We start from the raw sequence: 57671 nt of genomic DNA on the forward strand, positions 1-57671 counted from the left end.
TTGTTTGTTATATAAAAGGCACTAATGGTGGCAACTATCGCCTTGCCTTGTCTCATTCTACCCTCTATAATTGACTCTAAATATCTATTAATCATATTTTTATTCCATTGTTAAGATGATGCAAAAGTACATACTTTCGTTGGAAAATCCCCCCAAAAACAACACTTTTTTGGAATTGATTCCATAAAAAACAGTACTTTTAAGGAATTGATTCCATAAAAATCCAAACTTTTTTGGAATACTAGAATGTATCACCATTTCCCCAGCCATGCGATAAGGGCAGGTGACATACCGAGGTGCTTAACAAAACAAATAAAATCAAGACTGGTTTATGCATAAGATTAAACCAGTCTTGATTAACTTCTTTATTATAGGATGCTTACAGAGAAACTTTATTCTAATACCAACACGTGGCTCGTTCCATCTGTCTGGCTGAATACATTCAAACCGACTTTCATGAGATAGTCACCGCTATACTGCTTGCCATTGCACTCCAAATCAGATTCCTTGCCAGGCATCAGATTAGTCTCCTTTACGGTATAAACCTTATCGGCATCCAATCCCTGCATCTTCACATTCATCACAGGCTCCTTGTAGCGTGGATGCAAGTCGTATGCAAAGAGAACGGCACGCTGCTTGTCCTTACTTACATAGTTAATGGCACAGTGGTTGCCTTCGTATGGAGAAACCAGGCGATACTGGTCGCCCTCAAGAATCATCGGCTTCATGCTATCGTAGTTCTTAACAGCATTCTGCACAAACTTGTAGTCATCACCAGAAAGCGACTTGAGGTCGATATCAAAGCCCAACTTACATGAACTGCAAACATCGGTGCGGAACTTCACACTGGTATTCTTGTTCCAGTTAGTTACATGCGAGCCCATGGTCTTGGCTGGGAAGAACTTTGACAGGCTCCACTGGATGTAGAGGCGCTCGTATGGATCAGTATCGTCTGAACACCAGAACTCAGTGAAATACTTCAGCATCTCGTAATCCATTCTGCCGCCACCGCCAGAGCAGAGCATCATCGGCAACTTAGGATACTTCTTATGAATACGGGTAAGCACCTTGTAGATACCACGGACATGATCGATATAGAAATTACCCTGATTCTCCTTATGATATGGAGAATAGATATTGGTAATCACACTGTTGCAGTCCCACTTGAAGTAAGCCACATCCGGATTCTCCGTCATGATACGATCCACGATGCTGAACACATAATCCTGTACCTTAGGATTACTGATATCAAGCACCAGCTGGTTTCGGTAATAATAAGTATCACGCTTTGGCTGCATGATGACCCAGTCGGGATGCTTCTCAAAGAGTTCGCTCTTAGGATTCACCATCTCAGGCTCAATCCAAATACCAAACTTTACACCAGCCTTCTTGGCATCTCTTACCAATCCAGGTATTCCATCAGGCAGCTTGCTCTTGGTAGCCTCCCAGTCGCCGAGACCTGCATGGTCGTCCTTGCGAGGATACTTGTTGGCAAACCAACCATCATCAAGCAAGAACATATCTACACCCAGGTCCTTGGCATCCTTCATCAACTCAGCAAGACTCTGCTGGTTGAAGTCGAAGCCGGTATTCTCCCAGTTGTTCAAGAGCGTAAGGCGATCTTCCTTACCCATGTTTACCTGATACTGACGAGCCCAATTGTGCAAATTACGGGAAGCCTCACCGATACCATTATCACTCATGGCAAAGATAAACTCAGGAGTAGTGAACGTCTCACCAGCCTTCAGCTTATAATTAGAGGCGTATGGATTGATGGCAGGAATAACACGAAGGGCTCCCACGTTATCTACCTCAAAGGTAAAACGGAAGTTGCCAGGCCATCCGATGGTTCCAAGCATCACCTTGCCCTCATTCTCCTTGGCTGGCTCATCGAATCCCAGTTCAAAGAACGGCTCCTCATGCATGGCTGCACGGGTACCCAACTTGGTATCAACAATTTTCTTACCGGCAGTCAACTGGCAAGTCTCAGGCTGTCCTTCCTTAGCCCAGTCGCTATGATAACTGGTAACGAAATACTTGTTTGCCTTGAAATAAAGCATTGTAGAGCTATATCTCCAAAGCGTAACCGGAGATTTCTCCTTATGAGAGATTTCGCTCCACGCCTTGATGACGTTCTCCTTAGGGTAAGCTGCATAGTGGAGTTTCACGGTCAGCGGATACACCTTGTCCTTAAGGGTGATGATGGTCTCAACACCTCCACTGATAGCCTTTTCTTCAGAAGACTGATAATACAAATAGGTGGTCATGTTACCATCTGCATGGGTCACTGCCACTGCCGGCTCGAAGAAATCTTCAGCACCAGAGGTTGCATAAACCTCATGACCTCGCTGGCAGACGGAACCATCAGAGGCCGCATATACATCCCACTTCAGATGATTGTAATCTGAAGGATTCTTCAACTTGTCACCCAGATACACTTGGTAGAGGCGACCCTTAGGAGAAACCTGCATCACGAGGTCGGTCTTGTCGGTTGACACTCGGATGGTCTTTTGAGCAGATGCCATGATAGATGTCATGCACATCGCTGCGATAATCATAAATACCTTTTTCATCGTTCTTTGGTTTTTACGTGATTGCTTTGTTATAATTAAACGCTATAATTCTGTCGTTATTATCTTAGAATTTGATTCCTGCAGAGAATTCTACCGTAAACGGACGGAGATAGCTACCACTCATGTACTTGCCTTCATATTTTCCGGCTTCCTGCTTGGTTATCAGTTCAGAGCCACTAATGGTACCCTTGGCACCCTTCTCGTTGAAGATATTGATGACACTCACGCCAAGGCTCAGCTTCTTGTTCACATTCCAGTTGATTCCGCCGAAAGTCTCCCAGTGACCATTGAAATAGAGTGCCTCCTGAAGGTTGGCATAGGTCTTACCGAAGTAACGGAAACTCAACCAGGCATTCAGATTCTTGGTGATGTCATACTTAGGGTCCAGCTCGATAAGAACCTGAGGAATCTCCTTGACTATCATATTATTGGCATTCACACCCATAGACTGACCATCACTGAACGTTACGCTCGCATTATAGTTCTTATACACAGGCTTCTGATAGGTGAAGAGTGCATGCATGTGGAAGTTCTTGAACGGATTGATTTCTGCCGAGGTTGTCCAACCCAAAGTCTGGATATTATAGATGAGCAACACTGTCTTGCCCTCTGTTGTGCCAGGCTTGGTAAGATTCTGCTGGTCGATATTGTTCGACTTGGAAATATAGGTCACCATTGAAGAAAGGTCAATCCAATCATTCTTGTAGAAAATACCACCACGAATCAGTGGGATGGTTACTCGCTTATACTGCTCCTCGGTAGGACCTGTTCCTGCATACTCGCTGATGCGTGGGAAACGGGTGGCGATGGTTGCATCGGCTGTCAGACCAAACTGGCGGGTAAGGTTATACGTCAACTGCAAGGTGGCTGCATAATTCAATTTATCCTTGGTTACGTTCTTTGCTTCAATGCTGTGCTCGGTAGCAACAACAGAACCATCAGCAGCAGTGGCGTATGTATTATAGTTACCCATGTGGAATCCAGAGAAACGTGGAGTAGAAATCTGCTCGGCAGACATGCGGTAGTACTCCAATCTACCACCATAGAACACCTTGAACGTAGGACTTACCTTCCATTCGTCAGTGAAGTAGAGTGCCAACTTGTTCTCTGAACCCTTGGTGTATTCTGGACTCAACTCATTATAACCGAAAGTCTCAGAACGATGAGCTGTCTGCGTAGGATCAAGGGGATTGACATATATCTGGCTCAATGTGCGTGGATAAGCTTCTACGGTGCCTGCCCACTGGAACGAAGAGGAATAGTAATTGAGATGGTAATACCACTCGTTCAAACCAATCATTAACTTATGGTTGTTCAACTTCTTGGTGATTTCGGTAGTCAAAAGCGCATTGCTCACCTTACCAACATGCAACCAGGTGCGACGACCTTCTATGTAACCACTGTAGGCAGACCCATCAGAAAGCTGATAGCCATCAGCCTCGCTCACCTGAGAGATGGTACTTCCTCCGTAATCCACAAAATTGGCACGTGGAGCATTCATATACTTGGCGTTGAATTTCCACAACCATCCATTATCAAACTGATACTGGCTGATGAGGGCAATCTCGTTGGCATGATTCTCACTGCCATCGCTCATATTCCATGTCTCCATCTTTCCTGACTTTGTATTCAAGTATTGGAAAGAACCTTGACGCTGCACATATGAGTCCATACCAGGGTCAAAGCCATCAATCTTCTTGATACTGCCGTCGCCTGAATAGATAAATGGTGCGGCATTGGCAAAATTGCCAGGATTCTTGCTGTTGGAATACTTATATAATAAGGAGACACGTCCCTTTCCATCATTCAAGATGCGAGTGATACCGAAATGATAAAGTTGGGTACGGTCGGCATAATCAGTAAAGCGAAGCTTGAAACTACCTGGATCGAAATTCTGATACATACTGGCAGTATAAAGCCAATTGTCACCGATTCCACCAGACAGGTTGAGATCTACATTCTGCATACCAAAATGGTTTGCCTTATAGTTGAGCTTGCCCTTGAACTCTTTCTGTCCCAACTCGCTGAAAGAAGAAACTGCGTACGCAATATTACCAGTAGCAATGGCAGACTCAGATGGAGTCATCAAGTCGGTACCTTTCAGTGAGGCATCGCTACGCCAATGGGCAGACAGTCTGTGTACGGAAGAAGAGTAAACGGCAGGAAGACCGTTCTCATATACGGTTACATCCTCGCTTGGCAATCCTATCTGGATTTCACGAGGCTTGTTGGCATCAGATGCGTTGAGCATCACATTACGCTCTTCCTTTTTCTCCTTGTTTTCAGATTCGTCGGAAGGAAGTGCATACACTTGGCTTGCAGCAGACATTGCTACCAAAGCCATAGAAAATGTACGGATTCTTAAGTTCATAATCTTACAGTTGTTTATTCTTATTTTGACATGATTTCACTTGCCACCGAATGCGATTCGATTGCGGTTGCAAAGTTAAGGAGATTTTTCAGACATTGGCATCGTGTGTAGGTTACGAGTAGATAAATACCAGGGTTTTCAAGTTCATAACCTATTAATAATCAAGCTATCTAAGATATTAATACTTTTTAATAGAGTAGATGATAAAAAGAGGAACAAAAGTAGTATCTTTGCAGAAAAATACAACTTTAAGGCTTTCTTATAGCCTATCTGATAGAAACAATAACAATTAAAAGGATAGTTATGAAAGTAGTATTGTGGTTCTTAATGATGTTTATGCCATTAATGGCAAATGCTTCTTCCGTAAACGAGGAACAGCTGTTCCATCGTTTAGACAGTTACATCGCTCAGCGAAGCAAGTTTACCCAAAGAAAAGAAGCGAAACTGCTAAGACTCAAAAAGCAACTATACATGACTTCAGACAAGCGCAGCCAGCTTAGTCTCTATAACCAAATCTACAGGGAGTATTATACCTACCGTTACGACTCTGCCATGACATACGCCAAGAAAGGCTACCAGCTGGCTGTACAACTTCAGGATGATTATTTCGTTAACCTGAATAAAATCAATCGTGCTGCAGTGCTATCGACGGGTGGTTTCTACAGCCAGGCAGAAGACTTAATGCTCACAATGGATGTGGAGAAAATGTCACCTAAGTTATTGCAATACTATTATTATACCTTGACTTGGGTATATAGCTATTGGGAAACATTCTGCAACAAGTCGGAGTTTCAAGAAGGATTGGCAGCCAAAAAACGTTTTTATTTAGGCAAGACTCTTGAACATATCGGCAACAAGGAATCCGCTCTTTATTACTATCTTTCAGGAGAGTTTGAATATCTAAAGCAGCGTACAAGCAAAAAGATGCTTCAGTTCTACATGAAGGCACTTTCAGCCAGTCCCCTGAACAGCCGTGTGCATGCCTCATCGGCTTATTGCATTGCCCGCTATTATTATGATACTGACCAAAAGAATTTATATGAAAAGTATATTGTAGAAGCAGCTATCTCAGACCAGATATGTCCCCTGAAGGAGAATCTGGCCCTTCAGGAGTTTTCCACCTATCTATATAATAAGGATGCCTCCTATGCAAAGAGGGTTGCCAAATACATCTATTGTTCCATGGAGGATGCCCAATTCTACAACAACCGTCTCCGCATGGTTGAGATTTCACGCATACTTCCCCTTATCACAGAAACAAACCATCAGGCAGAAGTACGCAAGAACCGCATCGTAACAGCATCTCTCGTCATCGTGAGCATCCTGTCGCTAGGATTCCTTGCCATGGCTTTCTTTGCGTTCAAGATGAACAAGCGTCTAGCCAAGAGCCGTAGGGAGATAAAAAGCCAGAATACACTCTTGGACGAACTGAACCAGAAGCTGCTCAACACCAATAAGCGAAGAGAGACCTATATGCATTTATTTATGGACATCAGTGCCGTATATATCAAGAAACTGGATGATTATCGCAAATTGGTAAGCCGCAAAATCAAGGCAAAACAAACTGCCGATCTTCTGACTGCCATCAACAGCTACAAGCTGGCAGAAGAAGAGGCTGCCAACTTCTATATTCGCTTCGACAAGGCATTCATTGACTTGTATCCGAATTTTGTGGAAGAGTTCAACCAACTGCTGTTGCCTGAAAAGCAGATTGTACTCCCTGCCCCTAACAGTCTCACCAAGGAACTGCGTATCTATGCACTGATGCGACTGGGAATTACGGATGGTCAGGAACTGGCCACCCTTCTGTTCTATTCTACGCAAACCATCTATAATTACAAGGCAGCCATCAGAAAGCGAGCCAAAGACCTCACCACTTTTGATGCAGCCATCAACCAACTATGCAATGTGATAGGCTAATCAGAGCAAATGCTTGGCAAGACCCCAAGCGTATTAATTTGCAAACTGCACGCAGACAGGTTTTCCAACCTTTATATCCTGCTTCGTATCAACCATCATTCCAGTTTTCTTATTGAGCTTGAAAACTTGAATCACATGACTGTCACGGCACGCCACAAGCATAAACTGTCCGTTAGGCGTGATGGCGAAGTTGCGAGGATGGGCAGCTGTAGGTTGTAAGCCTATCTTTGTGAGCAGACCCGATTTCTTATCTACGGCAAATATCGAGATGCCCTCATCGGTTAACCGATGGGATGCATAGAGAAAGCGACCGTCAGGAGACAGATGAATATCGGCACTTCCAAGCGTACGGGTCTTCGAAGCCTGTATGCGCTGCAACTCCTGCAATGTACCCTTGTTATAGCCCAATACGGTTACCGTGCCATCCAGTTCGCCTATCAGGTAAGCCACATTGCCTTTTGAGTTGAATACAAGATGGCGTGGTCCCGCTCCTTTAGGTGCCTGATAGGCAAGAACAGGATTAGATAAAAATTCCTTGCCATCATTTACCTGGAAGCGCCAGATACAGTCGTTCCCCAAATCATTGGCAAGCATATATTGATGATCAGGAGTCATCTGGCAGCAGTGGATATGCGATACCACACCACTCCCCTCCCGATGCATATCGAAATATTGCGATTCTGGCGCCACACTTCCATCTTCCTTGATTGGGAATACGGAAATATCACCCCCATTATAATTGGATGTCACCACATATCCACCATACAGCATCACATTGCATGGTGCCGCACCCGGCATCTTGTTTTCAGGTCGAGTAGCCTTTGTTCCGCACTTCTGATACCCAAGAGGAGTCATCTCTCCCTTCGTCCTATTGAGAATGAAAGCCCCGAGTCCTTGTCGCCCATCATTATATTCGCTCACGGCATAAACCCGATTTACATCATGATTCATCATGAGAAACGAAGGGTTGCCTGCCTGTACACTGCTAACCAATTGCGATTTCCCTGTACGTTGGTTGAAACGATAAACATACATTCCGTCAGAAGTACTCTGGTCGGTATAGGTACCTACTACCATTGTAAGTTCATCACTCGCCGCTGCCGGCATCCCCACAGCCATTGTCAAGGACAAGCCTGCCAATATCGTCTTTATATTGCACATAATTGCTATATTTATTATCAAGTCAATAGTATATATAATGTTTAGAGGGGCAAAAATACAAAAAGAAAAGGAAACGGGCAAATGAAATGGCAGAAAATTGAGAATAATCCTCAACTTTCTACCATTTTCTTTTGCTCATTCAAGAAATAGTTGTACCTTTGCCATTACATAAAAGTTGTAACACTAAAGATGTAATGGCGTATGAAACTAAGTAACAAGAAATTAGCAAATCCTTTCATCTACCAAGGTTATGAAAGTCCCGAGTATTTCTGCGACAGAGAAAATGTGCTTTAAACGTGCGGAATGTGCTTAAAAAAAATAGATTCCGCACGTTTAAAGCACATTTTCATAGATATTGCATCAGCCACAGTCATAGAATTCCACACTAGAAGGATACTACTTTCTTTTGGAAATACATTTTTTATCTGCAACTTTTATCGAAAAAAGTGAAGAGAAAGATTGCTTTTTCGATATATTATCGTATCTTTGCACTTTGAACAGCTAAAATCAGTAGCATCATGAAACAACCCGGCAAGAAATATAACGATGAAGACAATATGCCCGTCAACGACTTGCGCTCCATCGTCAGCAAGGCTCGCAGCAAAGCATTTGCTGCCGTCAATTATTCTCTGGTGGAAAGAAACTGGAGAATAGGACAACGTATTGTGGAACAGGAACAGAACGGAGCATCACGTGCAGAATACGGAAAGCATGTGATAGAGATTGCTTCGGCTGCTCTTACAGAGGAATTCGGGAAGGGATTCTCCGAGACAAACATCATGAATTTCAAGAAGTTCTACCTGAAATTCAAAGAGTTAACAATTCCTCAGACAGTGTCTGAGGAATTCAAAAAGCAAAAACAGCAGACACTGTCTGATGAATTATCTTCGCACTTTCAAAAAGGGCAGACACCGCCTGCCCAATTCGAACTACGCCTTCTTCCTTGGTCTCATTACGAGCGTCTAATACGAGTAGAAGACAAGAAGGCTCGTGAATGGTATGCAAAGGAAGCGTTCAACGAAGGTTGGAGTTACCGAACCCTCAACCGCAATATCAACACCTTATATTATGAACGTCTTCTTATGTCAAAGAAGAAGCAGCCAGTCGTTAACGAGATGCAAGACAAGACAAAGGCTTATCAACAAGACAAACTCGAATACATCAAATCACCAGTTGTCTTGGAATTTCTTGGATTGCCAGAAGACACATCCCTCGCTGAATCAAAATTAGAGACTGCCATCATCAACAACCTAGAGAAATTCTTGATGGAAATGGGAAAGGGATATGCGCTTGTGGCTCGCCAGCAACATATCCGAACCGAGTAGAATGACTACTATATCGACTTGGTATTTTACAATTACCTCATCAAATCTTTTATCTTGGTCGACTTGAAGGTAAATCGCATCACTTACCAGGATGTAGGACAGATGGATATGTATCTTCAGATGTACGACAAGATGAAAAAAGGACCAGACGACAACCCTACCATCGGCATCATCCTTTGTACCGAAACAGATTCGGATGTGGCACGATACTCTACCCTCGCAAAAAACGACCAGATGTTCGCTGCAAAATACAAGCTTTACCTACCAGACAAGGAAGACTTGAGAAGAGAAATCGAACGACAGAAGGAACTGTATCTAATGGCTCATCCTGAAGAAAACGATAAAGAGTAATTCTTCTGGCAGTATCAAAATTATTAGAAGGCACCATTACAAAAAGGTCAGACGCTGCCTGACCTTTTTTATCTCATTTTCGTATAACTATCCATTTATCTATAAAATCATTACTTTTTCTTGCATAAAGTTTGCAATTTCCAATATTTATGCTTACCTTTGCCGCTGTTAAGAGGGAACTCATAACACATTACCAAACATCTTATCATCAAATAAGAAAGGAAATAGCAAATGGAACTGAAAGAGACTTTCCAAAAAGTGAAGGCAGCTAGCAAGACACTGGGCTTGCTCAGCGACGAACAACGTAATGAAGTGCTAAAGGCGGTGGCTGACGCTATCATCGCAGAGACTCCTGCGCTCCTTGCAGCGAACGCAGAAGACCTGGCGAAGATGGACAAGGCGAACCCGCTCTACGACCGATTGCAACTCACCGAGCAGCGACTCCAGGATATTGCTTCGGATATGAGACACGTAAGTACCCTGCCCTCACCGCTCGGAAGAGTTCTCAAAGACAAGACGCTCGAAAATGGTTTGCACCTGCAGCGAGTTGCCGTTCCTTTCGGAGTCATCGGCATGATTTACGAGGCACGTCCTAACGTAACCTACGATGTTTTTTCTCTCTGTTTCAAGAGTGGAAATGCTTGCGTACTGAAAGGTGGTAAGGATGCAAACTCCTCAAACTCAGCGGGTGTCGAACTTATCCACAGGGTGTTGATAACTTTCGGTATTGACCCGAATGTCGTTACGCTCTTACCTGCTACCCATGAGGCTACAGGCGAAATGCTGAATGCCGTGGGCTATATAGACCTCTGCATTCCTCGTGGAGGAAAGAAGCTTATCAACTTCGTGCGTGATACCGCCAAGGTACCGGTTATCGAGACCGGAGCCGGCGTGGTACACTGTTACTTCGACAAGGATGGCGATCTGGAGATGGGCAAGCGCATCATCACCAATGCCAAATGCAGAAGAGTGAGCGTATGCAATGCACTCGACTGTCTGCTGATTCACGAAAGCAGATTAAGCGACCTCCCTGCCCTCTGCGAAGGTCTCGCCGAGAAACAGACCAAGATTCATGCTGATGCCAAAGCTTACGAAGCTTTAAAGGGACACTATCCTGACACCTTATTATATAAGGCAGAGGAAAGCGAAGCGAAGATGAAGGAGGCAGGTTTGCTGACTGCGGATTGCAAATCCGCAGACTCAACAGAAGCAGATGCCAACATGAAGAGCATCTGGAACACCGAATGGCTCAGCATGCAGATGGGTATCAAGACCGTGGCTTCGGAAGATGAGGCGCTCGACCATATCGCTACCTACGGAAGCGGACACAGCGAGAGTATTGTTTCCAACAACGAAGCTGCCCAGAAGAAGTTCCAGGCATTGGTAGATGCAGCCTGCGTTTATGTAAACGCCCCTACCAGCTTTACCGATGGTGCACAGTTCGGACTGGGCGCAGAGATTGGCATCAGTACCCAGAAGCTCGGAGCCCGCGGACCAATGGCACTCGAAGAGATTACCACCTACAAATGGTTGATTACAGGAAATGGACAGACGAGGAAGTGAAGAGTGAAGAACGAAGAGTGAAGAAACAACGTTCGGCGGCCGAAGGGAAAGCCAACTCAATAGCGCTTCTCTGGACCCGCTCCGTACCTGCTCCGTACCCTCTCCGTACCAAGTCTTAGTTTCTGCCATGTTTGCAAGGTTTGCATGCAAACTTTGCAAACATCAAGATTCAAGAAGAAAGATCCAAGAGCAATATATATATCAGAAATAACAAATAAAAAACGAAATAACAATGAAGACATTCTTTAATGTTGAAGACCTTGGCGACTTGAAAACAGCACTCGCTGAGGCACAGGAAGTAAAAGCAAACCGTTTCGGTTATCAGGAGTTGGGCAAGAACAAAACCTTGCTGATGATATTCTTCAATAACAGCCTCCGTACCCGTTTGAGTACACAGAAGGCTGCGATGAACCTGGGCATGAATGTTATCGTACTCGATGTAAATGCCGGTGCCTGGAAACTGGAGACAGAGCGTGGTGTCATCATGGATGGCGACAAGAGCGAGCACCTGCTGGAGGCTATCCCTGTGATGGGTAGCTTCTGCGACCTTATCGGTGTTCGTAGCTTTGCCTGTCTGAAAGACCGTGACTACGATTATGCCGAGACCATCGTCAACCAGTTTGTAAAGTACAGCGGCCGCCCAGTCTTCGCTATGGAGACAGCTACCGTTCATCCACTCCAGGCATTTGCCGACCTCATCACCATCGAGGAGCATAAGAAGGTGGCTCGTCCTAAGGTAGTCCTGACCTGGGCTCCTCATTGCCGTGCCTTGCCTCAAGCTGTGCCAAACTCATTCGCCCAGTGGATGAATGCAGCCGATGTAGATTTCGTGGTTACTCACCCTGAGGGATACGAACTCGATCCTAAGTTCGTGGGCAACGCCAAGGTGGAGTACGACCAGAAGAAGGCTCTGGAAGGTGCAGACTTCGTTTATGCCAAGAACTGGAGCTGTCCGGGCGTGAAAGACCCAGCACAGTATGGTGAGATATTGAGCAAGGATATGAGCTGGACCATCGACGAGGAGCACATGAGCTGGACCAATGACGGTTGCTTCATGCACTGCCTGCCTGTTCGCCGTGGCTTGATTGTTACCGATGATGTCATCGAGAGCAAGAACAGTCTGGTGATTCCAGAGGCAGCCAACCGTGAGATTTCTGCCGAAGTTGTCATCAAGCGCATGCTCGAATCACTATAGTATTTTGCAGTTTTTTGTAGAATCCTATCACCATATATAGGTATTCTTAGAAAAAGTCCATCTTGTTTTTCTCTTTTCTCGATAATTATCATTATCTTTGCAGAAGATTAGAAAAGAACAAGATGGACAAATACATAATACTATCACCGGAAGCCAAGGGTTCGTTCAACGACCGCTTGAACTTTCTGTATCTAAAACTAGGTAATCATCTCGATATAGAGAAGATGGAACATCGCACCTTGCAATATTGTAAGGTGTTTCTCAGCGATTCCCAGAACCAGATAAAAGAACTGCAGGAATCTCTTCTCTATCAAGAATTTCTCAAGGATACGAATCTTACTATCGTGGAACAGACTCCACTGAATGGCAGTAAGATAAGTCTTCTTGTAAAAACCACAGATGTTCATACCCCCATGCTGTTTCATAGTATCCGCCTCACCGAGGAGGAAGCGAAGGATAAGAATTCATACGAACAAACCCGTATGATTTTCGACAGATACCAGCAGGCAATCAGCAAGACAGGTATGACGATGGAGCGCAACCTCGTCCGCACCTGGATATATGTAGCCCATATTGACGTGAACTACCAAGGCGTAGTAGAAGCACGCAACGATGTCTTCGATGAAGAAGGTCTTACAGCAGATACCCACTACATAGCCAGCACAGGTATCGGAGGAGCAACTCCCGTTCGCCATGCCACTGTAGCCATCGACTTCCTGACCTATCCTGACATACAGGAATCAGACAAGAAGTATCTGCAGGCACTCGAACATCTGAATCCTACCCACGAATATGGAGTAGCCTTTGAGCGCGGAACCCGTCTTACCCTACCCAGCCAGCAGCAATACTTCATCTCCGGAACTGCCAGTATTGACAAGCACGGACAGGTGGTATACGAAGGCGATATAGTAAGACAGACCGGCAGACTCCTTGAAAACATAGGAGCCTTACTGAAGGATGGCGATGCCACTATGAACGACATCCAGTACTTTATCATCTATCTGCGCGACATGTCTGATTATCATACCGTAGAAATGCTGATGAATCAGTTCTATCCCCAGATACCGCATATCATCGTAGAGGCAAAAGTATGCAGACCAGGCTGGCTGATAGAGATGGAATGTGTTGCAGAAAAGCAATAACAGCAATAAATGCAGAAATTTACTTTCAAAGAGTAAGTTTCTGCATTTTTTATGTGCCTTTCTAATATATTTTTGTTACCTTTGCAGAAATAAACTGACAGACATGAATAAACAAAAAACAAACAAACCTAGCATAGGCATATACACATTATACGTGCTGGGAGCGATAGCATGTTTTGCATTCTTCCAATTCTGCTATCCCTATCACCTGTTCTATCAGGAGCAGAATCAGCTGTTTCTGATGTCGTGGGATCATGTAACCACCTACCTTGACAAACCGGGATGGCTGGCTTGTCTGGCAGGCGATTTCCTGACTCAATTCTACTATTTCCGTTATGCAGGTCCTATCATCCTTACCCTCTGTATCCTCCTGACAGGATACAACATCAGATATGCTGTAGAAATGGCAGACATCAAGGGAAGATGGGTGGCACATTCCGTCGCCTTCATCGTGATGATTCTGCTGATTTGTTTCAGTTTCCATTACGACTACCGTCTGAGCAGCATCCTTGCCGTGGCAGGTGGAGCCAGCGTGTTCCGTGTCAGCACCTCGCTGCTCATCTCTACCCGAATGTTTATCAAGAAGATAGAAAGAGGGAACGAGCAGGGTCTCTTCCTCAATGGTTCAGGAATTGCCAACTGGGTATCCGTCATCAGCATCTTCGTCTCCGTATTCGTCTGCCATTGGTTCTTCGGATACGGTGTATGGGTATATGGCGCCTTGACATTTACCGGCTGCATTGCCAATATCATGATGGCAGGCACCTACTATCGTCTTGCCGCCCTGATCATCCCGTTTTTCCTCCTCATGCTCACCAAGCGACTCTACTATTGCGATTTCCAGACCATCTACACTTATCCTGGCATTGGCAAACTGATTGCCCCACAAATGGATCTGGAAAAGACGCTGTCTGTAGACTGCGAGTATTATTTCGGCAACTACAACAAGGTGATGCGCATCGTTGAGAAAGAAGAGAATCCGGACCAGTACATGAAGTTCTACTATAATCTCATCATGGCACAGAACAAATGTCTTTCTGCCAACCTCCTCAAATTTCCCGACAACAACCTCGGCACCTTTGAGACCCTTGGTCCCAATACTCCTACACTCACCATCAAGACGCTCAATGAGTTATATTGGGTGTTGGGCGACATGACCTTCTGCGAAAGAGCAGCCATGCTGGCAAATGTATGCTCTCCCAACAACCGCAACATCCGCATGATCAAGCGACTGGCAGAAGTCAATCTCGTCAAAGGCGACTACCAGGCAACCCGCAAATATCTGCGCATCCTGCAGAAGACATTCGTATGGCAAAGATGGGCCGACCGTGTTTTTGCATCCCTGGGCATTCATGCCCTGCCAGATGAGAAAGCCCTCCTTCAGACCTATCTTGACAAGCGCCCGTTTGTCAACACCCAGGATACCCTTCGTCTCAGCGACAACAGCTATATCATCATGAAAGAGCTGGTGGAAAGCAATCCGGCAAACAATAACGCCATCAATTACATGCTATGCAGCGACCTTCTCCTGAAGGACATGGATACCTTCAAGCATGACTACGATGCTTACTATCTCAAGCAGAAGCACGTGCAATACGATGAATTGTATCAGGAAGCGCTCACGATATATCTGGCAGGAACCAAGGCGCCACCAAGCGAATGGGCCAAGTATATCAAGCGACAGGATGTGCTGCAACAGTTCAGCCAATATAATGAACAACGCGGCAACCCTGCCTTCAAAGATACCTACTGGTATTACTTTGACAAGGCAAAGACACCTAAGTTGAACAACAACTAAAGAGCCCGAAAGACTCTATCAGCATCAAAAACAAGAACAATGAAATACAGAAACATTCTATATAGCTCCCTGGCGGGTCTCCTCCTTTTCGCTTCATGTGCCCAGACACATGAGAACGCAGAGCAGGTTAGCCATCTGCCCAACATGTATCCCGACTATGCCGATGTAACCATTCCGGTAAACATCGCACCACTCAACTTCGAGATACGCGACAAGCATCTTACCAACATCGAGACCGTTCTCACCATTGAAGGAGCAGATGCCAATGATGCAGCCAACACATTGACAGCTACCAGCAACAGTCAGAATCTGAAGTTTGACATAAAAGAGTGGAAAGCCTTTCTCCAGAAGGCTGTAAACAAGAACATCAAGGTACAGATCTATTCCAAAAGCGATGAAGGAGACTGGACCGCATTCAAGCCTTTCACCTGGCAGGTAGTAGGCGACAGCATCGACTCATACCTCACCTACCGACTCATAGAGCCCGATTACGAGGTATGGAATAAAATCCAGATTAAGCAGCGCTGCATCGAGAACTGGGAGGAGAAGATACTCGCCGACCACAATCTGCAGGAGAACCGCTGCATGAACTGTCATGCCTTCGGCAATCAGAATCCGAACCTCAGCATGCTATATGTTAGAGGAGAAGGCGGTGGAGCCATCCTCAACCGCAATGGCAAGTTGTGCAAGCTGAACCTGAAGAACGACAACCTGATTTCTTCAAGTGTATATTACGGTTTTAGTCCATCGGGCAAATACGTAACGTTCTCTACCAATATCATTATTCCGGCCTTCCATGCCGATCCCGACAAACGTCTGGAAGTATATGATTCGAAGAGCGATGTCTATGTTGCCGACCTCGACAACAACACCATCATCTCATCGCCCCTGACGAGCGACAGCACGAAGCTGGAGACATTCCCGACCTTCTCGCCTAATGGTGCCTATATATATTATTGTGTAGCCGACCGGAAAGGGTTGAATACGAAGAACCTCAAGGGACTGAAATATTCGCTGGTACGCATTCCTTTCAATGAAGAAAACGGCAGATTTGGCGAAAAGGTAGATACCCTCTATTCTGCCCGTTCCGTTTGCCATCCTAAGATAAGTCCCGATGGCAGATACTGCCTCTTCACCGTAGCCGATTACGGCACCTTCCCTATCTGGCATCCAGAAGCAGATCTATGCATGCTAGACCTGCAGACGGGTAAGACAGACAGCCTCAGCATCGTGAACAGCAACAAGAGCGATACCTATCATAGCTGGTCGCATACCGGCAGATGGTTTGTCTTTGCCAGCAAGCGCGATGATGGTCTTTACGGCAAGCCTTACTTCTGCTACGTAGACAGCCAGGGCAAGGCTCACAAACCTTTCGTATTGCCGCAGAAGGAACCAACCTTCTACGATGATTGTCTGAAGAGTTTCAACGTACCGGAGTTGAGCTACGGTCCCGTTCCATTCGATGCCATCGATGTAGAGAATGTGATGAAGCAAGAAGCAGAACAGTTCAAATAAAAAAACAAAAACGCTCCTGTTACCATATTGCAACAGGAGCGTTTTTTATAAACATACATTTGAATTCTTCACTCTTCGTTCTTCACTCTTCACTTCCTTGTTCTTCACTTAATTTTCGTCGGAATTCTCTTATCACTCATGATTTCATTTCCTGCCGCACGGGCATCCAGCTCTACTGGCTTCGAAGTGAAATCAGGGGTATTATAGGAATCCAGCAACTCGTCGTAGTACTTCTTCGGATTGCGCTGAGGCAAAAGGAACGGCTTGCTTACATTACCCTTATCATCGATGCAGGCGAGATAAAGACGGGTATAGAGGCCGTCACCACGGCGGGATGTAAAGACAAACCAATGGGAATCCCTGCTCCAGTTGTGCCAGCTGTCCGTGTTTTTACTATTGGCAGCAGTCATAGGCTTAGCCTGCCCTGTCTTCAAATCCAGCAACCAGTTATCCGCTTCCTTATGCCAGATAGGGAAACAGCCATAATCGCTCATCGTAAACATGATGTACCTGCCATCATACGAAGGACGAGGATGAGTGGCACTCTTGCCCAGTTCACGGGCATTGAAGATGGTATCCACCTTGTTGCCAAACTTACCCGTAGCCCCATCAAAACCAATCTTGCAGATATTATACTTGATATCCTTGTAACCGCTAGGGATAGGCTCTGCAGTAGAAGAGCAGAAATAGAGCGTCTTGCCATCAGGCGAGAATACCGGATAAGTCTCATAATGGTCTTTCGTCATCAGGAGAGAATCCAATATCAGTTCATGGGTTGCAGGTTCATAGACAAAGACATCCGATGCCTGGTCGAAAACTTCGATGCGTTCATCCTTTACGGCATGGAAACTCTGATGGGTGGTATTGGTACTATAGGCGCAATACTTGCCCGACGGATGCCAGTAAGGATAAACCATCGAACCCTTCAGGGAATCATTCTTCGCCTTCAGCCACTCCCGCTTGCCGTTCTGCGAAACCAAGGTAGCACCATGGTCACCACGCACATGGAAGGTAAACTGGTCTGGATTGGTTCTGTTTGCCGTATGACAATTGAGACAGGCACCCGGTGCTGCCGTATTCTCTAGGATTGCCGTTTCCTCAAAGTTACTCAAGTTTCGCTGATAAATGCCCAACTTGCCATACACCTCATAACCAGGGGCAATACGACGATAAGTCAAGCCCCAGTCCTTTAACTCGTAGGGGCTTACATAGATATTGAAGTCCTTGTACTTCAATTTTTCGCCATTCTTCTCTACAAACACAGAAACTATGAGTTTTTCACCCTTGTTCTTTTTCAAGAAATCATGCCATTCATCTACCTCAAACTCCGCATACTTCTTGCCGTAAGAATATAGCCCCTCTATGGTTTTCGGACCTTGCACACATACATACATATCCTCAATATCCTCGTCCGCCATGTTAAAATCGAGCGGTGCAATATTGGCAGGAACTGTAACCCCAACATAATCGGGGAATATCTTAGGGAATTGATTGATTTCCTTGGCATCTTTCCACACCGGAGGGTAACAACATGCACTAAGCGAAGCCATCACCACTCCAACCAACAGAGAGCACAATAAAGATTTTATCGTTTTCATATCATTCCAGTATTATCATTCTACATTCTAATAAACCTCTTTCATTCCCTCCTTCTTTCCGGCAGCCTCATCAGCCCCTTGCACCATCACATAGTGCCAGGCATTGGATACATACGGCTGCTGACCAAGCTGAGGATTCTTCGGATTCTGCATATAGAGCTGGATGAAGTTGAGCGTATTGTTCACGTTCTGTGCATCCACACTATACGGGATGGTACGCGGATCGCTATGCGTCTTCATCCAGTTGCCGATGAGAATCTCCTGGAAGGAGCGTGGAATATGGTCATAACCCACGAATCTACCCAGCGGATAATACTGCACGAACTTCTCCAAATCACGCTGCAGAAGTTCGTAGCACATCAGATATTCGTATGCCATCCTGTTATGGTTATCGTTCAGGAAGAGCAAGCCCAGCATCTGGTCCATCTCCCGGTCGCTGAAGAGGAAGTCCTGCTTCTTCTCACGATACTTGCGCAGCTTGCCATAGATAGGATGCCGGTTGATAGCCTTCTCATTACCCAGCAGCGCCATCGTCTGATTCGCCCAGTTGCTATAGAAGAGCGTCTTCTGCAGTCGGCGGAGCAGCTTGGCAGCTACCTGATAGTTGCCGTTGATGATTTCGCACTCTATAATCCTGCGGGTCAAGCGGGCACTCTTGCGATAATTCGGTATCGCTTCCTGCGCCTCGAACATATACCTTTCGGCATCATTCACCATTCCCAGACGGAAGAAGATTTCTGCAGTAGATACCGGCGAAATCATATCACGGGTAAAGGTAGGGAACAAACCCTCGCCTCCATTCTGATAGAACTCGAAAAGACGGTCGGCAAGTTGTCCTTTCTGGCTCAAGGCAAGATTCACACACGATACACCCAGCGGTGTGGTAGCCGGCTTCTTCTCAGCCTTCTCAATGATCTTATCCCATTGTTCGGTGCGAACCAGAAAATCATAATCTATCAGGTCGTAGGTCATTTCATCAAAAGAAGCCTTAATGCCGAACCATGAAGCCACAATCACCAATACATACGCCACGGCTATCACCACCTTGGATTGCTGCAGCTTCTTAATCCAGGCATGTCCATCAGGAACCATACCAAAGAAAACGACTACGACGGTCCATATCATCACACCCAAAGGCAACGGAGAAACCGTACCCGGATAGCGATAATAATTGAGTCCGCTAAAGATACGGTACAAAGGATACTGCAACGATTGCGTGGTCAGCAATATCCAGGCTACGGTGAGTATCAGCAGACAGGCAGAATAACCCAGACTGGAAAGAATGTGTCCATTCTGCTTGCCTTTCATCAGCGTATCTCCAATCATCAGGGCGGCATAAAGGAATACCACTGGTCCCAGGAACCAATAAACCAATGCCGTGCTCACCAGTTCGAACACTACCTTCACTAACCGGTTGTGGAACCGGTTGTGAATCCAGCCCATCAGCAAGGCGCCCGACAGTGCCACAACGAAAGAAAGCAACAGATTCTGGTCGCCCATGGCACACCATAAAACAATACTAGGTACAAAGCTCAACAGATATCCCGGGAAAACGGCTTTCATTCCATATTGTTTCATTAGTCCCCACGAGATAGCCTGTATGCTCATCAAGAGCAGGGCGATGATGGTACCGCCCAAGACAGGCATATAATAGAACTGTACCAAAAACTCACTGATATAGTCAGCCAATCCTCCCGGCAGCACAATGCGCTCCAGGAAATAGCCGATATCAAAGAGAAACATCTGATACTGTTCCTGAAAGCACAAGCCACTCATGTAAGGAACAGACCAGAATATCACTACCGCCACACCGAAGAGCAGCGACAACAGCGGTTTCCAAGATTTTATCATCAAATTCTTCATGATTCTCCAATCTAAATTTTTATTCGTTTATTCTCTCACCGTCACTTTCGGACGTTCATCCGAAAAGATCTGATTGCGGGTTTCCTTCATATCCAGCTCCACCTTGGTCTTGGTGAAATCCGGTACATTATAGGCATCAAACAGCCCATGATAATATTTCCACGGATTGCGCTGCGGAAGAAGGAATGGCTTAGTTGCCTTACCCTGATCATCAATACTCGAAATGTAGAGACGGGTATAGTTTCCGTTTCCTCGCTTACTGACAAAGACAAACCAATGCGAGTTGCTACTCCAGTTGTGATAGCTCTCGCTCATCTTACTGTTCACCGCAGCCAGCGGATAGGTCTGGCGAGTCTTCAGGTTCATCATCCAGAGATCTGCATCAGGTTGCACAATAGGAAAATTGCTTCTGCTGCACCGTGTATACATCAGCCATTTTCCATCATACGACGGACGAGCCAAGACGTAACTCATATTCGTCTTCGGACCATTCAGCAGCGTATCCACTTTTTCTCCAAACTTCCCCGTTCTGGGATCGAAAGGAATACTTACCAGCGAGCACTTCACTTTCAGATACTCTGCCGGCACACGGCAAGCCTTCGAAGTACTATAATATAAGGTATTGCCATCTGCACTGAAAGCTGGGAATATCTCCAGCCAGTCGGGAGTCATCAGTTTCTGGTCTGTTACCAATTGATTGTTACGTGTATCCAGTACCACGATGTTGCTGAAGTCGTGATAAACTTCTATTGGCTTGTAAGTTCCCACGAAGAAACACTGGTGCACGGCATTGGCAGCATAAGCCACATAGTTGCCTTCCGGATGCCAGTAGGCATAGCTTCCGGCAGCCTTGGTAGAATCGGTCTTGGTATCAATCCATTGCTGCTTGCCATTCTTCATAATCAAGGTACCTCCACCCTCGCCACGTATCTGGCAGGTCAATTGCCGGGCATCTGTACGATTGGCTGTATGGCAATTGAAACATCTTCCCGGCAGGGCGGTCTCAGTCATGATAGCCGTTTCATCAAAAGTATGGATATCGCGCTGATAGATGCCGATGTTGCCACCCACTTCGTAGCCGGGAGCGATACGGCGATAGGTCAAACCGTAATCATCCAGCCGATAAGGACTCACCATCATCTGGAAATCCTGATATTGCTTCCACTTACCATCCTTAAGGGTACAGACGGTAAAAGAGATGCTGCCACCGACGTTCTGCTCAGTAAGCTGATGCCAGTCTTCCACATCGAAGTCAGCCCATTCACCACAGACATGCAGTTCTCCGCCCTTGCTTCCTTTTGCCACGACATCCACCACATCAACGGTATCACCTTTGATATTGAAGTTCATCGGAGCAATATCAGCCGGAATGGTCACCCCGATATAGTCGGGATAGATGCTAGGCTTACGGTTCACCATGGTAGGATTCTCAACCGACGGAGTACAGGCGGTCATCCCCATCCATACTATCATCAAAGTATAAATAATCTTTTTCATTCTTCGCCTCCTTTCTGTTTACTCATCATTCGTTTCACGTATTCTGCGTATGGCGAACCCGGTACATTTCCCTGATTCTGTATGCACTTCACGGCATCCTGATAACCCACAGGCATCTGCATATAGCCACCATATTGCTGTACCCAACTGCCATAACGCATGAATCCCTGGATATCTCCCTTCAACAGCATCTGCCCCATGAAGTAGTCGAGCGCCATTTTGTTATCCGGATTGTTGATGAAGAGCAGTCCCATCATCTTGTCAATCTCATCATAGCTATAGATCATTTCCGTCTTGAAGCGCATTCTTCTAGCCCTTCCCAAATCAGGATCATGACTGATAGCCGTATCATTGCCCAGCATCGCCTCCATCTTCACAGCCCAGTCATGATAGAAGAGCGACTGCTTCAAGAGATCGATATTCTTACGGGCTACAGCATACTTGCCATTTACAATCTGACATTCGGTAATGCGCTTCATCAATCTGCCACTCATCTTTCCATTCAGGATGGAAGCCTGCAAATCGCTGGCATAGCGAAGAGAAGAGTTCACGAGACCCAGACGCCAAAAGGCTTCCATCGTAGGATACATCGACATGTTATCACGGGAACGGGGAGCCAGCAAGGCATTTTCTCCACTCTGATAGAAAGAAAACATGCGGTCGGCAAGCTGACGGGTCTGAGCCAGGGCAAGATTCACGCAGTTGCTGGTATAGAACACCTGCACCTGATTCTCCTGCGCATCATGGATGATATCTTCCCACTTCCCGTTACGCACCTGTTCGTTCAGTTTGACCAAGGCATAGAGGTCCTTGTCATATCCCCATTTCTGACCCGGATACCGCATAGGCACGCGATAATAGTTGATACCTGCCATCACAGACATCAATGGATATTGCACCAGAAGGGTACTATAACAAAACAGCTGTATAGCCCAGAGATAGAGTATAGACAAAGGATAGGCAATCGCAACGGAAGGAAGCTTGCCTTTCTTCACCTGCATCAGGAAAAAAGCCAGACGGAGGAAGACATAAAGCCAGGTTGCACCGCCTCCAATCAGCCAGAACAGAATGGGTATCAGAAGCACATCTGCCCACGCAATCCTTGCTCCCCATCTCCGGGTAGCAAGATTCATGAGCCATGTTGACAGCAGGGCTAAGGTCAGAGCTATCGGGAAAGACAGGAGCACTTCGATATCTCCCATCACTTCCAGCAACAGGATAGAAGGAAGAAGAGCTATGAGCATCCCATACCACTTCAACGGCTTGGCTGTATAACTCCTGATTACCTGATAGGTAAGCGACAGGAAAGCCACGAAGAGAAAAGCCAGAATGGCAGCACCCAAAACAGTAACATAATAGAACTGTACCAGGAACTCGCTGATATAATCAGCCAAACCACCTGCCACACTCAGGTCATGCCAAAAGTAGTCGGCAGACCAAAGAAAGAGCTGGTTCTGCTCTTGGTAACATAAGGCTTGTGGATAACCACAATACCAAAAAAGGAAGATGCATAAGCCGAACAATGTGACCAGAGTCATTTTCCCATATCTAGAAATGAACTTTTTCATGCACTTAATAGATTAGTCGGGGTACCCATATTTATCAACATCCCCTACAGCAAATATTTTACTTTGCTGAAGGATACATAGTCTGAAGAAAATTCTTAAACACTCCGACAGGCTGACGCTTGAGGAAGGCGATGTTATATTCCTTCAACTGGTTCTGTATCTCCTTACCCTTGGTCATCAGCAACTGGTCTGAGCCTTCCTGACGGGCCTGCATACGAAGCTGGTTGTAGGCACTGTTAAACTTCATGATCTGATCTTTCCATACCTGGAGAGAATCATTCTGAGGAGTTCCCCCGGAAATACTGTTGGCACCAATCGTAACCTTGATGTCGCCCGGTTCAGAAACAACCAGCAAGTCCTGCACGCCATCACGATAGTGATAATCTATACGAATCACTTTCATCTCAACAGTATCGGCAACAAATTCAAACTTGCCGTCCTTGATGACAACAGAGTCTACATGGGCAGCATCCTGCAGTCCGAACATAGGCACAAGGAAAATCTTCTTGCCATCCCAACGGTTCGACTCCATCGTACCATGGATACGGCAATTTCCCTTTTCGGCAGACTTGCAACCTGCCATTACTACCATACTCGTAACGGTCATCAGAGCGATAACCATCAATAACATCATTTTTTTCATTGTTCTCTTTAGGTTTAATCTGTTTATTTATTCAGTTCTTTTCAGCCAGGAAATAGATAGGAGCATTGCTTGCGCCCTTCTTAACGAGAAGCCCTTTCTCCGTAAAATGCTTCAACCATTTCAAGGCAGTCTGCTGGCGCAAGGAAAAATGGAATTCCATGTCACGTCGGCAAATATATTCATTCTCTTTCAGGAAATTTACCATCTTGTTCCACAACTGTTCTTCGGTATATTGCCGTGACCTTGTTGTGAATTTGGAACGTTCAAACTTGACATGCCGTGAAACCTCATTCAGCAGTTCGGCAGTAGGCTTGAAGTTTATATTACGCAGACGGATGTCATTACCTGTCACCTTTTCCATCGTCTTGCCTTCCGGCAACTCAGTTGTAACAGACAGGGAGAGATAGCCCACTTGCGGAAGATAGAAGCGGGCACCTTGCGACAGTTCGGTCACAATCAACCCATGCAGCGCAGTCATCACAGCCTGCACATCAGCTCTGGTAAGCGAACAGACCTGCTCTATATGCTCTTCAATCTGCTTACTGGTCATCGGTTCATGGTCTCGCAACCGGACAAATTTCTGTTCTCCACCTTCGCCCTTCGAGTTATGGATGGAATGGATTTCATACTTTATTGCCATAGCTTAGTATTGTTAGTTGTTCATACAAGTACGTTATAACCAGTTAAGTACGTAAGCCATACGCTTCAAGTCCTAGAACTGTGCGACGTGCATCGAACGGTGCACGAGCTCACTTCGAACGCAGCACGCTCTTACTTCGTCCGATGCATGCGCTTACACCGTTCGGTGTGAGTCATGGAGTTGGGGAAGTATAAGCTTCTGGTTGTACAAGTAACCCCGTATAAATGTACTTGTTTTACTGCATACAAAAGTACAATAAAAACTCGTAAACACCAAATCTTTTCAGCAATTATACAAGAAAGTACAGAAGAAAAGCAAAAAAGGTCAAATTCTGTTTACTAAAAGGTATGAAAAAGCCCCGACTGTATCACTACAGCCGAGGCCTAACCTTATTTATAAACCTTTATTTTCTTGCTCTTGCAACTGTTTCATCAAGAAATTCTCTAAAGTCTTCTTATCTGGCAATTGGAGCATATAGGTAGAAACAAACAATTGATTGTCCATACCGGCAAGCGCATATTCCACCATTTTCTTACCCTTTCTTGTGCAAAGCAATATTCCTATTGGCGGATTATCCCCAGGCTGCATTTCATTTTCCTTATAATACGAAACATACGCATTGAGTTGACCAAGATTCTCATGAGAGAATTCCTCGTCTTTCAATTCTAAGATAACACTACAATGCAACACTCTATTATAAAATACCAAGTCTGGATAGTAATACTCATCATCTATCACGATTCTCTTCTGGCGTGACTCAAAGCAAAAGCCTTTTCCTAATTCCAACAAGAATTCCTGCAAATGAGAAATCAGAGCTTCCTCTATGTCGTGTTCAGTAACAACCTCTTGCGCTTTCAATCCCAAGAACTCAAAAGTAAATGGTTCTCTGATTTGCAAGGCATTAGAATCATGACCTTTCATTGTAGGCAAAGACATCATTTTCTCAGGGTTAGTGCTTATTCCTGCACGAACATAAAGGTTGGTACTAATCTGTCGACGCAATTCACGAACAGACCAAGTACACTTGATACACTCTTGCTCATAGAAATAGCGAGCAAGAGGGTCGCTTTGCGTCATTATTTCGACAATGTGAGAAAACGACAACCGTGAAATCAACAACCTACCAGAGGTTCGGAATTTATCCGACACTGTCGGACTTTTTTCCACAAATGAGCCAAACATAGATTTATCCGACAGTGTCGGATAAATTGAGGCAAAAGGCATTATTTGATCAGAAGATTTTCTAACCCAAAGATTTTCCATCATTTGGGGATAATAAAGATAAAAGTTACGTGAATTTTGGAAGAGGGTAACGTTTAATCCCTTCCTATTCACTTTCTCCACAAGTCTCTTGAGAAGGTGATCTCCATATTCCGCCCTATCCTTACCATGTTGTTCAAACTCCACGATATAATAGCCAATGAGCCAGTTACGCATAGTCTGCATTCTATTGATAGCCTTTACTGCACAGGTTTGTGCTGCATCATGAGTCGATTGGATTACATGAGTCAACTCCAAGAAAGAGTGACTACCATGCATCCAATCAGAAACAGGAAGTTCCAGTCCATCATGATTATATACAATCGTGTTGTCTGCCATAAAGTTCGTTCCTTAAAAGTACGCTGCAAAGATACGATTAATATTCCTAACTGCCAAACTTTTAGAGGAATATTTCAAGAAAAGAGAGAAGCACGAAAAAGCCCCGACTGTATCACTACAGCCGAGGCCTAACCTTATTTATATTATAATCACAACGATTATTTCATGTTCTATTTCTTAGCCTTGAATGCCCACCAGGTTGCTTCACCCCAGCCAGCTGTGCCAGGAGCTGCATAAATCAACTTCAAGTGATTAGCATCCAACTGCATAATTTCAAAATCGGTTGGCGTTTCGCCACCACCATTAATCTTGAATGGGAAGAGGATAGAACCAGCATCTGTATGGAGATTACCCAATGCCCACTTAGTCTGAGAGCCATCAACAGAAGCTATGGTACGCTCACCCATACCCCAATTCTGAATCTCATACTTGCCTTGGCGAATCTGCTTGCCTGAGCCATCGAAAGATGTAACAGTCGCTGTTTTCCAATCGAATGTCATATAAGCGTTAGGATCTTCCTCACCAGTAGCGACACCCGTATCAGAATGTTGCAACTGACCTGTCAAATCTGCAGGAGGACATCCCCACCAGATACCATTGCCATCATTGCAGAAAGAGGCACCATCGCCAGGAGCATAACCTAAATTACCCCAAGCACCCTTATCTGCGCGCCAATCAGTATCCCAAGTCCAAGCCTTTGTATCAAAGCCATTCAAAGCAGACTCCGCATCAGAGCCACTCTTGAATGCCCACCATGTGGCTTCACCCCAGGCTGCAGCGCCAGGAGCTGCATAAATCAACTTCAAGTGATTGGCATCCAACTGCATGATTTCAAAATTGGTAGGTTTCTCGCCACCACCATTAATCTTGAAAGGGAAGAGGATTGCACCTTCTGTAGTCTTCAATGTACCATAAGACCAATTTGATTGACTTCCATCAATAGAAGCCTTATCTCTCTGACCAGTCCAACCTTCTACGGAATACTTACCCTTTCGAATTTGGTTTCCACCACCATCATAGGTGATAATATTACCATCATCATAGAATTCCATATAAGCATTAGGATCTTCCTCACCAGTAGCGACACCCGTATCAGAATGTTGCAACTGACCTGTCAAATCTGCAGGAGGACATCCCCACCAGATACCATTGCCATCATTGCAGAAAGAGTCACCATCACCTGGAGCATAACCTAAGTTACCCCAAGCACCACCATCTGAACGGAATTCAGTATCCCATTTCCAGATTTTCTTTCCATAAGCATCACTTGCAAGCAAGCGCATCTCAGGAGTCAACTCTGAAGGAACATATACGTTAGCTGTTTTTTCAGCTGTGACCGTAGAACCATCGAAGTTCAAAGTCTCAATATAAAATTTCTGTTCTGTAGGATTACCGCGCTTAGGAACAATCTTAAACTTACCATTAGCAACTCCAGAAACAAGAATGTTCTTTGTGCCTTCAGCATCTACCTGATAGATAGAAACCACTCTTGAAGGAGAAGTAAAGAAGGTGAAGTAATTACCATCCTGTGCTTCAGTAGTACATTCCTCATCACCATACTGGGTGAAAGAGAAACCATCCTGCAATTGTTGTGAGGTTAGGCTACTGACTGATACGCTCACATCATCCTTAGAAGGATCACAAGCAGTAAGCAAACCAGCTGCCATTACCATGAATAATATTGATTTTTTCATTGTAATTCATTTTTAAGATTCGACATTGTTGATTACCAACCAGTGTACTCTGCATCAGCAGCAGTCCAACCGTCATTCTGCTTAACCGTACCCAAAGCCACCTGAGTTTCAGGCATTTTCTGGAAACCAGCAGTAGCATTATAACGAGCTGCATAACCACCATTATGAGCTGTGTTCTTTCCAGGATTACCACAATAGTAAACATCCTGATTTTCCTGCTTAGCCAAAGCCACCTGAGCAATATGCCAACGACGGATATCATTCCAACGGATACCCTCACAGGCAAACTCCCAACGACGCTCGTTCTGCAAATCCTTCAAAGAGTAAGAAGAATAATAGTTAGCAACACCAGTAGCACGCTCATGTACCTTATTCATACCAGTAACATCTTCCTTCAACTCACTCTGCATCAAAAGCACATCGGCAAAACGAATCAAAACCAAATCGTGAATATTACTCAACTGGAAGTTGTTCTCACCAGATGTATCCCAATTGCCTGGGTACATCAAGGTCTCGAAACATGCAACATAAGCAGGAGTTGAAGTTGTACCATCATCATTCTTGACAACAAAAGAACCATCATTCTTTGCACAGATAGGAGCCCACTTCTTAGAATAGTAATCAGTCTCCTGAACGAAGTCAGCCCATCCACCACGGGTATAATTAGGCATTTCAGCCTTGTCATTAACATCACAGACTGTAGCCTTCAGACGAACATCCTTGTTTTCAGAGTCTGCATTCTTCCAATCCTTCACCAAGTTAGGAGCTACAGGACCAGCACCCCAACCTTGACCGAATGGGAATGTGTTAGAATAATCCTGACCACCACGAACACCAAAATGAAGAGCATAACCATTAGCATAACCAATGGTAGTACTCCAAGAAGCGAACTTATTGAACTTGATAGCGAACATAGTCTCTGGATTTACAGCATTGTCATTCTCTACCCACTTCAGGTTATTGTCCTTTGCATATGGATAATCCTTAGCTACCTTGCTGTTAGAGTAAGCCCAGAGATTGCGGAAATCAGGAACCAGTTCGTATCCAGAATTGTTCACACAATCATCAATAGCCTTCACAACATCCTCCTTTGTTAGAGTTGTACCATTAGGCAATTCTACTGATGTCAAAGGAGAGTAATTGGTACTTACCAAATCAGCGGTCGTTGTACCATTGCAATAGAAGCCAGTATAGAACAACCATACACGTCCCAGCATTGCAGCTACGGTATATTTATCCAAACGGCCATTGTCCTTCTTTACATCAGGCATAGCAGTATAAGCCTCATAGAGATCCTGTAAAATCTGTCCCCAAAGTACCTTGACATCCCCCTGAGAAGAAGAATCAGCATCCGGGTCTGTTACCAAAGGCACATTACCATACATAGAAGCCAACTCATAATAGTAATAGGCGCGAAGAGCCTTGGCCTCACCAATTGCCTGATTCTTGGTGTCTTCAGACATATTGCTGGAAAGCCCCAAATACTTAATTGTATTATTGGCACGAGCAATACCGGCATAACGATCAGCATAGAACTGATTCGTCATATCAGCGTTATAGTTACAAAGCAAATCTTCTGCCTGCATCAACTTATCGTTGGTACCACCGCCACCAAGTTGGTCATCACTTGCTAGAGCAGCATTATATAAGAATGACATCTGCGGATTCGCATTGATCGTATTCAAGTTCTGGTAAACACCAGCTAAGATAGCCTCAGCATCTGCATCAGTCTTAGGGAACTCACTTGTTGACATCTCGCCGACATTCTTTACGTCGTCGATATCGCAAGAGGTCAATCCTAAGGTTGCAAGGGCTACTGCAAATATAAATATCTTTTTCATTGCTATTCATTTAATAAGATTAGAACTTAACATTTACACCAACCATGAAGGTACGTGGTTGAGGATAGTTACCAACATCAACACCAGTAACCCAAGGTTCTGAGCCGTTGAGTGCCATACCATTTTCAGGATCCATACCCTTGTAATCTGTGATTGTGAAAAGGTTCTGAGCTGCAAAATAGAGACGAAGCTGCTGGAATGGACAATTCTTCCAGATGTTCTTGAAGTCGTAACCGACTGTCAGGTTCTGCAAACGGAAGTAACCAGCATCCTCAATATAAATGTCAGAAATAGACTGCCAGTTCACACCACGGTTCATGGCTGCCAACTGTGGATACTTATAAGATGTACCCTCGCCATTCCAATAACTATATACCTCTGTAGTATAGTTCTCATACTCACCATCAGTAAACTTACGGTAAGAGCGAGCCACCTGCTGACCCAATGCAGCATAACCAGTAACGTTGATATCGAAGCCCTTATATGAAGCACCCAAAGTGATACCCATTGTTACATCTGGGTTAGGATTACCCAAGTCGGTCTTATCAGCATCATTGACAATACCGTCACCATTTGTGTCTACAAAGCGCAAATCACCAACCTTCAAACCAGAACCCTGATGAGAGTTTGCAGGATCCTGATCCTTCAATGTGCTGATATATTCCTTCAGTTCCTGCTCATTCTGGATAGGACCAGCTGTCTTGTAACCCCAGAAGTAGCCGATAGGATGTCCTTCCTCGAAACGAGCCATATAACCAGTACCCTGAGCAAGCAAATCAGAACCACCAGAGTTGTACTTCTGTGAGCTATTTACCTTGGTTACTTCATTCTTATTGTATGCAATATTGTAACCCACATTATATTTGAAGTCCTTTCCTATCTTGTCGTTCCAAGTCAAGGCAACCTCAACACCGGTATTGCGAACGGTACCGGCATTCTTCATCTGAGTGCTGAAACCAGTAGTAGGAGAAACAGGAACATTCAACAGAAGGTCCTTGGTAGTCTTGCGATACCAGTCAAAAGTCAAACCTAAGCGGCTATTCAAGAAACGGGCATCGAAACCAAGGTCAAGCTGTTCAGATGTTTCCCATGTAAGTTCATCGTTAGCCAAACGGGTAAGAGCAGCACCACGAACTGGATCATCCTTTGTATTGCCGAAAGAATAATTGCTATACTCGTTATAAGCAAACGCAGCCTCATACTGGAATGCAGAAATATTCTTGTTACCATTCTGACCCCAACCAGCACGAATCTTCAAGAAGTCGAACCACTTAGCCAAAGGCTCCATAAACTTTTCGTTGGAAACAACCCAACCACCAGAGAATGAAGGGAAATATCCCCAACGCTTACCTGGAGCAAACATTGAAGAACCATCAGCACGCATAATAGCTGTGAACATATACTTCTCATCGTAATTGTAGTTCAAACGACCGAAGTAAGACATACCACGTGAATCGGTATATGGCAAACCTGTAACTGTAGCAGCCTTGTTGTTCTTCATCAATGTCATGTATGCATGAGACAAATCGCCGAAGATAGAGCTGGAAGCTGTAGCATTCAGGCTATAGCCAAAATCAGGACGGCTCTCACCATACTCTGTACCCAAGAGGATATCGAAGTCATGCTTCTTGTTGATATCAAACTTGTAATTCAAGGTATTGGTTGTACCCCAACCCCAACCGAGGCCTACATTATTGGTAGCCTGGTCTGATGTACGCTGATCTCCCTGGTCATTCAACTTGTACACAGGAAGATAGCAACGCCAAGAATTTGAGTTATGACTATAGTTAATCTGTCCACGATAGGTCAATCCCTTGATAGGCTGAATCTCGATATAACCAACAACGTTCAATCCAAAGTTCATGCTCTTGTTGTTTGCACTCTGGCTATAAGTAAGAGCAGCAATAGGGTTACTTGCATAAGAAGTATAATTGAACATACCTGTGCTCTTCAAGTCATTGTAACCGAAGAAACCACCCTCCTTGTTATAGATAGGAATCAATGGATTAGCACGCAACATGTTAGAGATGGCATTGCTATACTGATTACCTATCTGGATACCTTGATTCTGCTTGTGGCTATAATATACATTTTCACCTACCTTAATAACGTCAAGTCCCTTACTGTTGCGATAAACTACATGCTCTGAATTGATACGGAAAGTGAAACGGCGATAATCAGACTTAGCATACTGACCACCAAAAACACCGTCCTGATACTGATAACCGGCACCAATAGAGAACTTACTACGTTCACTACCACCAGTTACATTCAAAGAATGACTAGTAGTAACCGCATTCTTATTGCGGATAGCCTCTATCCAATCTGTTCCGGAATTAGAACCATCAAGATATGACTGATACAAGTCCTCGTATCCCTTAAAATACTGAGACCAATCGCGTGGCTGTTCACCACTATTGTAACGAGCCAAATCCATTACCTGCATATACTGCTTGGCAGTCAACATCTGTGGCAAACGATATACGTTTGACCATCCTACATTACCATCATAAGAAACCTGTATTTTACCCTGCTTACCCTGCTTAGTAGTTACCAAGATAACACCATTGGCAGCAGCAGAACCGTAGATGGCACAAGATGCAGCATCCTTCAATACGTCAATAGATTCAATATCAGCAGGATTCAAGTTGTTGATATCACCACCAGAAACGCCATCAATTACATAAAGAGGAGCGGTATTTCCATTGGTACCTGCACCACGGATCATAACCTTAAAGCCATCACCTGGCTGACCTGATGATGCCTGAATATTTACACCAGGAGTCTGGCTCTGCAAAGCACCCAGCGCCTGAGTAGTATTAAGCTTAGAGATATCATCACCCTTTACCTGTACAGTTGCACCGGTAACGAGCTTCTTCTTCTGCACACCATAACCTACGACAACAACTTCATCGAGAGTCTTGTCGTCTGTCTTCATTGTGATTTTGAAACTAGACTGGTTACCAACAGCGATTTCCTGCTTCTGATAACCAATATAGGTAACTACAATAGTAGCGCCCGGCTTCACATTCAATGTAAAGTTACCATCCAAGTCGGTAACTGTACCATTGTTAGGATTGCCCTTTTCTACTACACTTGCACCGATGATAGGACCTTCTGCGTCACTTACATTACCGGTAACTTTCTTAGCTTGCTGTACAGCATTTACAGTCTGATTAGGAGATGTTGCCAAAGCTTCAGTTGTGTAACTCAAGCCTAAGGATGCCAACGCTCCAACAAGCAGCACTGATTTTCTTAAGTTTAGATTCATATCTTATTGTACTTTCTAGGTTTAATAGAATTAAATCTTTGTGATTGACTAGTAAATAGCCACTCTCTATGCTTCCTTACAACTACCAGCTGCAGGGAAACGATTTTTAACTTTCAAGTTGAATTCATGTTCATAGGTCAAAATATTTTTATTTGTTAGTTTTGTTATTTTAGCTCTTTGTTTGTGACACATTGTAAGTAGATATCATTCAGTGGTAACAGTTGCAATAGTATCACGGCTGCAAAAGTACAACTCTTTTTTGAAAAAAGCTGATACTATTTTGCTTAATTTATGTATTTTTCGTTACTAAGGATATTTTTTTTAAGAAATAACGATAAACACGAAAGGTTTGTTAACCTTCAGTGTTTATCGTACACTTAACATTTTAGCAGTTTTTGTGGTACATTTTCGCATAAAGAGCAAAAAAGTATCACCCTATTTGATTCTTCTCGTTACTTTGTAGCAAGAAAATTGCGAACCGGGTTGGCATACATCGTTAAAATCTTCTCTTTCAAGAAGGCTTCATCCTTGTTTGGAAGCTGAATCTTTGCTAACTGTCCTGCGATATATTTCTCGAATCGTGCCTTGTCTTCTGCAGTATATTCCGCTACATGTGCCTCGGTATTCTCCAAAAGATCAAGTGCCACATAATTGCCTGGATAGAGGCGATAGTTGCTATGAACCTCATGGTCGATATGCGAAGCGATGGTAGTGAAGAGTTCCTGCTTCGGCATCTCCGGGTCGAGGGAATCAAGATATTCGTCTAGGCATGGGGCTGCATGATAATGTACATGTCCCTTATAACCGAAGATACCGGTCTGCATGCTAACGAGATCATCCATAGGTCCCTTCTTCCAGCCTTCCACATCACGCTTGAGCTGATACTCCTGAGCTTTGAGAAAATCGCAAGGATCATACTCATAGCTGATAGACAGCGGAACGAGATGAAGCTGCTTCAGGCGGTCGATAACGCTGCCTTCTCCGCCCATCGCCATCATCTGCAGGATGCTCTTCTGTGTGCGGTCGTCGCTATCCTTGGCTCTACCCTCTCGCTGGGCAATCCAGATATTCTCGTTCTTCTCCTTGATGGCGAAGTGCATATAGTCGGAAAGACGCTTGCTCGACATCAGCATCTGGCGCATGCTCAAGGCACGTTCCACGATAAAAGCCTTGTTGACACGTACCAGGTCCTTGACCCAAGGAAGAGACAGGAGATTATCTCCGATGGCTATCTCGCAGGTGGTCTTGAAGCCATTGTCGATAAGCATTACATCGAGGATGGCTGAATCGAGCACGATGTCGCGGTGGTTGCTGATGAAGGAATAGTTGCGGGTATTATCGATGGCAGCGCAATCCATCTCACAACCCGTTGCTGCCTTCTTCAGGATGCCATGAACAAAATCGTAGGCGAAAGCTTTCTGGAACTCCAGATTGGTCTTGCAGGCCTTCAACTTCTGGGCAATCATCTCGAAAGGAACTTGTGGATAGAGATAAGCAAGTACTTGCTTGAACTGATCGTTTGAAAGCAAACGGTCGAACACCTCAGGAAGGTCTTCCGGTTCCCAAGGTCGAATGGTATCAAATTCTTGAGGGATCTTCATAACTTTATGGTTTTATGGGAAGTTACAGAAGTAAAGAGAAGTTATCACTCCCTATGGTCGTTTGGGAAGTTAAGGGACAAATGCTTTTTCCCAAACCAATAGGTTTCACAACTATTGTCCCTTAACTTCTATAAATTCCCTTAACTTCTATAAATTCCCCAATTATTAGAACTGATTCTCCACAATGTCGCTGAGCACATCCTTGATGTCAAGGCCTGCAGCGCGGACCTGCTGAGGAATGAAACTGGTAACGGTCATTCCTGGAGTGGTATTGATCTCCAGCATATTCACCTTGTCCTTACCGTCCTTATCCTTAGAGATGATGTAGTCGATACGGATGATACCGTTGGCATGGAGGATATCGTAGATGCGGGATGTGGTCTTTGCCACCTCTTCAGCAGTCTCAGGAGAGAGACGGGCTGGAGTGATTTCCTGTACCTGACCGTTATACTTAGCATCGTAATCGAAGAACTCATTGCTGGTTACCACCTCGGTAGCTGGCAAGACAACGGTCTTCTCTGCTGTCTTGTAAATACCCTGGGAAATCTCGGTACCATCGAGGAAGCCTTCAATCATTACCTCGTTGCTCTCCATGAATGCCACACGGAGGGCTGGAGCCAACTGGTCGGCATTCTTCACCTTGCTCACACCGAAGCTACTGCCGTCAGCAGCTGGTTTTACGAAGCAAGGCATACCGATGCGCTCGGCAATCTCGTCCTCATCATACTGTTCACCACGACGGAGCAAGATACTGTCAGCCACGTTCACGCCAAAACCACGCAGGTAGTTGTTGAGCACATACTTGTCGAAGGTCATTGCCTCTACCAGCACACCACTTGTAGAGTATGGCAGGTGGATAAGGTCGAAGTATCCCTGCATCACACCATTCTCACCAGGCTGTCCGTGGATGGTAATATAAGCATAATCGAAGTATACATGCTTGCCATCCTTTACGAAAGAAAAGTCGTTCTTATCGATTTCGGCAGTCTCGCCATTATCGAAAGCCACGTGCCAGTCGGTACCCTTTACATCGACCAGGTAAATATTGTATCGCTCTTTGTCGAAGAATGAGTACAACCCCTGACCTGAGCGCAATGAAACGTCGTGCTCAGAAGAATCACCACCGCATACGATGGCTATCGTTCTCTTGCTATTTTCCATAATTACTAAATATTTTTGAATGTATCTTTTGTGGTGCCAGCGATGAAGCCGCGCCACTTTTCTATTAATTGTCTAAAATCTTCCGGCCACTCACTGTCAAAGTCCATCTGCGCCTTTGTTGTAGGATGAACAAAACCGAGGGTCTTGGCATGGAGTGCCTGACGTGGACAGAGTTTGAAGCAATTCTGGATGAATGCCTTGTAACCGCTGCTGCGCTGACCTCTCAGAATCTCAGCACCTCCATAAGTCTCGTCCATAAAGAGTGGATGACCTATCTGCTTCATGTGGGCACGGATCTGATGGGTACGACCCGTTTCCAGGATGCACTGCACCAAGGTGGTATAGCCGAAACGCTCCAACACCATATAATGAGTAACCGCACTCTTGCCGATACCGCTATCCGGGTCGAAGACCTTCATGCGGAGACGGTTCTTCGGGTCACGTCCGATATTACCCTCGATGCGTCCCTCATCTTCTACGATGTTTCCCCATACCAGGGCGTTGTAGCTGCGATGGGTAGTCTTGTTGAAGAACTGCTTGCCCAATGCCGTCTTGGCAGTAGGTGTCTTGGCAACAACGAGCAATCCGCTGGTATCCTTGTCAATGCGATGCACCAATCCCACTTCCGGGTCGTTGGCATCAAACTCCGGCATATCTCTCAGATGCCAGGCTACTGCCTGAATCAAGGTACCATGGAAGTTGCCGGCTCCCGGATGAACCACCATTCCTGCCTCTTTGTTCACCACCATCAACTGGTCGTCTTCATATACCACATTGATGTCGATTTCCTCCGGCTTGATACTGGTCTCATGACGGGGACGGTCGAGCATCAGCGTAACGATGTCGTTCGGACGCACCTTGTAATTACTCTTCACCGGTTTGCCGTTTACATGGATAAAACCAGCATCGGCAGCCTGCTGAATGCGGTTGCGGCTCTGGTAAGCCATCTTGTCAGCCAGATACTTGTCGATGCGGACAGGATCCTGATTGGCGTCCACCTGCACCTTCCAGTGCTCATAGAGATCATCGCCTCCTTCGCCAGCCGGCACAGCTCCACCTTCCTCCATCTGGAGTTCGCCATCCAGTTCATCGACATCTCCCGCATCATCAAAACCGAAGTCTTCCTCTACAGGAGCATATACCTTATTATATATATAATTCAGAATTTCCACTCTTAATTATCAATTATTCATTATTAATTATTCATTCTCACTACTCCTACTCCACAACCTCATTCTGCTGCTGTTCGTGTGTCGGTTCAACAGGTTCAGTACCAGGAACCACCTCGAAATTATCCGTCTCGGTTTCTCCGGTACCCTCCCCTTCAATGACATCCTTTTCACTATGCGAGATAGGATCAACGATATCAAAAGAATCGGAAGCATCGCGTCGGCCGTTACCCACCTGGATAATCAAGGTATCATCAATAGACACCTTGTCGCCAGCCACCACATGCCTTCCTTTCACGAGGATACCGTATACCCAATCCTCTTCACCCGGAATATATTCAGGCGAGCCCAGCTTGAATCCCATAGCCGTCAGCTTTGCCATTGCTTCACGCAGGGAGCAGTTGTCGATGATATCAGGAACGGTGATGCGTGGAGAATGATCGGAATTGATGGTCACATAGATGACATGCCCCGACTTTACCAATTCTCCGAATATAGGCGTCTGCTCCAGGATGCAGTCAGCAGGCAGGGAACGTACATATCCCGTATCCGTAACCACAATCTGCAATCCGGCATCATCCAGGATGCGGGTAGCATCCTCAATTTTCTTGTATCTGATATCAGGTACCCTGATGGCTTCACCGTGATGGGTATAGATATCGATGCCAAACTTGACACCGACACAGAGCAAAACAAAGACCAGGAACATGGCTATGAGATTGCCCCAAAGATACTTACTCTTAAACTTATTTATAAACTCAGATAAAGTCATTCTTACTTTTTGGGTGCAAAGATAGGAATAATCGAAGACAATACAAAATAAAACACAAAGTTTTTGCGCATCACAAGTGCATAAAAAAACAAAAAGCAGCAAAGAATCTCTCTTTGCTGCTTTTAATGTCATCGTCGTCCGACGAATTTTCCTACAGGAAATTACTTTCCGTGGTGCTCGTCAGATACAGTTAACTTCTTACGGCCATGAGCACGGCGAGAAGCCAATACGCGACGACCATTCTTTGTTGCCATACGCTCGCGGAAACCATGCTTGTTCACGCGACGACGATTGTGAGGCTGAAATGTTCTTTTCATTTTTCTTATTTATTTTTTAATTAATATTCTTCACAAAAGAGCAAAATACGCCCTTTTTGGGCTGCAAAATTACGCATATTTTCTGAAATAACCAAGAAAACTACCAAATTTAGCTTAAATATTTATGTTTTTTTCGATTTTCCCTTTGTTTTTTCATGTTTTTGCCGTAACTTTGCACCCGATTTTGAGATTATTATAATAACATTCAAGATAAACAAGAAATGATTAATTCACAGGAAATTAAGATTGGTACTTGCATCCGCATGGATGGCAAAGTATGGGTTTGCATCGACTTTCAGCACAGAAAGCCAGGTAAAGGTAACACCGTAATGAACACTAAATTGAAGAATGTTGCCGATGGTCGTGTATTGGAGCGTACATTCCAGGTAGGTTTCAAGTTGGAGGATGTTCGCGTTGAGCGCCGTCCTTACCAGTACCTCTACGAGGATGCTACTGGCTGTATCTTCATGAACCAGGAGACTTTCGAGCAGGTGCCTATCGCTAAGGAGAACGTTACTGGCGGTCAGTACATGAAGGAGGGTGACGTTGTTGAGGTGGTTACTGATACAACTGATGGTACTATCCTCTTGGCAGAAATGCCTGTAAAGACAACTTTGAAGATTACTCACTCTGAGCCAGGTGTAAAGGGTAACACTGCTACCAACGCTACCAAGCCAGCTACTCTCGAGACTGGTGCTGAGGTTCGTGTTCCTTTGTTCGTTAACGAGGGCGAGACTATCCAGGTTGACACTCGTGACGGTAGCTACCTCGGTCGTGTAAGCGAGTAATCTGTTTCTGATTCAAAAGATTACGCTCTCATCGAGCAAACTTAACCCTTAATAGTAAGAAGAATGAAATATTCCATCATAGTACCTGTTTTCAATCGTCCGGACGAAGTGGACGAACTCTTGGAAAGTCTAACCCATCAAACGGAGAAGGACTTCGAGGTAGTCATCGTAGAGGATGGCTCACAGACTCCTTGCGAGGATGTGTGCAACCGGTACGAAAACCTGATGGATATACATTATTACTATAAGGAGAACTCTGGTCCGGGCCAGAGTCGCAACTATGGTGCCGAGCGTGCCAAGGGCGAGTATCTCCTGATACTCGACAGCGACGTGGTCTTGCCAGAGGGTTATCTGAAGGCTGTAAGTGATGAGTTGAGCCGCGAACCTGCCGATGCTTTCGGCGGTCCCGACAAGGCGCACTCATCATTTACAGATACTCAGAAAGCCATTTCTTATACCATGACTTCTTTCTTTACCACCGGTGGTATCCGTGGCGGAAAGAAGAAGATGGATAAGTTCTACCCTCGTTCATTCAACATGGGCATCCGCAGGGATGTTTATCTCAAGTTGAATGGCTTTTCTAACATGCGTTTTGGTGAGGACATCGATTTCTCTATCCGTATCTTCAAGGCAGGCTACCGTTGCCGTCTGTTCCCTGAAGCATGGGTATGGCATAAGCGCCGCACCGACTTCCGCAAATTCTGGCGACAGGTTTACAACAGCGGTATCGCCCGCATCAACCTTTACAAGAAGTATCCAGAGAGTCTCAAGCTCGTACATCTCCTGCCGATGGTCTTCACCGTGGGCGTGATAGGTACTCTCCTGCTGCTCTTCTTCGGATTTCTGCCGTATACGTTGGGCACCGTCCACGTATTCCCTACCCTGGGCAATGCACTGGCTGCATTGGGCTGCATCGGTCTGCTGGGCATCATTCTCTATATCATTGCGCTGTTCATTGACAGCAGCAGGGAGAATCACAGCGTGAAGATTGGCTTGTTGAGCATCCGTGCCGCCTTCACCCAACTGATGGGTTACGGCTGCGGATTCCTTTCTGCCTGGTGGAAGAGATGCCTGCTCGGACAGAGCGAATTCAGCGCATACAACAAGACTTTCTATAAATAGATTACACTATGAGTGAGAAGCTTTCTATTTCGCAATGGGCAGAGGAAGACAAACCTCGTGAAAAACTGGAGCGACTAGGAGCATCAGCACTATCCAATGCCGAACTGCTAGCCATATTAATAGGTTCCGGCTCAAGAGACGAGAGTGCAGTAGATCTGATGAAACACATCATGAAAGACTGCGACAACAATCTCAATACTCTCGGCAAGATGACCATCAAGGAACTCACCCACTACAAAGGAATGGGACCCGCCAAGGCTATCACCATCCTTGCAGCCTGTGAGCTAGGGAAGCGTCGTGCCCTTGACAAAATAGGAAGTCGCCCGGATTTGGGTTCTTCCCTTGCCATCTACAACTACATGCTTCCCAAGATGCAGGATCTTGATACCGAAGAAGCATGGGTATTGATGATGAACCAGAACTTCAAACTCATCAAAGCAACCTGTATCTCTCATGGCGGCATCACCGAAACTGCCGTAGACATCCGATTGCTCATCAAGGAAGCCGTACTCAACAATGCCACCATCATCGCCTTCTGTCACAATCATCCTAGTCACAGTCCATTACCCAGCAAGGCTGACGACCAGCTCACCCTACAGATAAAGAAGGCGTGCGAAATCATGCGTCTCTTCTTTATGGACCATGTCATCATCACCGATGGCGCCTTTTATTCCTATCACGACAAAGGAAAGTTGTAAAAGCCAAAGTTCCATATTCATCATAAATTCAAGAATTTTTCATGTCTTTGTGCACAAACAAGAAAAATAAATCACCATTTGTTTTGCATTGTCTATAATTATTGTTACCTTTGCAGAAAACAATATAAAATTATGACACAAGAAGAAAAGACAAAGATAGAAGAAAGAATCGTTGATGTTCTCAAAACCGTTTACGACCCAGAGATTCCCGTAAACATCTGGGACCTCGGTATGATTTACAAGATTGACGTAAAGGACGATGCCACTGTAGAGCTGGACATGACCTTTACAGCCCCATCCTGCCCTGCTGCCGACTTTATCCTGGAGGATGTACGCAGCAAGGTAGATAGCGTGGAAGGCGTGAAATCAGCCAATGTAAACCTCGTTTTCGAACCAGCTTGGGACCAGAGCATGATGAGCGAAGAAGCCCGCGTAGAACTCGGCTTTGAATAAAGACAAAGCCGTTGAATTCTTCACTCTTCATCCTTCACTCTTCACTTAAAAAGAACCGCTTATGAAAAATGTATATTTCCTCTCAGATGCGCATCTTGGCTCATTAGCCATTCCGCATGCCCGCATGCAGGAGCGCCGTCTCGTCCGCTTCCTTGACAGTATCAAGAACAAGGCCGCTGCCATCTATCTGCTGGGCGACATGTTTGATTTCTGGAACGAATACAAGAATGTAGTTCCAAAAGGATACACCCGTTTCCTGGGAAAAATCTCAGAGTTGACCGATATGGGAGTGGAAGTACATTTCTTCACCGGTAACCACGACTTATGGACTTATGGCTATCTGGAAGAAGAGTGCGGCATGATTGTGCACTATAAGCCACAGACCGTTGAGATTTACGACAAGGTATTTTTCCTTGCCCATGGCGACGGATTGGGCGACCCAGACAAGAAGTTCAAGCTTCTAAAAGCAATGTTCCACAACCACACCTGCCAGCGCCTTCTGAATGCCATCCATCCTCGCTGGGGACTGGCGCTGGGATTGAACTGGGCGAAGCACAGCCGACTGAAGCGTGCCGATGGCAAGGAAGAGCCTTATATGGGCGAAAAGAAGGAATTTCTGGTACGCTTTGCCAAACAGTATATGCAAAGCCATAAGGATGTAGATTACTTCATGTTCGGTCATCGCCACATCGAACTGGACCTGATGCTGAGCAAGAAGACCCGCCTGATGATTCTGGGTGACTGGATATGGCAGTTCACCTATGCCGTGTTTGATGGCGAACACATGTTTATGGAAGAATATGTGGAAGGCGAAAGCCAACCGTAAAAGCAAAAAACAAGAACAAAACAAACGATAATAATAAAGGGCAGCCCAAACAGGTTGCCCTTTATTATTGGCAAGTACTCTTATTACTTATTCTTAACGCTGGATTCTTCCTCCCGAAGAAGTCATGTTCGAGATGATTTCCTCTTCACTTACCAGGTTCTGATCGCCCGGAATCGTATTCTTGATGGCACTAGCCGACAGCGAGAAATCCAGGCAATACTGGTTCTTGTCGCCCCACTTCTGATGTGCGTGAATATAGGCAGCAATAAAGGCATCACCTACACCCATCGGGTCAACAATCGGCTCAATATCATAGATTCTTGTAGTATAGAGCTGATCTTCCACAGCATCATAGAGCAAGCCGCTCAAGGTATGATGACTGCTGGCAATCTGATTTCTTACTGCCATCACCATCTTCTTGCACTTAGGGAAGAGATGGTGCATCTTGCGGAAATACTCCTGATAAGCCTCCTTGTCAATCTCATAGTCTGCATCCAAAGCCTCAAAAGGAATATGAGGCACACCACTGGCTATTTCCCACTCGTTCTGGTCACCGAAGATGATGTCGCTATACTGCATCATCTGGAATAGCACATCATGAGGCTCCAGACCATATCCCCAGAGATTCTTGCGATAGTTGATGTCGCAGGCAATGGTCAGGCCATCGGCTACAGCCAGCTTGATGGCATCCATCGTAGATTCCATTGCATCACGACTGATAGCACAGGTGATGCCCGAACAATGGAACACGGCAGCATCCGCCAACACCTGATTCCATTTCACCATACCCCGCTTCAAGGTATAAAAAGAAGAATTCTTGCGGTCATAGACCACACGAGAATTGCGCATCGCCACAGCTTCCTCGAAATAATAAGTTCCGAGACGGTCGCCACCATGCACCACATGAGAAACATTCAGACCATACTCCCTGAGGTGCATCAATGCTGCCTCACCCATCTCACCGTATGGCACACGGGTAACATACTCGACATTATCACCCAAATAAGCCAAAGAAATAGCTGCATTTGCCTCACTGCCACCATAGTTGCCAAACATACGATGCCCCTGGAATAAACGTTGATAACCGGGCTTAGAAATTCTAAGCAATATTTCTCCGAAAGTTACAATCTTTGTTTTCATCATTCTCAAAAATCTCAAAAAATTAAAAAGGTGAAGACCTATCACATTTGTTTTAGTCTTCACCTTATTATATTATATCTTTGTGCTGGATTTACTTCTTAGCAACCAACTCCATTGTATCGCGAGCGATAACGATCTCCTCGTCGGTAGGAACTACTACAACCTTCACCTTACTGTCGTCAGTAGAGATGATAGCTTCCTCACCACGAACCTTGTCATTCACTTCCTTGTTGATCTTGATGCCAAGATACTCCAGGTTCTTGCAAGCTTCCTCGCGGAGGTCGGTCTGGTTCTCACCAACACCAGCAGTAAATACGATTGCGTCAACGCCACCCATAGCTGCTGTGTAAGCACCAATGTACTTCTTGATGCGATACTCGTACATACGGAGAGCCAGCTGAGCCTTCTCGTTACCCTCGTTGGCAGCGTTCTCGATGTCGCGCATATCAGAAGAAATACCTGTAATACCGAGCACACCACTCTTCTTGTTCAGGAAGTCAGCCATCTCCTGTGGCTTCATGTTCAACTTCTCCATCAAGTAGGTAACGGCAGAAGCATCGATGTCACCACAACGTGAACCCATCATCAAACCAGCCAATGGAGTCAAGCCCATTGAGGTATCCAATACCTTACCGTTCAATACTGCAGCTACAGAGCCACCGTTACCGATGTGGCAAGTGATGATCTTAGAGTTGTTCTGGTCGAGACCGAGAATCTCGCAAACACGCTTAGAAACATAGCGGTGAGATGTTCCGTGGAAGCCATAACGGCGTACGTGATACTTCTCGTACAACTCGTAAGGAATAGCATAGAGGTAAGCGTAGTCTGGCATTGTGCTGTGGAACGCGTTGTCGAATACGCAAACCTGAGGAGTGCCAGGCATCAAAGAGTCAACGGCACGGATACCCTTCAGGTGACCTGCGTTGTGAACAGGAGCGAGGTCGCAAAGTTCCTCGATACCATCCTCTACGCTCTTGTCAACGATAACACTCTCGTTGAACTTGTCACCACCCTGTACGACACGGTGTCCTACAGCATCTATTTCTTTCAAATCCTTGATAGCGCCGATTTCCGGGTCGAGCAAGCACTTGAACACGAAGTTCACACCTTCCTTATGGTCAGGCATGTCGTGCATGATCTGCTTCTTCTCGCCGTTAGGCAATTTCACCTTGATGAAAGCGTTATCAAGACCGATACGCTCTACACCACCCTGTGCCAATACAGACTCATCGTCCATATTATATAACTTGTACTTGATAGATGAACTACCGCAGTTCAGAACCAATATTTTCATAATGTTACTTTTTGTAATGTTATTGATTGAATAAAGTTAGTCTCAATTACGCCTTCTTAGCATCCTGTGCCTGGCAAGCTGTGATGGCTACCATGTAGTAGATGTCATCAACAGAGCAACCACGAGAGAGGTCGTTTACAGGACGGGCAATACCCTGGAGGATAGGACCGATAGCGATGGCACCACCCAAACGCTGAACGAGCTTGTAGCCGATGTTACCAACCTCGAGGTTAGGAACTACCAAAACGTTAGCCTTACCAGCTACGTCAGAACCTGGAGCCTTCTTGGCAGCAACCTCAGGAACGAGGGCTGCATCTGCCTGAAGTTCACCATCGAGATGAAGCTCTGGGAACTTCTCCTTAGCAATAGCTACGGCATCCTTTACCTTGTCAATAATATAAACGCTCTTGCCAGTCTCCTTGTTGATAGCATCCTTAGCGCTACCCTTTGTAGAGAAGCTCAACATGGCTACAATAGGCTCTGCGACACCTGCTACAGAGTGAGCAGTCTGAGCTGTTGTGTAAGCAATCTGAGCAAGCTGATCAGCTGTAGGGTTTGGAGTTACAGCAACGTCACCCATTACCACTACGCCATCCTGACCATACTGCTTCTGGTCTGAGATGAGCAACATAGCACCACTTACGCAAGTGATACCTGGAGTACACTTGATAATCTGAAGAGCTGGACGAAGTGTGTCGCCAGTTGTGCTCAAAGCACCAGAAATCTGACCGTCTGCACCCTCAGTTTTGATAATCATACAACCGAGGTAGAGGTTGTTCTTTGTAACGAGTTCACGAGCCTGTTCTACGGTCATGCCCTTCTTCTTGCGAAGTTCTGCGAGCTTCTCTGCATACTCCTCAGTCTTAGGGTTGTTTTGTGGATCAACGATAGTAGCCTTGTCGATGTTGTTAAGACCCCACTGTGCAGCGAGATTCTTAATGTTGGCAGGGTTACCGATGAGGATGATGTCTGCGAGATCATCAGCCAAAACTTTATCGGCTGCTTTCAATGTACGCTCCTCTTCTGCTTCAGGGAGCACGATGCGCTGCTTGTCAGCTTTAGCGCGAGCTACGATTTGCTGTAATAAATCCATTTTACTTTATTGTTTTATATATTTTTGTTGTCTCCAAAGTAAGTTTGTCAAAGTGTAAAGCCTCTTCGCATAGATTTTAGCTTTTTGCCACATCGACTTTGCAAAAGTACATATTTATTTTGAAATAATACCTACTAAAATGTGTAAAAAAAGCTAAAATGGTAGATAATAATCATCGTAAAGGTTTACGTTCCAAGAAAAGTGAAGAACGAAGAGTGAAAAAGGAAGAATTTAAGAGTGAAAAGAGAAGAACGAAAGCACATGAATTCTTCACTCTTCGTTCTTCACTCTTCACTTAACTTATAGCATTTCCTGGGTGAGGATGCTTTCCAGTTCCTCTGCCGAGAGTCGGAGTTTGAACTCTCCCTTGATGGCAACGCTGATTCGTCCCGTCTCTTCCGAAACGATGACGGCGATGGCATCACTGCTCTGCGAGATACCCAAGGCTGCACGGTGACGGAGTCCCAGTTCCTTCGGGATATCGAGATTATGGCTCACCGGTAAGATACAACCGGCAGCCATGATTCGCTTGTTGCTTACCACCATGGCACCATCATGCAGAGGCGAGTTCTTGAAGAAGATGTTCTCTATCAGACGCTGATTGATTTTTGCATCTATCTCTTCGCCCGTATCCATGATATCTTTCAAAGGTACACCCCGTTCGATGACGATGAGCGCCCCCACGTATTTCTTCGCCATACTCATGCACGCCATTACGATAGGGATGATAGTCGCCTTGTTAGCCTCCTTCTGGCTCTCCTTGCTGGAGTGGAAGAAGCGAACCAGCCGGCGCATACCTTTCTGGGAACCTATCTCATAAAGGAATCTACGGATATCCTCCTGAAAAATGACGATGAGAGCGATGACTCCCACGCTCACCAGTTTATCCAGGATAGAACCCAGCAGGCGCATTTCCAGTATCTGACTCACAAAGAGCCAGATAAGAACGAAGAGCATGATGCCCACGAAGATGTTGAGTGAGCGGGATTCCTTCATCAGGCGATAGACGTAGAATAGCAGAGAGGCTACCAACAGGATATCGATGACGTCTTTAATTCCAAATTCTATCATGTGCGTCCCTCCTTCATTGCTTCTACAATCTTGATTGCCTCAGCTGCTTCCTTCACATCGTGAACTCTGAGGATGCTGGCGCCCTTCATCAGGGCGATGGTGTCGAGAACGGAAGTTCCATTGAGCGATGTCGTAGCATCTCCACCCAGCAGCTTGTATATCATACTCTTGCGGGAGATGCCTACCAGAACCGGAAGTTCCATCACGTTCAACTTCTCCATCTCGTTATAGATCTGATAATTCTGGATGAGATTCTTGCCGAAGCCGAAGCCTGGGTCGAGGATGATGTCCTTGGCTCCCAGGTCGCGCAACTGCTGCACCTCTCTGGCAAAGCCCTTCATCATCGTTTCGAGCGTAGGCTGCACCGACATTAATATATAAGGTACTTTCAGTTCGCCCACCACCCGGAACATTTCAGGATATTCCTCCTGTCTCTGCTCCAGCGGCACATTGGCGATGCCTGTGATTCCACCTTCTGATACATCGTTGATGATGTCAGCTCCCCACTCCTCGATACACTTGCGTGCCAAGGTTGGGCGATAGGTATCTACGGAGACGGCAGCATCCGGTTGCTCCCTGCGAACGATGTCGAGAGCGAACTTCAGTCGTCTTCCCTCCTCCTCTTCCGATACTTCATCGGCACCGGGACGCGTGGAGAAAGCGCCCACATCAATGATGCTTCCACCTTCTTCTATAATCTGATTAGCTCTCTGAGCTATCTCCATTTCTGTCTGTTTTCTACTGCCAGAGTAGAAACTGTCGGGCGTAACGTTCAGGATGCCCATCACCTGAGGGGTACTCAAATTCATCAAGCGCCCCTTAATATTGATCGTATATTCCATCGGATTATAACTCTTTAAGCCATTTTTCGCCTGGTTTGGTGTAAGTCCAGGCGATAAAACTTAGGCCAAAAATTGAGCAAACTAAAAAGAACAATGCCAAATAGCTCATAATACTACAATTCTTTAAGCCACTTTTTCCCTGGCTTTGTGTAAGTCCAGGCAAGAAAGCATCCACTTATGATTGTTCCAACCACAAAGAAAAACAATAGTCCATTGTAAACTTCCATAACTTAATATTTTACAAATCTTTCAACCATTTCTCGCCTGGTTTTGTATATAACCAAGCTAAAAAACTTCCACCGACGATACAGCAAATCAGAAAAAATAATGCTAAATAACTCATATAATCAATATTTTAAAATTTTATTAGCTATACCTGCAAAAACAGCTGTAGCCAAAACACCAAAAATTAACACAGAGACATCACCGACCGTAGCTTCACCTTTCAGCAACGGCAAGAAACCTCCAACCCCAGTCCCCGTAAAAGTCAACTGGGATAAACTGAAGAAATAGCCACCAAGCTTTTCTTTCCTCACTTTCACTTTTTCTCTTTCATCTCTGATACCCATTCCGCCCTCACTTTCTAAAGATTCATCGAATATTTCTGCAAAAATAGAAAGAATATTCGAGATTACCATCATTTTTTGGGAAAATTGTTTGTTATGTCCACAATTTAGATTACTTTTGCACTCAAAATAACAGTTATAGACTATGGATATTTCAGAACTCTATCAGATTTACCAAGCGCACCCAGTGATTACCACTGATAGCCGCGACTGCCCAGAGGACAGTATCTTCCTGGCTTTGAAGGGCGCATCGTTTGATGGCAACAAGTTTGCCGACATGGCTTTGGAGAAAGGCTGTGCCTATGTGATTGTAGATGAAAAAGAGTATGCCAAGGAGGGCGACGAGCGCTACATCCTCGTAGAGGACTGCCTCACCACCTTCAAGGAACTAGCCCGTGAACATCGCCGCCACTTCGATATTCCAGTAGTAGGAATCACCGGCACCAACGGCAAGACCACTACCAAGGAACTCGTCTCTGCCGTTCTCGGCGAGAAGTTCAACGTGATGTTCACCCAAGGTAACTTCAATAATGATGTAGGCGTACCAAAGACCCTCTTCCGTCTCTCTCCGGAAAACGAGATTGCCGTTGTAGAAATGGGTGCTTCCCATCCTGATGACATCCGGAAGCTCGTGGAATACGTGGAACCAACCTGCGGTATGATTACCAATGTGGGCCGTGCCCATCTGCAGGGATTCGGAAGCTTCGAAGGCGTGAAGAAGACCAAGGGAGAGCTCTATGATTACCTCGCAGCCAACGATGCCCTCGTCTTCATCAATGCAGATAACGAGCATCTGATGCAGATGGCTGAGCAGCGCAACATCAACCGCCTCATCACCTACGGCAAGGACGAAAACTGCGATGTATGGGGAGAAGTCATCTCCTGCGCTCCATTCCTGAAGTTCCGCTGGCGCACCGAGAGTTTCGACTGGCATGAGGTTCAGACTCATCTCATCGGCTCCTACAATATCGACAACATGCTTGCCGCCATCACCATCGGTCTTCATTTCGACGTGAAGCCTCAGCAGATAGATCATGCTCTGGAGAACTACATCCCAAGCAACAACCGTTCGCAGCTGGAAGAGACGGCACACAATAAGCTGGTGGTAGATGCCTACAATGCCAACCCATCAAGTATGGCTGCCGCCATCGAGAACTTCCGCGTGATGGATGTACCTCACAAGATGGCGATTCTCGGGCAGATGGGCGAACTCGGCGAAGTGAGCCACGAGGAGCACCAGAAGGTAGTAGACCAGTTGCAGGCAGCCGGTCTGGAGAATGTATGGCTGGTAGGCGATGAGTTCAAGGATATTCCATGCAGCTACCGCAAGTTCCAGAATGTAGAGGAAGTGAAGGAAGCGCTCAAGGCGAACCAGCCTCACGACCATTACATCCTCATCAAGGGCAGTAACAGCGTGAAGCTCTTCCAGCTTCCGGAGTTGTTATAAGAAATTTGAATGCACCCTGAAAAATTGATTTCAAGGATATAAAGAAGAACAAAAAAGTATCTTAGGATACTTGCTCATGTATCTTAAGATACTTGGCAATGTATCCTAAGATACTTTGCTATGTAGCTTCATGTGCCCATGAAGCCTATTCCATCGGTCAACGAAGTAAGTTCCAATATAGGATGAAGCCTACTTGCTGCACATCCCCAGAAAATACTTATGAATTTCAAGACTTTTGTTCAATTCCGGATGGAAGGCGGTAACGAGCTGGTTACCCTGGCGGGCAGCCACAATCTTGCCATCTACCTCCGCCAGAACCTCAGCATCTCCCCACACCTCTTTAATATAAGGAGCACGGATGAAAGTCATTGGGATATTTCCCTCGATGCCCTTCATCGGAGCCTCGATGTAGAAACTGCCCAACTGGCGACCGTAGGCATTTCTCAAAGCCGTGATGTCCATCGAAGCAATGCGCTGACTAGGCTCGCCCTCAATCTTCTTGGCAAGAAGAATCAAACCGGCACAGGTACCATAAACTGGCAAGCCGGCAGCAATCGCCTCCTTCACAGGCTCCATCAAACCCAATTCATTCAAGAGTTTCGCCTGGGTGGTACTCTCACCGCCCGGAATAATCAAGCCATCCTTAGGCTGGTTCCAATCCTTCAACTGGCGAACCTCAAAACTATCCACGCCCAACTGAGCCAACTTCTGTCTGTGCTCAGCAAAAGCGCCTTGTAAAGCTAATACTGCTATTCTCATATAACAAATTATCTCATAAGAAGAAGTCAAGGAGTCAAGGAGTTAAGGAGTTAAGACAACAGTATTCTTTTACTGAGTTTCTGCCAATAAGCATTTGTCTTAACTCCTTTAACTTCTCAACTCCTTAACTTCCCAATATCCTTACTTACCTCTTTCAGCCATGAGGAGCGCAATCTCCTGCTCGTTGATACCAACCATCGCCTCACCGAGATCCTCGCTCAACTCAGCCAGCATCTTAGGGTCGTTGTAGTTGGTAACAGCCTTCACGATAGCCTGTGCACGCTTAGCAGGGTTACCGCTCTTGAAGATACCAGAACCTACGAATACACCCTCGGCACCGAGCTGCATCATCAGGGCAGCATCAGCTGGAGTAGCCACACCACCGGCAGCGAAGTTAACCACTGGCAACTTGCCGTTCTCGTGAACATACTTCACCAGGTCGTAAGGAGCCTGCAACTGCTTGGCTGCCTCGTAAAGTTCATCCTCGCTCATAGAAACCAGGCGACGGATTTCGCTCTGCATCATACGCATGTGGGTAACAGCCTGAACCACATCACCTGTTCCTGGCTCACCCTTGGTACGGATCATGGTAGCACCCTCAGCAATACGGCGGAGCGCCTCACCCAGATTCTTGGCACCACAAACGAACGGTACGTCAAACTGAGTCTTATCGATGTGATAAACATTATCTGCTGGAGAGAGCACCTCGCTCTCGTCAATATAGTCGATTTCGATAGCCTGAAGAATCTGAGCCTCAGCGAAGTGACCGATGCGGCACTTAGCCATTACAGGGATAGAAACAGCCTCCTGAATACCCTTGATCATCTTAGGGTCGCTCATACGAGAAACACCACCTGCTGCACGGATATCAGCTGGAATACGTTCCAAAGCCATTACTGCACATGCACCTGCTGCCTCTGCGATTCTTGCCTGTTCTGGAGTTGTTACGTCCATGATCACACCACCCTTGAGCATCTGAGCCAAGTTGCGGTTCAATTCTTGTCTATTTTCTGCCATAATTCTTTTAATTTTATCTATTTACGGCTGCAAAGGAAACACTTTTCGGAGAAACAGCAGAAAAATGTTCCAAATTCTGCAAACATTGAGTCATTTTGTATAAAGGATGATTCGCAAAAGTATAAGCCATATTCCGAAATATACAAAGCTCTACACAGATGGTGCTGCTAAGATAAACCGACAGGAATGTGGGATGAAACACTAGTCCATCAGATTTCTCTCAAAAAACTTGCGGCATTCAATAAATTGTTGTAACTTTGCCCCAAATAAACTTTGAAGCGTATGGATTACAAGAGATTACCTTACGGCATAGCCGACTTTACCTGGATTCAGAATCAGAACAGATTTCTGACAGACAAGACGATGTTTATACCCAAGATGGAGGAAGCAGGAGACTTTCTCTATCTCATCCGCCCACGCCGTTTTGGCAAAAGCGTATTCCTTACCATGATTCAGGCATACTACGACATCGAGAAGAAAGACTCGTTTCATACCACATTCAAAGATACCTGGATAGAAAAACAACCCACAGAAAAACAAGGTAAATATCAGGTACTGTTCTTCGACTTCTCTAAGGCAGCTGCCGGAAAAGACGGACTGGAGAAGAACTTTAATGCCTATTGCGAAACAGTGCTGAATGGTTTTGCAGAAAAATACGCCAAGTATTATCAGCCTTCTTTCTTAGGAGAGTTTAAGGCAGCTAAGGATGCAGCACAGAAATTGAACTTGATAAACGTCTGGGCGAATGCCAAAAGCATACAACTCTATCTCATCATCGACGAGTACGACAACTTCACCAACAATGTCTTGAGCAATGAGGGCGAAGCCGTATATCATGCCTTAACCCATGCCCAGGGTTTCTATCGTGATTTCTTCAAGTTATTCAAGGGAATGTTCCATCGTATCCTGATGATGGGTGTAAGTCCTGTAACAGTGAACGACCTCAATAGCGGCTATAACATCGGAACCAACCTATCCATGGACCCGATGTTCAATATGATGCTGGGATTCAGCGAGAACGAGGTGCGAGAGATGATAGAATATTACAGAGAAGTAGGTCTTATCAAGGTTCCCACCGACCAGCTGATTACAGACATGAAGCCTTGGTATGACAACTATTGTTTCGCAAAGGACAGTTTGGAGACAGACCCAAAGATGTTCAATTCGGATATGGTAATCTATTATCTCCGCAACTATATCCGTTTCGGAAAGGCTCCGGAAGAGATGATTGATCCGAACACCATGACCGACTATGCCAAGATGAAGAAGATTATCTTCTTAGACAAATTGCAGGGCGACCGCAAGAGCGTGCTGAAGGAAATCATCAACCAAGGATACATTTGGGCAGAACTGCGAGAGAGCTTTCCTGCGGAAGCCCTGATAGACCCGGGGCTCTTCCCTAGCCTGCTTTATTATTACGGTATGCTGACCATTATCGGCAAGCGTGGCAGAAGAGTGAAGCTAGGAATCCCTAACGAGAATGTACGCCGCCAATACTATGACTATGTATTGGATGAGTACGATTCCGTTTCAAAGATCAACAACAACCATCTTGCCGACCAATACGATGTGATGGCACTGGATGGCGACATCAAACCTGCCATCGAGTATATCGCCGAAGGTTATAAGAATTGCACCAGCCTCCACTCCAGCATCCAGGCTGAGCGCAACCTGCAGGGTTTCATCGCAGCCTATCTCAACCATAGCGGCTACTATTATATTATCCAAGAGATGGAACTGAATGGTGGCTATTGCGACTTGACAATGATTCCTGACCTTACCCGTTTCCCAGAGGTAGCGCATACTTATCTCTTGGAATTGAAATACCTGAAGTCGGGCGATACTGACGAAGAAGGCATGAAGGCTTTAGAAGAAGCAAAGGCGCAATTAGACCAATATGCGCGAGACGCAAGATTGCCACAGATGATGAGCGGCAAGCCAATACACAAGATTGCTATTATATATAAAGGTAACGAGTTATGGAAGGTAGAGGAATGCTAAAGCCGGCCTTAGCAACTAGTTTCCCAATTCCAACTGATTCTTCACTAGATTATAATATGCCCCTCGCTTGGCGGTTAAAGATTCATGGTTGCCAACCTCAACCACCTTTCCCTGGTCAAGGACTACGATTTGGTCGGAACAGCTTTTAATGCAATGTTTGACAAGCTTGCCTCATGTTTAAATGCGAACAAATCTCGTTATAGTTTTATTAAGCCAAATAGACCTAGTACATCAATAAGTAAAGTTGTATTCAAAAATATTACAACAGAACATAATTTGTATCAAAAAGGGATGAAAGTCGTTGTATCATTTGATATAGAAGGCTATAAAAAACAAAAATGTGAAGTAAATGCCTACTTCTTTTACGAAGATGGGAAAGCATTGAAGGATATCAACCACTCCTATCGTGCTGCGGATGGACAAGTTAGTGCAGGAACTTACATCACACCAGGGTGGGATACTACAACTTATACTAATTTAGAGATATTTATCCCATATCGAGAACTTCATTTGAGCTACGGAAAAAGTAACTTAAAAACATATGTGGAAATTTATACTCCGCAAAAAAATCCATAGGCAAAAGTAAATACACTACTTTTTGGTGGAAAAGTAATTAGCAAAGTGAAGCTATACAAAAAAGTCAACCGTACAGGTGGAAATATTTTTCAATAATAGAACTAAACACGGTCTAAAATACAAAGTCTGCAGAAAAACACAATACAACTGATTATCAGGTACATTTATTCTATTTATAATAAAATGGGGTCTAAATAATAAATCTCCACGAAGAAGAGACAAGAAACAGTTTCTTGTCTCTTCTTCGTAAAGACGTTTATTATTTTTACTTGTTGTTATTATTTCCATGTTATTTCTCCAAAGGATTGTAATATTGCTCCCAATCTTCATTCAGATGATGAAAACCTTTTTCACTATTGTCCATCACGATAATACGTGCTCCCGTGTTACGAACAAATGCACCTGCATTCTTATACATATTTGCCGCATACTTCTGCCATTCTTCTTTACTCATCGTCTTTCTGCTCCAAGCATAACGAATAACAGGCTGCGATTTCTGGGTTAACCCGACAGCCTCAAACACAAAATCATGGTCAGAATCCACCGCTTTCAAAATGAGTCCCTTTGCTCCATTCAACATCCATGGACCATAAGGCAAAGCGATTTTATCGGCATAATATACTTTCCATGTTCTACCACCAAATTTGCATTCGGCCGCATGACAAAGATAGCCCATCACCGTAGCGGTATCCTCAGGCAGATATCGCCATTTAATATCTGGCTTTTTTTCGCTATACTCTATCACCTGACTGGTATAAGGAATTCGATTGGTAACCTGACAAGTCTTATCTGAATGGCTAAACAATATGTCAAAACCCACATATTCCTCAGGAATAGGAGTAAATCGCATCGTTGTTTTCAAAGACTTCGTATTCTCCTGATCCAGATCGCGCAGATTTTTACTGAAGAAAGCATTATACTTTCTGCCAAGCTGTAGATCCATAAGATCTTCCATCCGCAAGGAATCATCCTTTGCCGTCTGGCGATATTTGAAACGATAGGTGACACTAAGATAAGCAGAATCCAAGGTTTCAAACTTATCCGTACTCTCATGCGCCAAAGTAAAAGTTGGTGAATCCAAAGCATAAGTCACACTTACTTGCGCACTCACTTTCATTCCCACGAGCATCATGCCCATGACCAGCAGTTTTCTATAATTTTTCATCTTGAAGTATTTTATATGATTTTTATTCGTATTCCGAACAGGATTGTCCTGCCCCGTAATTGATACTCACCGGAATAACGAGTTATTCCATTGTCTATTATACGATGGAATGTACGACTATCTAAAAGATTGGTACATTTCAGCGATAATGTTGCATTACCCCAATAATACTCCATCACCGTATTCAAGAACACATTGTTGCGACCTGATGAGAAGTAATTGTTATGATAATATTGCACGGAGGGCACCACATTCAATTGCTTACCCAACCAAAACGTAAAAGAAGAAGCATTCATGAAAGTTCTGTAAACATCCCCACTTGCCTTTCCATCCGTATATGGTTTTGACACAGAGTAATCATTAGAGATTGACAGGTTCAGCCATTTCCTTACAGAAGCAACATACGAGATTTTTGCTTGCAGATAGTCACTCCGGCCATCATGACAATCTCCGCCTACATAGTATTCACTCCTGGACGTTCCTATGCTGAGAGATTCGCTTATCTTGGAATTCCATCGAAAGAATCCCTTCGAAACCATTTGTTCTATCTGCCAAACTCTATTTTTGGTAGATTGCGGCTGGACGATATAATTGACAACATCGTCAACCACCTGATACCCCATACTATTACCATTTCGAGCATCCACATAAGACAGAGTAACACCACCAAACAACATTTTAATAATATCCTTATAACTTGACGTAAACGCCAGTTTAATAGAGCGATTGGGAGCTATCTCTACCTGATGAGGATTGGACATTGTCGTACGATAATTCACATAATGTTTCAGAACCATCTGAGACAAGACAGAAGGCATAGACTCCTCACATATCGTCGTCAAGTCGAAAGATAAGCGACCAGTAGGTTTATATGTCAGATTAGAATATGGGCAAGTCGAAAAGAAACGCTTGTCATAATCCAAAGAGCCATCAGCAGAATGATAATATTTCACCCCAACAGGCACATAAACCAGCCATTGCAGCCTGTTTCCAAAATGCAACAGGATTTTAGGGCTAACAAAAGCTCCCAACAACCAGGTTTTCTGTTCGCTGCCAGAAGCATCCGACAGAGAATTCAATCCTGCACTTACCCTTTGCCAATCAAACATGACCTTGCCATCCAAATTAAACATAAGATGAGGAATCGTGAAAGCCAACAAAGATCCTGTAGCTTCACTTTGGAAGTTGCGTTGTCTCAGTAACTGGCTCATTTTCGTTTCCGACATATTCAACACCCCTCTTTTATCCGCAAAAGAAGCTTTCCATTCCAAATCTGCGACTCCACCATTCTTTTTCTTATAGTTTGCCTTCATCACATTACTCAACAAGAAACTATGACCAGAGAGAGTCTGAGAGACGAAATCATTCACCAAGCCTTCATTCTTAGGAAAAGAAGCATTTACCGACAAATTGTTTTTAAGATAACTTTTGGAGCTATTCAATTTATAAGCGACATGTCCTCCAACAAAATGCTGCCCTACCAAAGCCTGGTTAGACTCCTGTATAACATATCGAGTGCCATCATCCAAGAGATAACGGCTTTCATCGGTAGCATTTTGCTTTTCCTGATCATAAAGGTAATTTACATTAAAGCTCAAAGTTCTGTCCTTATCCAACTTATAAAGCTGATTGATAGAGGCACTATATGAATCATTCCTATAGGCATATAAATCAGAAACAGCAGGCTTATCGGGTAGCAATATCCCTGCACCCAAAACAGAATTCAGCGAAGACGAGGCATTGATTTCCTTACGTAAATCATCACCTACATTATTCGTTTTAAGCAAGGTCAGGTTTTGACTATTGCGGCGGAAGTTCATTAAGTTTAGTGTCATATTCCTCGCCAGCTTAGGCTGACCGCCAACCGCAACAGAAAGCATGGCAGTCCATGCACCTTTTGCCGTTTGCTTGAGTTTTATATTCATAGCAGGCGCATTGCCGCTTTTTGTTCCCTGAAAAAGCTTGATATTCTGGTGATTCTCCATAATCTGCACAGAGCCAATAGCCTTGGCATCCAAATTCTTCGTTGCCTCGCCATAGTTGTCACCAAGCATATCGGCCCCTTCAATATAAAATTCATTCACCCATTGGCCATTATACTTAATCTGCCCATTACCAATCACCTCTACACCCGGCATTTTACGAAGCAAATCTGCCAAGACTTTATCATCCTTAGATATATACGAAGAAGCGGCATAGGATATCGTATCACCTGATTGGCGTATCTTCTTCGCCTTCACAACAACCTCTTTTAGTTTTAATGTTTTTATGATAGAGTCTAGAGGTTCAGACACTTCTTGGGCCTGTGTTTTCATTGCGAACAACAAAAGCACTAGAATACTTAGTATATACCTAAAAACACCTTGACGCATTTTAAACATTTTCTTCTTATTCTTACCTTTTAGATGTTATTGAATCTCGGCTGCAAAATTACATAGTTTTTTGACTTCATCCAAACAAAACAGGTCTATTTCTAAGCCATTGCACAAATTACATATAATTCTAAGAAACAAGCAATTATAATTGCCCCTCAGATTTAGAAGGTCTAAAATATTGCCCACTGTCTATCACATTGTTCTTAGCTTGCAACAGAAGCGCCCCCAAGAACAACATGGATATACTTATAAAAAATCTCTTAACAACCATATTAATATAACCTTTAAGT

The 57671-nt window shown here is 44.9% G+C and carries 42 protein-coding genes and 1 pseudogene; 15 read left to right on the forward strand and 28 right to left on the reverse strand.

The window, feature by feature from the left end:
• Positions 1-392: 392 nt before the first annotated feature.
• On the reverse strand, positions 393-2573 hold the full coding sequence (locus tag ACQRBJ_RS01500) for an alpha-galactosidase (RefSeq protein ID WP_445302686.1): 2181 nt from the start codon (positions 2571-2573) through the stop codon (positions 393-395).
• A gap of 64 nt (positions 2574-2637) precedes the next feature.
• Positions 2638-4917 carry a TonB-dependent receptor gene (locus ACQRBJ_RS01505; protein ID WP_445302763.1) on the reverse strand — a complete coding sequence of 760 codons (2280 nt, stop codon included), beginning with the start codon at positions 4915-4917 and terminating at the stop codon, positions 2638-2640.
• 330 nt (positions 4918-5247) lie between these two features.
• On the opposite strand from ACQRBJ_RS01505, the gene ACQRBJ_RS01510 reads away from it, so the two are divergent.
• Positions 5248-6864: a DUF6377 domain-containing protein gene (locus ACQRBJ_RS01510; RefSeq protein WP_441937073.1), complete on the forward strand. Its 1617-nt coding sequence runs from the start codon at positions 5248-5250 to the stop codon at positions 6862-6864.
• A 33-nt stretch (positions 6865-6897) separates the two neighbouring features.
• On the opposite strand, the gene ACQRBJ_RS01515 is transcribed toward ACQRBJ_RS01510, so the two are convergent.
• Positions 6898-8025, reverse strand: coding sequence for a lactonase family protein (locus ACQRBJ_RS01515; RefSeq protein WP_445302687.1), 1128 nt, complete (start codon positions 8023-8025; stop codon positions 6898-6900).
• A gap of 557 nt (positions 8026-8582) precedes the next feature.
• Between ACQRBJ_RS01515 and ACQRBJ_RS01520 the strand changes: the two are divergent.
• From ACQRBJ_RS01520 to ACQRBJ_RS01545, 6 genes and pseudogenes are all read left to right on the forward strand, one after another.
• A pseudogene (locus ACQRBJ_RS01520) lies at positions 8583-9701 on the forward strand (PDDEXK nuclease domain-containing protein).
• A 231-nt stretch (positions 9702-9932) separates the two neighbouring features.
• Positions 9933-11264, forward strand: coding sequence for a glutamate-5-semialdehyde dehydrogenase (locus tag ACQRBJ_RS01525; RefSeq protein WP_445302688.1), 1332 nt, complete (start codon positions 9933-9935; stop codon positions 11262-11264).
• 232 nt (positions 11265-11496) lie between these two features.
• Entirely contained in the window at positions 11497-12459 is a 963-nt protein-coding gene (locus ACQRBJ_RS01530) for an acetylornithine carbamoyltransferase (protein WP_445302689.1), read from the forward strand.
• Positions 12460-12581: 122 nt separating this feature from the next.
• Positions 12582-13601 carry a Rid family hydrolase gene (locus ACQRBJ_RS01535; protein WP_445302690.1) on the forward strand — a complete coding sequence of 340 codons (1020 nt, stop codon included), beginning with the start codon at positions 12582-12584 and terminating at the stop codon, positions 13599-13601.
• A gap of 103 nt (positions 13602-13704) precedes the next feature.
• A complete protein-coding gene (locus ACQRBJ_RS01540) occupies positions 13705-15399 on the forward strand; it encodes a DUF6057 family protein (RefSeq protein ID WP_445302691.1) in 1695 nt (564 codons plus the stop codon).
• Positions 15400-15438: 39 nt separating this feature from the next.
• Entirely contained in the window at positions 15439-16914 is a 1476-nt protein-coding gene (locus ACQRBJ_RS01545; protein WP_441932566.1) for a TolB family protein, read from the forward strand.
• Positions 16915-17018: 104 nt separating this feature from the next.
• Here ACQRBJ_RS01545 and ACQRBJ_RS01550 read toward each other — a convergent pair whose 3' ends face one another.
• From ACQRBJ_RS01550 to rpmH, 15 genes are all read right to left on the reverse strand, one after another.
• Complete coding sequence (locus tag ACQRBJ_RS01550) at positions 17019-18512, reverse strand: TolB family protein (RefSeq protein WP_445302692.1); 1494 nt, start codon at positions 18510-18512, stop codon at positions 17019-17021.
• 27 nt (positions 18513-18539) lie between these two features.
• Entirely contained in the window at positions 18540-20375 is a 1836-nt protein-coding gene (locus tag ACQRBJ_RS01555) for a DUF6057 family protein (protein ID WP_445302693.1), read from the reverse strand.
• Between the two features lie 27 nt (positions 20376-20402).
• Positions 20403-21872 (reverse strand): TolB family protein, encoded by a 1470-nt coding sequence (locus ACQRBJ_RS01560; protein ID WP_445302694.1) that lies wholly within the window; start codon positions 21870-21872, stop codon positions 20403-20405.
• Positions 21869-23410: a DUF6057 family protein gene (locus ACQRBJ_RS01565; RefSeq protein WP_445302695.1), complete on the reverse strand. Its 1542-nt coding sequence runs from the start codon at positions 23408-23410 to the stop codon at positions 21869-21871. The genes ACQRBJ_RS01560 and ACQRBJ_RS01565 overlap by 4 nt, the downstream gene beginning before the upstream one ends.
• 88 nt (positions 23411-23498) lie before the next feature.
• Complete coding sequence (locus ACQRBJ_RS01570; protein WP_294969286.1) at positions 23499-24083, reverse strand: DUF4369 domain-containing protein; 585 nt, start codon at positions 24081-24083, stop codon at positions 23499-23501.
• Positions 24084-24114: 31 nt separating this feature from the next.
• Positions 24115-24723, reverse strand: coding sequence for a hypothetical protein (locus tag ACQRBJ_RS01575; RefSeq protein WP_445302696.1), 609 nt, complete (start codon positions 24721-24723; stop codon positions 24115-24117).
• 393 nt (positions 24724-25116) lie between these two features.
• The gene (locus ACQRBJ_RS01580; protein ID WP_441932568.1) at positions 25117-26322 is read right to left on the reverse strand and encodes a PDDEXK nuclease domain-containing protein; all 1206 of its coding nucleotides are present in this window, start codon (positions 26320-26322) and stop codon (positions 25117-25119) included.
• Positions 26323-26492: 170 nt separating this feature from the next.
• Positions 26493-28016 carry a hypothetical protein gene (locus tag ACQRBJ_RS01585; RefSeq protein WP_445302697.1) on the reverse strand — a complete coding sequence of 508 codons (1524 nt, stop codon included), beginning with the start codon at positions 28014-28016 and terminating at the stop codon, positions 26493-26495.
• 32 nt (positions 28017-28048) lie between these two features.
• Positions 28049-29857 (reverse strand): RagB/SusD family nutrient uptake outer membrane protein, encoded by a 1809-nt coding sequence (locus tag ACQRBJ_RS01590; protein ID WP_441932570.1) that lies wholly within the window; start codon positions 29855-29857, stop codon positions 28049-28051.
• A gap of 19 nt (positions 29858-29876) precedes the next feature.
• Complete coding sequence (locus ACQRBJ_RS01595; protein WP_441932571.1) at positions 29877-33128, reverse strand: SusC/RagA family TonB-linked outer membrane protein; 3252 nt, start codon at positions 33126-33128, stop codon at positions 29877-29879.
• A gap of 452 nt (positions 33129-33580) precedes the next feature.
• Complete coding sequence (locus tag ACQRBJ_RS01600; RefSeq protein ID WP_445302698.1) at positions 33581-34729, reverse strand: 1-acyl-sn-glycerol-3-phosphate acyltransferase; 1149 nt, start codon at positions 34727-34729, stop codon at positions 33581-33583.
• Positions 34730-34894: 165 nt separating this feature from the next.
• On the reverse strand, positions 34895-35890 hold the full coding sequence (locus ACQRBJ_RS01605) for a D-alanine--D-alanine ligase (RefSeq protein ID WP_264950905.1): 996 nt from the start codon (positions 35888-35890) through the stop codon (positions 34895-34897).
• Positions 35891-35895: 5 nt separating this feature from the next.
• Positions 35896-36957: an RluA family pseudouridine synthase gene (locus ACQRBJ_RS01610; protein ID WP_294969332.1), complete on the reverse strand. Its 1062-nt coding sequence runs from the start codon at positions 36955-36957 to the stop codon at positions 35896-35898.
• A gap of 151 nt (positions 36958-37108) precedes the next feature.
• Positions 37109-37831 (reverse strand): PASTA domain-containing protein, encoded by a 723-nt coding sequence (locus ACQRBJ_RS01615; RefSeq protein WP_295345941.1) that lies wholly within the window; start codon positions 37829-37831, stop codon positions 37109-37111.
• A 161-nt stretch (positions 37832-37992) separates the two neighbouring features.
• Entirely contained in the window at positions 37993-38148 is a 156-nt protein-coding gene (rpmH, locus tag ACQRBJ_RS01620) for a 50S ribosomal protein L34 (protein WP_004351099.1), read from the reverse strand.
• A gap of 221 nt (positions 38149-38369) precedes the next feature.
• On the opposite strand from rpmH, the gene efp reads away from it, so the two are divergent.
• The 5 genes from efp to ACQRBJ_RS01645 all read left to right on the forward strand — a co-directional run bounded on the left by efp (position 38370) and on the right by ACQRBJ_RS01645 (position 42035).
• The gene (gene efp / locus ACQRBJ_RS01625) at positions 38370-38936 is read left to right on the forward strand and encodes an elongation factor P (protein WP_294969307.1); all 567 of its coding nucleotides are present in this window, start codon (positions 38370-38372) and stop codon (positions 38934-38936) included.
• 63 nt (positions 38937-38999) lie between these two features.
• Complete coding sequence (locus tag ACQRBJ_RS01630) at positions 39000-40058, forward strand: glycosyltransferase (RefSeq protein ID WP_445302699.1); 1059 nt, start codon at positions 39000-39002, stop codon at positions 40056-40058.
• Between the two features lie 8 nt (positions 40059-40066).
• A complete protein-coding gene (gene radC, locus ACQRBJ_RS01635) occupies positions 40067-40756 on the forward strand; it encodes a RadC family protein (protein ID WP_294969314.1) in 690 nt (229 codons plus the stop codon).
• 132 nt (positions 40757-40888) lie between these two features.
• Positions 40889-41209, forward strand: a complete 321-nt coding sequence (locus ACQRBJ_RS01640; protein ID WP_153122355.1) for a metal-sulfur cluster assembly factor — start codon at positions 40889-40891, stop codon at positions 41207-41209.
• A 61-nt stretch (positions 41210-41270) separates the two neighbouring features.
• Positions 41271-42035: a UDP-2,3-diacylglucosamine diphosphatase gene (locus ACQRBJ_RS01645; RefSeq protein WP_294699038.1), complete on the forward strand. Its 765-nt coding sequence runs from the start codon at positions 41271-41273 to the stop codon at positions 42033-42035.
• A 93-nt stretch (positions 42036-42128) separates the two neighbouring features.
• On the opposite strand, the gene ACQRBJ_RS01650 is transcribed toward ACQRBJ_RS01645, so the two are convergent.
• The 6 genes from ACQRBJ_RS01650 to ACQRBJ_RS01675 all read right to left on the reverse strand — a co-directional run bounded on the left by ACQRBJ_RS01650 (position 42129) and on the right by ACQRBJ_RS01675 (position 48113).
• The gene (locus ACQRBJ_RS01650; RefSeq protein WP_295345965.1) at positions 42129-43175 is read right to left on the reverse strand and encodes a sugar kinase; all 1047 of its coding nucleotides are present in this window, start codon (positions 43173-43175) and stop codon (positions 42129-42131) included.
• A gap of 91 nt (positions 43176-43266) precedes the next feature.
• The gene (locus ACQRBJ_RS01655) at positions 43267-44469 is read right to left on the reverse strand and encodes an acetate kinase (protein ID WP_294969318.1); all 1203 of its coding nucleotides are present in this window, start codon (positions 44467-44469) and stop codon (positions 43267-43269) included.
• Between the two features lie 46 nt (positions 44470-44515).
• Positions 44516-45562: a phosphate acetyltransferase gene (gene pta, locus ACQRBJ_RS01660; protein ID WP_294969320.1), complete on the reverse strand. Its 1047-nt coding sequence runs from the start codon at positions 45560-45562 to the stop codon at positions 44516-44518.
• A gap of 300 nt (positions 45563-45862) precedes the next feature.
• Positions 45863-46633: a diadenylate cyclase CdaA gene (gene cdaA, locus ACQRBJ_RS01665; protein ID WP_294969323.1), complete on the reverse strand. Its 771-nt coding sequence runs from the start codon at positions 46631-46633 to the stop codon at positions 45863-45865.
• On the reverse strand, positions 46630-47475 hold the full coding sequence (folP, locus tag ACQRBJ_RS01670) for a dihydropteroate synthase (protein WP_441932576.1): 846 nt from the start codon (positions 47473-47475) through the stop codon (positions 46630-46632). Before folP ends, cdaA begins: the two co-directional genes overlap by 4 nt.
• 347 nt (positions 47476-47822) lie before the next feature.
• Positions 47823-48113: a hypothetical protein gene (locus tag ACQRBJ_RS01675; protein WP_445302700.1), complete on the reverse strand. Its 291-nt coding sequence runs from the start codon at positions 48111-48113 to the stop codon at positions 47823-47825.
• A 73-nt stretch (positions 48114-48186) separates the two neighbouring features.
• Between ACQRBJ_RS01675 and ACQRBJ_RS01680 the strand changes: the two genes are divergently transcribed.
• Entirely contained in the window at positions 48187-49488 is a 1302-nt protein-coding gene (locus ACQRBJ_RS01680; RefSeq protein ID WP_445302701.1) for a UDP-N-acetylmuramoyl-tripeptide--D-alanyl-D-alanine ligase, read from the forward strand.
• A gap of 189 nt (positions 49489-49677) precedes the next feature.
• Here ACQRBJ_RS01680 and pdxT read toward each other — a convergent pair whose 3' ends face one another.
• The gene (pdxT, locus tag ACQRBJ_RS01685) at positions 49678-50247 is read right to left on the reverse strand and encodes a pyridoxal 5'-phosphate synthase glutaminase subunit PdxT (protein ID WP_445302702.1); all 570 of its coding nucleotides are present in this window, start codon (positions 50245-50247) and stop codon (positions 49678-49680) included.
• A 141-nt stretch (positions 50248-50388) separates the two neighbouring features.
• A complete protein-coding gene (gene pdxS, locus ACQRBJ_RS01690; RefSeq protein WP_117587530.1) occupies positions 50389-51264 on the reverse strand; it encodes a pyridoxal 5'-phosphate synthase lyase subunit PdxS in 876 nt (291 codons plus the stop codon).
• A gap of 282 nt (positions 51265-51546) precedes the next feature.
• Here pdxS and ACQRBJ_RS01695 point away from each other — a divergent pair, with 282 nt between their 5' ends.
• Both ACQRBJ_RS01695 and ACQRBJ_RS01700 read left to right on the forward strand, forming a co-directional pair.
• The gene (locus ACQRBJ_RS01695) at positions 51547-53265 is read left to right on the forward strand and encodes an AAA family ATPase (RefSeq protein ID WP_295345933.1); all 1719 of its coding nucleotides are present in this window, start codon (positions 51547-51549) and stop codon (positions 53263-53265) included.
• Positions 53266-53349: 84 nt separating this feature from the next.
• Positions 53350-53841: a hypothetical protein gene (locus ACQRBJ_RS01700; RefSeq protein ID WP_445302703.1), complete on the forward strand. Its 492-nt coding sequence runs from the start codon at positions 53350-53352 to the stop codon at positions 53839-53841.
• 289 nt (positions 53842-54130) lie between these two features.
• Here ACQRBJ_RS01700 and ACQRBJ_RS01705 read toward each other — a convergent pair whose 3' ends face one another.
• Together ACQRBJ_RS01705 and ACQRBJ_RS01710 are read right to left on the reverse strand one after the other, a co-directional pair.
• Positions 54131-55006 carry a GLPGLI family protein gene (locus tag ACQRBJ_RS01705; protein WP_445302704.1) on the reverse strand — a complete coding sequence of 292 codons (876 nt, stop codon included), beginning with the start codon at positions 55004-55006 and terminating at the stop codon, positions 54131-54133.
• An 11-nt stretch (positions 55007-55017) separates the two neighbouring features.
• A complete protein-coding gene (locus tag ACQRBJ_RS01710; RefSeq protein WP_445302705.1) occupies positions 55018-57387 on the reverse strand; it encodes a hypothetical protein in 2370 nt (789 codons plus the stop codon).
• Positions 57388-57671: the final 284 nt, after the last annotated feature.

It is taken from the genome of Prevotella sp. SGI.167 (assembly GCF_050313615.1).
Lineage (GTDB): Bacteria > Bacteroidota > Bacteroidia > Bacteroidales > Bacteroidaceae > Prevotella.

Coding starts and splice junctions, on each gene's coding strand:
- ACQRBJ_RS01500 (WP_445302686.1), bottom strand. CDS start 2,573: ATGAAAAAGGTATTTATGATTATCGCAGCGATGTGCATGACATCTATC.
- ACQRBJ_RS01505 (WP_445302763.1), bottom strand. CDS start 4,917: ATGGCTTTGGTAGCAATGTCTGCTGCAAGCCAAGTGTATGCACTTCCT.
- ACQRBJ_RS01510 (WP_441937073.1), top strand. CDS start 5,248: ATGAAAGTAGTATTGTGGTTCTTAATGATGTTTATGCCATTAATGGCA.
- ACQRBJ_RS01515 (WP_445302687.1), bottom strand. CDS start 8,025: ATGTGCAATATAAAGACGATATTGGCAGGCTTGTCCTTGACAATGGCT.
- ACQRBJ_RS01525 (WP_445302688.1), top strand. CDS start 9,933: ATGGAACTGAAAGAGACTTTCCAAAAAGTGAAGGCAGCTAGCAAGACA.
- ACQRBJ_RS01530 (WP_445302689.1), top strand. CDS start 11,497: ATGAAGACATTCTTTAATGTTGAAGACCTTGGCGACTTGAAAACAGCA.
- ACQRBJ_RS01535 (WP_445302690.1), top strand. CDS start 12,582: ATGGACAAATACATAATACTATCACCGGAAGCCAAGGGTTCGTTCAAC.
- ACQRBJ_RS01540 (WP_445302691.1), top strand. CDS start 13,705: ATGAATAAACAAAAAACAAACAAACCTAGCATAGGCATATACACATTA.
- ACQRBJ_RS01545 (WP_441932566.1), top strand. CDS start 15,439: ATGAAATACAGAAACATTCTATATAGCTCCCTGGCGGGTCTCCTCCTT.
- ACQRBJ_RS01550 (WP_445302692.1), bottom strand. CDS start 18,512: ATGAAAACGATAAAATCTTTATTGTGCTCTCTGTTGGTTGGAGTGGTG.
- ACQRBJ_RS01555 (WP_445302693.1), bottom strand. CDS start 20,375: ATGAAGAATTTGATGATAAAATCTTGGAAACCGCTGTTGTCGCTGCTC.
- ACQRBJ_RS01560 (WP_445302694.1), bottom strand. CDS start 21,872: ATGAAAAAGATTATTTATACTTTGATGATAGTATGGATGGGGATGACC.
- ACQRBJ_RS01565 (WP_445302695.1), bottom strand. CDS start 23,410: ATGACTCTGGTCACATTGTTCGGCTTATGCATCTTCCTTTTTTGGTAT.
- ACQRBJ_RS01570 (WP_294969286.1), bottom strand. CDS start 24,083: ATGAAAAAAATGATGTTATTGATGGTTATCGCTCTGATGACCGTTACG.
- ACQRBJ_RS01575 (WP_445302696.1), bottom strand. CDS start 24,723: ATGGCAATAAAGTATGAAATCCATTCCATCCATAACTCGAAGGGCGAA.
- ACQRBJ_RS01580 (WP_441932568.1), bottom strand. CDS start 26,322: ATGGCAGACAACACGATTGTATATAATCATGATGGACTGGAACTTCCT.
- ACQRBJ_RS01585 (WP_445302697.1), bottom strand. CDS start 28,016: ATGAAAAAATCAATATTATTCATGGTAATGGCAGCTGGTTTGCTTACT.
- ACQRBJ_RS01590 (WP_441932570.1), bottom strand. CDS start 29,857: ATGAAAAAGATATTTATATTTGCAGTAGCCCTTGCAACCTTAGGATTG.
- ACQRBJ_RS01595 (WP_441932571.1), bottom strand. CDS start 33,128: ATGAATCTAAACTTAAGAAAATCAGTGCTGCTTGTTGGAGCGTTGGCA.
- ACQRBJ_RS01600 (WP_445302698.1), bottom strand. CDS start 34,729: ATGAAGATCCCTCAAGAATTTGATACCATTCGACCTTGGGAACCGGAA.
- ACQRBJ_RS01605 (WP_264950905.1), bottom strand. CDS start 35,890: ATGGAAAATAGCAAGAGAACGATAGCCATCGTATGCGGTGGTGATTCT.
- ACQRBJ_RS01610 (WP_294969332.1), bottom strand. CDS start 36,957: ATGGAGGAAGGTGGAGCTGTGCCGGCTGGCGAAGGAGGCGATGATCTC.
- ACQRBJ_RS01615 (WP_295345941.1), bottom strand. CDS start 37,831: ATGACTTTATCTGAGTTTATAAATAAGTTTAAGAGTAAGTATCTTTGG.
- rpmH (WP_004351099.1), bottom strand. CDS start 38,148: ATGAAAAGAACATTTCAGCCTCACAATCGTCGTCGCGTGAACAAGCAT.
- efp (WP_294969307.1), top strand. CDS start 38,370: ATGATTAATTCACAGGAAATTAAGATTGGTACTTGCATCCGCATGGAT.
- ACQRBJ_RS01630 (WP_445302699.1), top strand. CDS start 39,000: ATGAAATATTCCATCATAGTACCTGTTTTCAATCGTCCGGACGAAGTG.
- radC (WP_294969314.1), top strand. CDS start 40,067: ATGAGTGAGAAGCTTTCTATTTCGCAATGGGCAGAGGAAGACAAACCT.
- ACQRBJ_RS01640 (WP_153122355.1), top strand. CDS start 40,889: ATGACACAAGAAGAAAAGACAAAGATAGAAGAAAGAATCGTTGATGTT.
- ACQRBJ_RS01645 (WP_294699038.1), top strand. CDS start 41,271: ATGAAAAATGTATATTTCCTCTCAGATGCGCATCTTGGCTCATTAGCC.
- ACQRBJ_RS01650 (WP_295345965.1), bottom strand. CDS start 43,175: ATGAAAACAAAGATTGTAACTTTCGGAGAAATATTGCTTAGAATTTCT.
- ACQRBJ_RS01655 (WP_294969318.1), bottom strand. CDS start 44,469: ATGAAAATATTGGTTCTGAACTGCGGTAGTTCATCTATCAAGTACAAG.
- pta (WP_294969320.1), bottom strand. CDS start 45,562: ATGGATTTATTACAGCAAATCGTAGCTCGCGCTAAAGCTGACAAGCAG.
- cdaA (WP_294969323.1), bottom strand. CDS start 46,633: ATGATAGAATTTGGAATTAAAGACGTCATCGATATCCTGTTGGTAGCC.
- folP (WP_441932576.1), bottom strand. CDS start 47,475: ATGGAATATACGATCAATATTAAGGGGCGCTTGATGAATTTGAGTACC.
- ACQRBJ_RS01675 (WP_445302700.1), bottom strand. CDS start 48,113: ATGGTAATCTCGAATATTCTTTCTATTTTTGCAGAAATATTCGATGAA.
- ACQRBJ_RS01680 (WP_445302701.1), top strand. CDS start 48,187: ATGGATATTTCAGAACTCTATCAGATTTACCAAGCGCACCCAGTGATT.
- pdxT (WP_445302702.1), bottom strand. CDS start 50,247: ATGAGAATAGCAGTATTAGCTTTACAAGGCGCTTTTGCTGAGCACAGA.
- pdxS (WP_117587530.1), bottom strand. CDS start 51,264: ATGGCAGAAAATAGACAAGAATTGAACCGCAACTTGGCTCAGATGCTC.
- ACQRBJ_RS01695 (WP_295345933.1), top strand. CDS start 51,547: ATGGATTACAAGAGATTACCTTACGGCATAGCCGACTTTACCTGGATT.
- ACQRBJ_RS01700 (WP_445302703.1), top strand. CDS start 53,350: ATGGTTGCCAACCTCAACCACCTTTCCCTGGTCAAGGACTACGATTTG.
- ACQRBJ_RS01705 (WP_445302704.1), bottom strand. CDS start 55,006: ATGAAAAATTATAGAAAACTGCTGGTCATGGGCATGATGCTCGTGGGA.
- ACQRBJ_RS01710 (WP_445302705.1), bottom strand. CDS start 57,387: ATGTTTAAAATGCGTCAAGGTGTTTTTAGGTATATACTAAGTATTCTA.